52 protein-coding genes and 1 other RNA gene (2 of these 53 cut by a window edge) are annotated in these 55,617 nt (G+C 74.3%); 29 read left to right on the top strand and 24 right to left on the bottom strand.

What is annotated here, in order from left to right; translation table 11 throughout:
• The 3 genes from ACFPP6_RS04905 to ACFPP6_RS04895 form a co-directional block, all read left to right on the top strand.
• Positions 1–340: the 3' end of an MFS transporter gene (locus ACFPP6_RS04905; RefSeq protein ID WP_382037547.1), read on the top strand. The gene continues 884 nt to the left of window position 1, outside the view; the window shows 340 of its 1,224 coding nt (coding positions 885–1,224); its start codon lies off the left edge, out of view; it ends in the stop codon at positions 338–340.
• Positions 341–488: 148 nt separating this feature from the next.
• On the top strand, positions 489–1,139 hold the full coding sequence (locus tag ACFPP6_RS04900) for a ClpP family protease (RefSeq protein ID WP_382037545.1): 651 nt from the start codon (positions 489–491) through the stop codon (positions 1,137–1,139).
• Between the two features lie 4 nt (positions 1,140–1,143).
• Positions 1,144–1,752: a ClpP family protease gene (locus tag ACFPP6_RS04895; protein ID WP_382037543.1), complete on the top strand. Its 609-nt coding sequence runs from the start codon at positions 1,144–1,146 to the stop codon at positions 1,750–1,752.
• 96 nt (positions 1,753–1,848) lie between these two features.
• Here ACFPP6_RS04895 and ACFPP6_RS04890 read toward each other — a convergent pair whose 3' ends face one another.
• On the bottom strand, positions 1,849–2,268 hold the full coding sequence (locus ACFPP6_RS04890) for a helix-turn-helix domain-containing protein (RefSeq protein ID WP_382037541.1): 420 nt from the start codon (positions 2,266–2,268) through the stop codon (positions 1,849–1,851).
• Positions 2,269–2,466: 198 nt separating this feature from the next.
• On the opposite strand from ACFPP6_RS04890, the gene ACFPP6_RS04885 reads away from it, so the two are divergent.
• Positions 2,467–3,111 carry a hypothetical protein gene (locus ACFPP6_RS04885; RefSeq protein WP_382037539.1) on the top strand — a complete coding sequence of 215 codons (645 nt, stop codon included), beginning with the start codon at positions 2,467–2,469 and terminating at the stop codon, positions 3,109–3,111.
• Positions 3,112–3,193: 82 nt separating this feature from the next.
• The gene (locus ACFPP6_RS04880) at positions 3,194–4,522 is read left to right on the top strand and encodes an MFS transporter (protein WP_382037537.1); all 1,329 of its coding nucleotides are present in this window, start codon (positions 3,194–3,196) and stop codon (positions 4,520–4,522) included.
• A 49-nt stretch (positions 4,523–4,571) separates the two neighbouring features.
• Here the strand turns inward: ACFPP6_RS04880 and ACFPP6_RS04875 are convergent, their stop codons facing one another.
• On the bottom strand, positions 4,572–4,814 hold the full coding sequence (locus ACFPP6_RS04875; protein WP_382037536.1) for a hypothetical protein: 243 nt from the start codon (positions 4,812–4,814) through the stop codon (positions 4,572–4,574).
• A gap of 68 nt (positions 4,815–4,882) precedes the next feature.
• Between ACFPP6_RS04875 and map the strand changes: the two genes are divergently transcribed.
• Positions 4,883–5,740, top strand: a complete 858-nt coding sequence (gene map, locus ACFPP6_RS04870) for a type I methionyl aminopeptidase (protein ID WP_382037534.1) — start codon at positions 4,883–4,885, stop codon at positions 5,738–5,740.
• Positions 5,741–5,874: 134 nt separating this feature from the next.
• Positions 5,875–6,537, top strand: coding sequence for a biliverdin-producing heme oxygenase (locus tag ACFPP6_RS04865; RefSeq protein WP_382037532.1), 663 nt, complete (start codon positions 5,875–5,877; stop codon positions 6,535–6,537).
• A 12-nt stretch (positions 6,538–6,549) separates the two neighbouring features.
• Here ACFPP6_RS04865 and ACFPP6_RS04860 read toward each other — a convergent pair whose 3' ends face one another.
• The 4 genes from ACFPP6_RS04860 to ACFPP6_RS04845 all read right to left on the bottom strand — a co-directional run bounded on the left by ACFPP6_RS04860 (position 6,550) and on the right by ACFPP6_RS04845 (position 15,031).
• A complete protein-coding gene (locus ACFPP6_RS04860) occupies positions 6,550–11,091 on the bottom strand; it encodes a caspase, EACC1-associated type (RefSeq protein WP_382037530.1) in 4,542 nt (1,513 codons plus the stop codon).
• A gap of 5 nt (positions 11,092–11,096) precedes the next feature.
• Positions 11,097–11,528 carry an effector-associated constant component EACC1 gene (locus ACFPP6_RS04855; protein ID WP_382037528.1) on the bottom strand — a complete coding sequence of 144 codons (432 nt, stop codon included), beginning with the start codon at positions 11,526–11,528 and terminating at the stop codon, positions 11,097–11,099.
• Between the two features lie 168 nt (positions 11,529–11,696).
• Positions 11,697–13,448 (bottom strand): HtaA domain-containing protein, encoded by a 1,752-nt coding sequence (locus tag ACFPP6_RS04850; RefSeq protein WP_382037526.1) that lies wholly within the window; start codon positions 13,446–13,448, stop codon positions 11,697–11,699.
• A 110-nt stretch (positions 13,449–13,558) separates the two neighbouring features.
• Complete coding sequence (locus tag ACFPP6_RS04845) at positions 13,559–15,031, bottom strand: HtaA domain-containing protein (RefSeq protein ID WP_382037725.1); 1,473 nt, start codon at positions 15,029–15,031, stop codon at positions 13,559–13,561.
• A gap of 193 nt (positions 15,032–15,224) precedes the next feature.
• Here ACFPP6_RS04845 and ACFPP6_RS04840 point away from each other — a divergent pair, with 193 nt between their 5' ends.
• The 4 genes from ACFPP6_RS04840 to ACFPP6_RS04825 all read left to right on the top strand — a co-directional run bounded on the left by ACFPP6_RS04840 (position 15,225) and on the right by ACFPP6_RS04825 (position 19,306).
• The gene (locus ACFPP6_RS04840) at positions 15,225–16,253 is read left to right on the top strand and encodes a heme/hemin ABC transporter substrate-binding protein (RefSeq protein ID WP_382037724.1); all 1,029 of its coding nucleotides are present in this window, start codon (positions 15,225–15,227) and stop codon (positions 16,251–16,253) included.
• A 39-nt stretch (positions 16,254–16,292) separates the two neighbouring features.
• The gene (locus ACFPP6_RS04835) at positions 16,293–17,372 is read left to right on the top strand and encodes a FecCD family ABC transporter permease (protein ID WP_382037722.1); all 1,080 of its coding nucleotides are present in this window, start codon (positions 16,293–16,295) and stop codon (positions 17,370–17,372) included.
• Positions 17,369–18,220 (top strand): heme ABC transporter ATP-binding protein, encoded by an 852-nt coding sequence (locus ACFPP6_RS04830; protein WP_382037525.1) that lies wholly within the window; start codon positions 17,369–17,371, stop codon positions 18,218–18,220. The genes ACFPP6_RS04835 and ACFPP6_RS04830 overlap by 4 nt, the downstream gene beginning before the upstream one ends.
• A 90-nt stretch (positions 18,221–18,310) precedes the next feature.
• On the top strand, positions 18,311–19,306 hold the full coding sequence (locus tag ACFPP6_RS04825) for an SCO2278 family lipoprotein (RefSeq protein ID WP_382037523.1): 996 nt from the start codon (positions 18,311–18,313) through the stop codon (positions 19,304–19,306).
• An 87-nt stretch (positions 19,307–19,393) separates the two neighbouring features.
• Here the strand turns inward: ACFPP6_RS04825 and ACFPP6_RS04820 are convergent, their stop codons facing one another.
• Positions 19,394–20,116: a bifunctional DNA primase/polymerase gene (locus ACFPP6_RS04820; protein ID WP_382037521.1), complete on the bottom strand. Its 723-nt coding sequence runs from the start codon at positions 20,114–20,116 to the stop codon at positions 19,394–19,396.
• Between the two features lie 163 nt (positions 20,117–20,279).
• Positions 20,280–20,939, bottom strand: a complete 660-nt coding sequence (locus tag ACFPP6_RS04815) for a TetR/AcrR family transcriptional regulator (RefSeq protein WP_382037519.1) — start codon at positions 20,937–20,939, stop codon at positions 20,280–20,282.
• A 117-nt stretch (positions 20,940–21,056) separates the two neighbouring features.
• Here ACFPP6_RS04815 and ACFPP6_RS04810 point away from each other — a divergent pair, with 117 nt between their 5' ends.
• On the top strand, positions 21,057–21,239 hold the full coding sequence (locus ACFPP6_RS04810) for a DUF6243 family protein (RefSeq protein ID WP_168091894.1): 183 nt from the start codon (positions 21,057–21,059) through the stop codon (positions 21,237–21,239).
• A 115-nt stretch (positions 21,240–21,354) separates the two neighbouring features.
• Positions 21,355–22,185: a dimethylargininase gene (gene ddaH, locus ACFPP6_RS04805; RefSeq protein ID WP_382037517.1), complete on the top strand. Its 831-nt coding sequence runs from the start codon at positions 21,355–21,357 to the stop codon at positions 22,183–22,185.
• Positions 22,186–22,279: 94 nt separating this feature from the next.
• Here ddaH and ACFPP6_RS04800 read toward each other — a convergent pair whose 3' ends face one another.
• The 3 genes from ACFPP6_RS04800 to ACFPP6_RS04790 form a co-directional block, all read right to left on the bottom strand.
• Positions 22,280–23,293 carry a small ribosomal subunit Rsm22 family protein gene (locus tag ACFPP6_RS04800; protein WP_382037516.1) on the bottom strand — a complete coding sequence of 338 codons (1,014 nt, stop codon included), beginning with the start codon at positions 23,291–23,293 and terminating at the stop codon, positions 22,280–22,282.
• A 261-nt stretch (positions 23,294–23,554) separates the two neighbouring features.
• Entirely contained in the window at positions 23,555–24,853 is a 1,299-nt protein-coding gene (locus tag ACFPP6_RS04795; protein WP_382037515.1) for a multidrug effflux MFS transporter, read from the bottom strand.
• A 130-nt stretch (positions 24,854–24,983) separates the two neighbouring features.
• Positions 24,984–26,462, bottom strand: coding sequence for an alkaline phosphatase D family protein (locus ACFPP6_RS04790; RefSeq protein ID WP_382037514.1), 1,479 nt, complete (start codon positions 26,460–26,462; stop codon positions 24,984–24,986).
• 537 nt (positions 26,463–26,999) lie between these two features.
• On the opposite strand from ACFPP6_RS04790, the gene ACFPP6_RS04785 reads away from it, so the two are divergent.
• The 3 genes from ACFPP6_RS04785 (at position 27,000) to ACFPP6_RS04775 (ending at position 28,231) form a co-directional block, all read left to right on the top strand.
• Positions 27,000–27,362, top strand: coding sequence for a hypothetical protein (locus ACFPP6_RS04785; protein ID WP_382037513.1), 363 nt, complete (start codon positions 27,000–27,002; stop codon positions 27,360–27,362).
• 153 nt (positions 27,363–27,515) lie between these two features.
• Entirely contained in the window at positions 27,516–27,935 is a 420-nt protein-coding gene (locus ACFPP6_RS04780; RefSeq protein ID WP_382037511.1) for a hypothetical protein, read from the top strand.
• Positions 27,932–28,231 carry a winged helix-turn-helix domain-containing protein gene (locus ACFPP6_RS04775; protein WP_382037509.1) on the top strand — a complete coding sequence of 100 codons (300 nt, stop codon included), beginning with the start codon at positions 27,932–27,934 and terminating at the stop codon, positions 28,229–28,231. Before ACFPP6_RS04780 ends, ACFPP6_RS04775 begins: the two co-directional genes overlap by 4 nt.
• An 86-nt stretch (positions 28,232–28,317) precedes the next feature.
• On the opposite strand, the gene eda is transcribed toward ACFPP6_RS04775, so the two are convergent.
• Together eda and yaaA are read right to left on the bottom strand one after the other, a co-directional pair.
• The gene (eda, locus tag ACFPP6_RS04770; protein WP_382037507.1) at positions 28,318–28,977 is read right to left on the bottom strand and encodes a bifunctional 4-hydroxy-2-oxoglutarate aldolase/2-dehydro-3-deoxy-phosphogluconate aldolase; all 660 of its coding nucleotides are present in this window, start codon (positions 28,975–28,977) and stop codon (positions 28,318–28,320) included.
• Between the two features lie 66 nt (positions 28,978–29,043).
• Positions 29,044–29,850 carry a peroxide stress protein YaaA gene (gene yaaA, locus ACFPP6_RS04765; protein WP_382037505.1) on the bottom strand — a complete coding sequence of 269 codons (807 nt, stop codon included), beginning with the start codon at positions 29,848–29,850 and terminating at the stop codon, positions 29,044–29,046.
• 215 nt (positions 29,851–30,065) lie between these two features.
• Here yaaA and ACFPP6_RS04760 point away from each other — a divergent pair, with 215 nt between their 5' ends.
• Positions 30,066–31,529 carry an RNB domain-containing ribonuclease gene (locus tag ACFPP6_RS04760; protein ID WP_382037503.1) on the top strand — a complete coding sequence of 488 codons (1,464 nt, stop codon included), beginning with the start codon at positions 30,066–30,068 and terminating at the stop codon, positions 31,527–31,529.
• 81 nt (positions 31,530–31,610) lie between these two features.
• Positions 31,611–32,013: RNase P RNA component class A (gene rnpB / locus ACFPP6_RS04755), an RNA gene on the top strand.
• Positions 32,014–32,082: 69 nt separating this feature from the next.
• Here rnpB and ACFPP6_RS04750 read toward each other — a convergent pair.
• Together ACFPP6_RS04750 and ACFPP6_RS04745 are read right to left on the bottom strand one after the other, a co-directional pair.
• The gene (locus tag ACFPP6_RS04750; protein WP_382037501.1) at positions 32,083–32,688 is read right to left on the bottom strand and encodes a response regulator transcription factor; all 606 of its coding nucleotides are present in this window, start codon (positions 32,686–32,688) and stop codon (positions 32,083–32,085) included.
• A complete protein-coding gene (locus ACFPP6_RS04745) occupies positions 32,685–33,839 on the bottom strand; it encodes a sensor histidine kinase (RefSeq protein ID WP_382037500.1) in 1,155 nt (384 codons plus the stop codon). Before ACFPP6_RS04745 ends, ACFPP6_RS04750 begins: the two co-directional genes overlap by 4 nt.
• A 135-nt stretch (positions 33,840–33,974) precedes the next feature.
• Here ACFPP6_RS04745 and ACFPP6_RS04740 point away from each other — a divergent pair, with 135 nt between their 5' ends.
• From ACFPP6_RS04740 to ACFPP6_RS04730, 3 genes are all read left to right on the top strand, one after another.
• A complete protein-coding gene (locus ACFPP6_RS04740) occupies positions 33,975–34,838 on the top strand; it encodes a MaoC/PaaZ C-terminal domain-containing protein (RefSeq protein WP_382037498.1) in 864 nt (287 codons plus the stop codon).
• A gap of 88 nt (positions 34,839–34,926) precedes the next feature.
• A complete protein-coding gene (locus tag ACFPP6_RS04735) occupies positions 34,927–36,003 on the top strand; it encodes an alcohol dehydrogenase catalytic domain-containing protein (protein WP_382037496.1) in 1,077 nt (358 codons plus the stop codon).
• A gap of 14 nt (positions 36,004–36,017) precedes the next feature.
• The gene (locus ACFPP6_RS04730; protein ID WP_382037494.1) at positions 36,018–36,959 is read left to right on the top strand and encodes a 3-oxoacyl-ACP reductase; all 942 of its coding nucleotides are present in this window, start codon (positions 36,018–36,020) and stop codon (positions 36,957–36,959) included.
• A 93-nt stretch (positions 36,960–37,052) separates the two neighbouring features.
• Here the strand turns inward: ACFPP6_RS04730 and ACFPP6_RS04725 are convergent, their stop codons facing one another.
• Positions 37,053–37,208, bottom strand: coding sequence for a hypothetical protein (locus ACFPP6_RS04725; protein WP_168094376.1), 156 nt, complete (start codon positions 37,206–37,208; stop codon positions 37,053–37,055).
• Positions 37,209–37,430: 222 nt separating this feature from the next.
• The gene (locus ACFPP6_RS04720) at positions 37,431–39,968 is read right to left on the bottom strand and encodes a hypothetical protein (RefSeq protein WP_382037492.1); all 2,538 of its coding nucleotides are present in this window, start codon (positions 39,966–39,968) and stop codon (positions 37,431–37,433) included.
• Positions 39,969–40,269: 301 nt separating this feature from the next.
• Between ACFPP6_RS04720 and ACFPP6_RS04715 the strand changes: the two genes are divergently transcribed.
• From ACFPP6_RS04715 to ACFPP6_RS04700, 4 genes are all read left to right on the top strand, one after another.
• Positions 40,270–41,313: an ABC transporter substrate-binding protein gene (locus ACFPP6_RS04715; protein WP_382037491.1), complete on the top strand. Its 1,044-nt coding sequence runs from the start codon at positions 40,270–40,272 to the stop codon at positions 41,311–41,313.
• Positions 41,314–41,449: 136 nt separating this feature from the next.
• Positions 41,450–42,307 (top strand): Nif3-like dinuclear metal center hexameric protein, encoded by an 858-nt coding sequence (locus ACFPP6_RS04710; RefSeq protein WP_382037489.1) that lies wholly within the window; start codon positions 41,450–41,452, stop codon positions 42,305–42,307.
• Complete coding sequence (locus tag ACFPP6_RS04705; protein ID WP_382037720.1) at positions 42,304–43,047, top strand: zinc ribbon domain-containing protein; 744 nt, start codon at positions 42,304–42,306, stop codon at positions 43,045–43,047. Before ACFPP6_RS04710 ends, ACFPP6_RS04705 begins: the two co-directional genes overlap by 4 nt.
• A 5-nt stretch (positions 43,048–43,052) precedes the next feature.
• Positions 43,053–44,234, top strand: coding sequence for a bifunctional RNase H/acid phosphatase (locus ACFPP6_RS04700; RefSeq protein ID WP_382037487.1), 1,182 nt, complete (start codon positions 43,053–43,055; stop codon positions 44,232–44,234).
• Between the two features lie 220 nt (positions 44,235–44,454).
• On the opposite strand, the gene ACFPP6_RS04695 is transcribed toward ACFPP6_RS04700, so the two are convergent.
• Together ACFPP6_RS04695 and ACFPP6_RS04690 are read right to left on the bottom strand one after the other, a co-directional pair.
• Positions 44,455–44,895 carry a hypothetical protein gene (locus ACFPP6_RS04695; protein ID WP_382037485.1) on the bottom strand — a complete coding sequence of 147 codons (441 nt, stop codon included), beginning with the start codon at positions 44,893–44,895 and terminating at the stop codon, positions 44,455–44,457.
• 91 nt (positions 44,896–44,986) lie between these two features.
• Entirely contained in the window at positions 44,987–45,538 is a 552-nt protein-coding gene (locus ACFPP6_RS04690) for a superoxide dismutase family protein (RefSeq protein ID WP_382037483.1), read from the bottom strand.
• 146 nt (positions 45,539–45,684) lie between these two features.
• Between ACFPP6_RS04690 and ACFPP6_RS04685 the strand changes: the two genes are divergently transcribed.
• The 4 genes from ACFPP6_RS04685 (at position 45,685) to ACFPP6_RS04670 (ending at position 49,607) form a co-directional block, all read left to right on the top strand.
• On the top strand, positions 45,685–46,323 hold the full coding sequence (locus tag ACFPP6_RS04685; protein ID WP_382037481.1) for a class I SAM-dependent methyltransferase: 639 nt from the start codon (positions 45,685–45,687) through the stop codon (positions 46,321–46,323).
• 38 nt (positions 46,324–46,361) lie between these two features.
• The gene (locus ACFPP6_RS04680) at positions 46,362–47,351 is read left to right on the top strand and encodes an N-acetylmuramoyl-L-alanine amidase (RefSeq protein ID WP_382037480.1); all 990 of its coding nucleotides are present in this window, start codon (positions 46,362–46,364) and stop codon (positions 47,349–47,351) included.
• Positions 47,352–47,542: 191 nt separating this feature from the next.
• Positions 47,543–48,394 (top strand): hypothetical protein, encoded by an 852-nt coding sequence (locus ACFPP6_RS04675; RefSeq protein ID WP_382037478.1) that lies wholly within the window; start codon positions 47,543–47,545, stop codon positions 48,392–48,394.
• Between the two features lie 205 nt (positions 48,395–48,599).
• The gene (locus ACFPP6_RS04670; RefSeq protein WP_382037476.1) at positions 48,600–49,607 is read left to right on the top strand and encodes an LLM class F420-dependent oxidoreductase; all 1,008 of its coding nucleotides are present in this window, start codon (positions 48,600–48,602) and stop codon (positions 49,605–49,607) included.
• A 31-nt stretch (positions 49,608–49,638) separates the two neighbouring features.
• Here the strand turns inward: ACFPP6_RS04670 and ACFPP6_RS04665 are convergent, their stop codons facing one another.
• The 5 genes from ACFPP6_RS04665 to ACFPP6_RS04645 all read right to left on the bottom strand — a co-directional run.
• Complete coding sequence (locus ACFPP6_RS04665) at positions 49,639–51,054, bottom strand: M1 family metallopeptidase (protein ID WP_382037474.1); 1,416 nt, start codon at positions 51,052–51,054, stop codon at positions 49,639–49,641.
• A gap of 67 nt (positions 51,055–51,121) precedes the next feature.
• Positions 51,122–51,934: a maleylpyruvate isomerase family mycothiol-dependent enzyme gene (locus ACFPP6_RS04660; RefSeq protein WP_417801528.1), complete on the bottom strand. Its 813-nt coding sequence runs from the start codon at positions 51,932–51,934 to the stop codon at positions 51,122–51,124.
• Positions 51,935–52,011: 77 nt separating this feature from the next.
• Complete coding sequence (locus tag ACFPP6_RS04655) at positions 52,012–53,094, bottom strand: prenyltransferase/squalene oxidase repeat-containing protein (RefSeq protein ID WP_382037473.1); 1,083 nt, start codon at positions 53,092–53,094, stop codon at positions 52,012–52,014.
• Entirely contained in the window at positions 53,091–53,825 is a 735-nt protein-coding gene (locus ACFPP6_RS04650; protein ID WP_382037471.1) for a class I SAM-dependent methyltransferase, read from the bottom strand. The genes ACFPP6_RS04655 and ACFPP6_RS04650 overlap by 4 nt, the downstream gene beginning before the upstream one ends.
• Positions 53,826–54,294: 469 nt before the next feature.
• Positions 54,295–55,617, bottom strand: the 3' portion of a protein-coding gene (locus tag ACFPP6_RS04645; protein WP_382037469.1) for a glycosyltransferase family 4 protein. It continues 54 nt past the right edge of the window; the window shows 1,323 of its 1,377 coding nt (coding positions 55–1,377); the start codon falls outside the window, past its right edge; the stop codon is at positions 54,295–54,297.

The raw sequence follows: 55,617 nt of genomic DNA, 5'->3' as shown, positions 1-55,617 counted from the left end.
CGTCCTGCTCGGCGCCGCCGGCTCCATGACCAGCACCCCCCTCCAGATGCTGATCATGAACAAGGCCAAGGCCGCCCCGACGCTCGCCGCCGCCTCCAACCACTCGGCGTTCAACCTCGCGAACGCGGGCGGCGCGTGGCTCGGCGGCGTCGCCATCGCGGCGGGCTGGGGCTGGACGTCCCCCACGCTGGTGGGCGCGGCCCTGGCGGCGGCGGGCCTGCTGTGCGCGGTGGTGTCCGGCGCACTGGACCGCGACGGCGCGGAGCCGTCGCGAGTGGTCGCGTCCGGCGACGCGGAGCGGACGCCGGCGGCGGACCGGGTGGCGGACCGGACGGCGTAGCGGGCGGACCGGCGAGTACGGGCCGAGGCGCTCGGCCCGTCGCTCTGCCGTCGGCGAATCTGCCGCAGGCAGAGAAAGCTGACGTGGAGACGCGGGCGGCCGGACAGTGGTGGGACCACGCCATCACGCTCCGGTCCAAGGAGGCTCCATGTCATCACCCGCCCTCGCCCCGCACGCCCTCGCACCGCGCGCCGGCGACGGGGAAGCGTCCCCGACCCGCTTCGACGACCACCTCGCCTCGCTGCTCCTCACGCAGCGCATCGTCTTCCTCGGCACCGAGGTCAACGAGGCCTCGGCCAACCGCGTCTGCGCCCAGCTGCTCCTCCTGTCCGCCGAGGACCCCCGCACGGACATCGCCCTCTGCATCAACAGCCCCGGCGGCTCCGTGACGGCCGGGCTGGCGATCTACGACACGATGCGGCTGATCCCCAACGACGTCTCCACCCTCGCCATGGGATTCGCCGCCAGCATGGGGCAGTTCCTCCTCACCGTCGGGACGCCGGGCAAGCGCTACGCCCTCCCGAACGCGCGGATCATGATGCACCAGCCGTCGGCCGGAATCGGCGGCACCGCCGCCGACATCGCCATCCAGGCCGAGAACCTCGAATTCACCAAGAAGGCCATCGAGCGCATCACCGCCGAGCACACCGGCCAGTCCGAGGAGACCATCTCCCGCGACGGCGACCGCGACCGGTGGTTCACGGCGCAGCAGGCGAAGGACTACGGCATGGTCGACCGCGTCGTGGAGTCCCTGGAGGACGTCCGCCCGGCCGGCGCCAAGCGACGGATCGGACTCTGACGACATGAGCCAGTACACCATTCCGACCGTGGTCGAGCGCACCCCCAACGGGGAGCGGGCCTACGACGTCTTCAGCCGGCTGCTCTCCGAGCGCATCATCTTCCTCGGCACGGAGATCGACGACGGCGTCGCCAACGTCGTCATCGCCCAGCTGCTGCACCTCGAATCGGCCGGCCCGGACACCGAGATCGCCCTCTACATCAACTCCCCGGGCGGATCGTTCACTTCCCTCATGGCCATCTACGACACGATGACCTTCGTCCGCGCCCCGATCTCGACGTTCTGCGTCGGCCAGGCCGCCTCGACCGCGGCCGTCCTGCTGGCCGGCGGCGACCCGGGACGGCGCTTCGTCCTCGAACACGCCCGGATCCTGCTGGGACAGCCGGCGAGCCGCGGCCGGCAGGGCACCGTCTCCGACCTCACCCTCCAGGCCAAGGAGGTGCTCCGCATCCGCAGCGAGGTCGAAGAGGTCCTGTCCCGGCACACGGGCCACGACGTCGCGGCGCTCCGCGCCGACATGGACCGCGACAAGGTCTTCACCGCGCAGGAGGCCGTGGCGTACGGCCTCGCCGACGCGGTCCTCAGCCGCAGGGCCTTGACCGCTGCCGCCTGAGGGGTTGCGCCGACGGCGGGCGGCCGCGCTACGGGGGTGGGCGGCCGGCCGGCGGCCGGGGCGGCAGCCGGGCCGCCCCGGCAGTGGGACCGGTGGTCAGGCCGCGAGGCGCACTTCGCTCTGGCGCCGCGGGGCCGGCTGCGGCGCCGCCGCCTGCCCGACCGGCCCGACGGACCGGACGGACCGGACATGCGTACGACTCGCGAGCCGGATGAGCTCCGCCTGCACGAGGGCGAGCAGCTCGGCCAGACTGAGCCCGAGCGCCTTGGCGGCGGCCGCGAGCACCTCGGAGGAGGCCTCCTTGCGCCCGCGCTCCACCTCGGACAGATACGGCATGGAAATCCGTCCCGCATCGGCCACGTCCTTCAGCGTCCGCTTCTGAGCGAGCCGCTCACGACGCAGAACGTCCCCCACGACGTTCCGCCAGAGGGGCTCGCTGGGGCGGGCGGGGGCAGGGCGCAGGGGGATGACCGGGGCCGCGGGCGCAGGCGCGGGCTTCGAGGCGTGGCTGCTCACCTCTCCAGCGTAGAAGGGCCGGGGCGGCCCGGGACGGGGTGAGCGTTCCGCCCCCCGCGAAACTGCGCCACGACGGGTGCGCCAACGGCGGGCGAGGCGGGTTGCCTTGACCGGCCGACCGCGGCACCCCCGCCCATATGGGTGAGAACCCCCGTAACTTCCCCACCCGCGCACCGACTTGCGGAACCATGCGGAAGCATGGACGCCGTACGGGTCGCGCTGTTGCGGGAAGTGCTGGCCGGGACCGAGTGGTTGCAGGACACGCGCCGGTTCGCCGGGGCGCTGCGCGCGTCGGTGGCGCGGCGGCACGGCGGGTTGCTGCTGGTGGGGACCGAGGCGTACGAGCCGTGGCACTTGGCGGCGCATCTGGATGACGAGGCGGCCTGGTCGGGGCTGCCTGAGCTGTCGCCGACGCTCGTGCGGCACCGGGTTCCGGCGGGCGTCCCGGCCCATCTCTCGGTCGGGCTGGGGCGGCTGGAGGCGGCGCGCCGGGGCGAGACGCTGCTGGTGGTGACGGCGGACGAGCCGGGTGAGGGGTTGCTGGAGCGGGTGCACGACGCCCGCCGCGGCGGGGCGACCGTGCTGTCCCTGGACGGGGCTCCGGAGGACGCGGGCTCCGAGATGCCGGCACTCGCGCACGACCGGCTGGCCGTGCCCGCACCGCCGCCCACGTCGTGCGTCTCGACGACGACGGAGCTCGATCTGGACACGGTGCAGCATCTGGTGAGCGCGGCGGCCGGGGAGAACGGGCTGCCCGCGCCGCGCGGCGGCCGGCGGCGGTTCCGCGACCGGCTGGCGCGGCTGGCGGACCAGCTGACGGCGCCTCCGCCGCCGCGCTGGTAGCCCCGGACAGAGGGGGAAGGCGGAAGTCGGCATTCGGAAAAGCGTTTGCTCCTGATCTTCCGCTTATGGACCATGGTCTCCCGTGACTGCGCAAGACCCCCCTCCCTCTTCCCCCGCGCCCGCCTCCGGACGGCTCCGCGCCCTGCTGCCCGATCTGACGCCGTGGCGCGCCTCCCGCGACTTCCGCCGCATGTGGGTGGCGGGTCTGGTCACGGTCTTCGGCACGGCCCTCACCTTCATCGCGGTGCCCCTGCAGCTCAAGGAGCTGACCGGCTCCGCGCTGGCGGTCGGCGCGGTCGGGGCGGTGGAGCTGGTTCCGCTCGTGGTCTTCGGTCTGTACGGCGGGGCGCTCGCCGACGCGCTCGACCGGCGGAAGCTGATCCTGTGGACGGAGGCCGGGCTCGGCGTCCTCTCCGCGCTGCTGCTGCTCAACACCCTCCTGCCGCACCCGATGATCTGGCCGCTGTACGTGGTGGCGGGCCTGGTCAGCGCGCTGAGCGGGCTGCAGCGGCCGGCGCTGCAGGCGATCGTGCCGCGCATCGTCGCGCACGAGCAGCTGCCGGCGGCCGTCGCGCTGAACTCGATCCGCTGGCAGATCGGCGCCATCGTCGGCCCGTCGCTGGCCGGCGTGATCATCGCCTACGCGGGCCTGCAGTGGGCGTACGCGCTGGACGTCGTCTCGTACGCGGTCTCCGCGCTGCTGCTGCTCGGGCTGGCCCCCTCCCCCGCCTCGCACGAGGCGGACAAGCCGTCGCTGCGCGGGATCCTGGAGGGCGCGCGCTACGCGTGGAGCCGCAAGGACCTGCTCGGCACGTACGCGATCGACATGGCGGCGATGCTGTTCGCCTTCCCGACGGCGATCTTCCCGTTCCTGGCCGACGACCTGGACGCGCCGTGGGCGCTGGGCCTGATGTACGCGGCGGGCGCGGTGGGCTCCCTGGTGGTGAGCCTGACCAGCGGCTGGGTGTCGCGGGTGCACCGGCACGGCCGGATGGTGGTCTACGCGGCCCTGGGCTGGGGCGCGGCGATGGCCGTCGCGGGCTGGCTGGGGAACGTGTGGCTGGTGCTGCTGTTCCTGGCCGTGGCGGGTGGCTGCGACATGGTGAGCGGCCTGTTCCGTTCGGCGATCTGGGACCAGACGATCCCGGACGCGCTGCGGGGCCGCCTGGCCGGCATCGAGATGCTCTCGTACTCGGTGGGCCCGCAGCTGGGCCAGGTGCGCGCGGGCGGCATGGCGTCCCTGACGGGCGTCCGCGCGTCCGTGTGGGCGGGCGGTCTGGCGTGCGTGGCGTCCGTGGGCCTGCTGGCGCTGTCGCTGCCGAAGCTCATGGCCTACGACCAGCGGACGGACGAGCACGCGGTGCGGATGCGGAAGCAGAAGGCGGCGGAGGCGGTGGCCGAGGCGGCCTAGCGGCCGCGGTGCGGTTCCCGGGGCGCCCGGCGCCCCGGGACCGGCTCGCTCACTCCCCCTTCGCGCCGCCGCCCGGGGCACCGTCGACGTCGTCGTTCCAGCGCGGGTCCTGCCGCCATTCCTCGTTCCGCTCGCGCGCGGTCTCCATCGCGTGCGACGCCTCCTCGCGGGTCCCGTACGGGCCCAGCCGGTCGGCGGCCCGGCACTCCGGGCCCTCCTCGACCGTCCCGTGCTTCAGGCAGTAGTACCACTCGCCCGGCTTGCCGTCCGGGCGCTTCTTGAACAGTGGCATCGGGACCTCCCTCACATCCGTCGTCTCGCCCACATGGTCCCCGATGAGCCCTGGCTACACTCGCTGACATGTCTGGCCAGTCGCTTCTCGCCCCGGGGACCCTGTCCCCCACCCGCCCCGTCCCCGCTTCCATCCCGCGCCCCGAGTACGTCGGGAAGGACGCCCCGACCCCGTACTCCGGCCCGGAGATCCAGGACGAGGGGACGATCGAGCGGATGCGCGTCGCGGGCCGCATCGCCGCGCAGGCGATGGAGGAGGCGGCCAAGCTGATCGCCCCGGGCGTGACCACGGACGAGCTGGACCGCGTGGCGCACGAGTACATGTGCGACCACGGCGCGTACCCCTCGACGCTCGGCTACCGCGGCTTCCCGAAGTCGCTGTGCGCCTCCGTCAACGAGGTCATCTGCCACGGCATCCCCGACTCGACCGTCCTGCGCGACGGCGACATCGTGAACCTGGACGTGACGGCGTTCATCGGCGGCGTGCACGGCGACAACAACGCCACCTACCTGTGCGGCGACGTGGACGAGGAGTCGCGCCTGCTGGTCGAGCGGACGCGCGAGGCGCTCAACCGCGCGATCAAGGCGGTCAAGCCCGGGCGCCGGATCAACGTCATCGGCCGGGTGATCGAGTCGTACGCCAAGCGCTTCGGCTACGGCGTCGTCCGCGACTTCACGGGCCACGGCATCAATTCCTCGTTCCACTCCGGCCTGATCGTCCCCCACTACGACAGCCCGCACCACGACACCCTGATCCAGCCCGGCATGACGTTCACGATCGAGCCGATGCTGACGCTCGGGACGTACGAGTACGACATGTGGGAGGACGGCTGGACGGTCGTCACCAAGGACCGGAAGCGGACGGCGCAGTTCGAGCACACGCTGGTGGTGACGGACACGGGTGCGGAGATCCTCACCCTCCCGTAAGCCTGCGGGGCGGCCGTCCGGGCGCTAACGTTTTACCGACGGGACGTCGGGAAGTCATTGACTTAGGTAAGCCTAAGTAGCGAGAATGGCTTCCTGACGCCACGCCCGTCCCCTCGGTCACCCGGAGGTCCGCTTTGGACGCGCCCGCCACCACGCCGTTCTCCACGCTCATCCGCACGGCCTCGCACGAGCAGCACACGGAAGCGGAGAACTCGTCGTTCATGAGCGACATGCTCGGCGGCCGCCTCGGCGTCGACGCCTACCGCCGCTACACCGAGCAGCTCTGGTTCGTCTACCGCGCCCTGGAAGCGGCCTCCCCGGGCCTCGCGGACGACCCCGTCGCCGGCCCCTTCATCCGCCCCGAGCTGGCCCGCACCGCCGAGCTGGAGCGCGACCTGGCCCACCTGGGCGGCCCGGACTGGCGCAGCGGCCTGCGGCCCCTCCCCGCGACCGCGCGGTACGCGGCCCGCGTCGAGGAGTGCGCCCGCGACTGGCCCGCGGGCTACGTCGCCCACCACTACACGCGCTACCTGGGCGACCTCTCCGGCGGCCAGATCATCCGCGGCACCGCCGAGAAGACCTGGGGCTTCGCCCGCAAGGGGGACGGCGTCCGCTTCTACGTCTTCGAGGCCATAGCCAACCCGGCCGCCTTCAAGCGCGAGTACCGCGAGCTGCTGGACGCCCTGCCCGTGGACGATCTGGAGAAGCAGCGCGTCATCGACGAGTGCAAGCGCGCGTTCGCGCTGAACACGGCGGTCTTCCAGGCACTGGGCCGGGAGTTCCCGCTGAGCGCGTGAGCGCGTCACGCGTCAGTCGCAGGAACGCTGGTAGGCCACGTCGGAGAAGAGGTTCTTCCAGTCCTCCTTGGGGACGCTCTCCGGGGAGGACCGGCACAGATCAGCGTAGAGCCGGTCGGTGTCGGGGTGCAGGAGGAACGTCAGCGCGCCCTCGCCGGTGCTCTTCCCGGACGAGACCGCGATGAGGGGCTGCCGCTCCGGGAAGAGGAGGACGCGGCTCGCCTCCGGCAGCGTGGCGAAGTACGGCGTGCGCCAGTCCCCGCCGGGCCCGACGTCCCAGATGCGGTAGGGATTCCTGCCCGTGAGGATCCGGCTGCGGTCGGGGCCCTTGTGGATCTCGGCTCTCTTCGGGTTGCCGAGGTCCACGGGCATGGTGCGCGTCTTCCGCGGGCGCCGGAAGTCCTTCACGTCCCAGAATTCGAGGCTGTTGTTCCGGTCGACGGCCGCCAGTACGTCGCCGCCGATGGTCTGATAGCCGCTCACACCGAGCGGCAGCAGACCGCCCCGGCGCGGCCGGTGGGGGTCGGACAGGTCCCACAGCGCCACCTTCCTGCCGGGCTCCTCCGCCAGCATGAGGTACCGGGAGCCGGAGGGGCCGAAGCCGAGGCTCCCGTCGGGCTTGAGGCCCGTGACGACCCCTGCCCGCCGGGGGAGGCCCGGGTCGGAGACGTCCCAGAGCTGCACCTTCTCCTTCCCCTCCCGGGTCTCGACGACCCGGTCGGTCAGGAACCAGATGCTCGACGTCCAGTCGCTCGTGCTGCCTTCGAACACCGACCGCCGCACCGGCGCGCGCGGCCTGCTCACGTCCCACAGCTCGATGCGGCGGTCGTGGGCCCGCCCCAGGGCCAGCAGCCGGCCGTCGGGGCTGAAGCCGGCGTTCACGTCCGGGGCGTTGATGGTGATGGCGCCGCCGCCCGGGTCCGGGGCGCCGGGTCCGCTCATGTCCCACAGGCGGAAGACATGGTCCTTGGTGCCCGCCGTCCACTTGTGGACCACGAGGACGGACGTGCCGGGCAGGAAGTTGCGGGCCTCCCAGGGCCGGGGGACGGTGAACTTCAGCCGCGGCGCCGTCCGCCGGCTGATGTCCCACACCCGGTGCGTCTCCTCCTGCGAGCCCCTCCACCGCTCCTTCGTGATCATGAGGGTGCCGTCGTGGCTGATGGGAAGCGTCCCGGTGTCGGGGTCCGGCAGGGAGCCGGCGGCGGCCGGGGCGGGCGGCCGCTGCGGCCACAGCCGCACGCTGCCGTCCTCCCCTCCCGCGGCGAGGTACGCGCCTCCGGGATCCCAGGCGAGGGCCTGGGCGGGCGCGGTCACGGGCAGCTCGCCGTCCTCCGCGAGGGTGTCGGAGAGCGCGGAGTCCTTGTCCCCGACGCGCCGCAGGAGCAGGGTGCTCGGTGCCGGATCGGTGCCTCGCTTGCCCGCCCACGCCAGAGTGCCGCCGTCCTTGCTGAAGCCGAGGGCGGGCGGGTCGTCGTACTTCCAGAACGTGAAGGTCCCCTCGGCCGGGGCGAAGGGCTTCAGGCGCGCGCCGCCCTCGACCGTCCACCCGGACAGGTCGGACTTCCGGTTCGCCCCGGCGAGCAGGTCACGCCGCGGGTGGAACGCGACCTTCGTCGCGGTGCCGGTCGCCGCCGTGTCCTTGAGGGCGGGCCGGGCCGGATCCCGTACGTCCCACAGCCCGATCTCCCCGGACCCGCCGGACCCGTCCTCCGCGCCCAGGACGCCGCTGCTCGCCGCCAGGAGCCGGCCGTCGTGGTTGAACGCGACGGACACCAGGTCCTCCTCGGCGACCACCCGGTCGGCGGCCGGTTCCGGACGGGCGGGGTCGGCGAGCCGCCAGAGCAGGAGCCGGCCCTTCTCCAGGCCCGCCGCCACCGTCCTGCCGTCCGGGCTGAACACCAGCGAGGACGCCGCCCCGCCCGGGGCCCCGCGTGCGGCGAGGCGGCGCGGACGGTGCGGGTCGGTGGTGTCCCAGACCGCGAAGCCGCCCGCCGTCTGGGCGGCCAGCAGGCGCGAGCGGGGGTGGAAGGCGACGGCCGCAGCCGAACCGAGGTCCAGGGCGGCGGCCTCCCGCGGGGCGGTCGGGCGGCTCAGGTCCCACAGCTGTACGCGGCCACCGCGCCGGCTCGTCACCAGCACCCGGCCGTCCCCGCTGTACGCCACGTGGAGCACCGGCCCGCCCGTCCCCTTGAGGTCCACGGGCACCCGGGACATCTGCGTGGCGTACAGGCTCGACCGGCTCTCCGGGGTGCTCGCCAGGCGGTAGGCGGCGAGGCTCAGCCGGGAGGCCGCCAGGGGGTCGCGCACGCGCAGGGAGTCGGCCTTGGCCGCCAGTTGCCGGGCCAGCAGCACCGACTCCCGGTCCTCGGCCCGGTGCTGCGCGCCCCGCGCCAGGACCGCGAGGGTGGAGGCGAGGATCGCGAGGACGACGACGATCGCGAGCCCCGCCCGCTGGACGGTCCTGCGGCGGCGCTGGGCGCGCCCGCTCGCCGCCAGGAAGTCCCGCTCCACCGGGCGCAGCGGCAGGAGGAGGGCGGTCCCGTCCCGCCCGTCGCCGGCCGTCAGGGAACGGGCGGCCGCCAGGTGCTTGCCCGCGTACAGGCCGCTGGAGGGCCGGCCGTCCTCGGCCCAGGCGTCGGCGGCGTCGGCCAGCCTGCGGCGGACCAGCAGCCCGTCGAGGTCGGCGTTGATCCAGTCCCGTAGCCGGGGCCAGCCGTGGAGCAGCGAGTCGTGGCACAGCTGGGCGACGCCGTCGTCGACGACCACCAGGCGGGCGTCGGCGAGGCGGTCGAGCAGTGCCTTGTGCCCGGTGATCTCGTCGATGCGGACGCGGCGCCGTACGGCCCTGCCGTCGCCGTCCACCAGTCGCACCATGCGCAGCAGGAGTTCCCGCAAATCCCGTCGGCCGGCGGGGTCGAGGGAGTCGTGGATGCGTTCGGCCGCCGTGCCGACGGAGGTGCGGATGCCTCCGGTGGCCTGGTAGCCGGCGAAGGTCAGCCGGTCGCCGTGGCGGCGGGCCCAGGTCTCCTGCAGGGCGTGGGCGAGGAACGGCAGGGCGATGGTCCCGCGCTCGCCGGCGTCCTCGTCCTTCAGGTCGCGCAGCAGGTGACCGGCCAGGCCGTCCTCCAGGCTCAGTCCGGCGCGTGCGGCGGGTTCCTCGATGGCGGCGCGCAGTTCGTCGCCGGTCATCGGGGGGACGGGGAAGTGACCGTCCCGTACGAGCCGGGCGAGCCTGGGGTCGCGCAGGCAGTGGCCGAAGTAGTCGGCGCGCAGGCCGAGGACGATGCGGGGGCCGGGCGTCCCCTCCGCGCCGGTGAGGGCCCGGATGAACAGCTCCCGCTCCTCCCCGTCCTCGCAGTGCGTGAAGATTTCTTCCAGCTGGTCGACGATCAGGACGCGGGGCGGCTTCCTGCCGTCCACCGGTTCGCCGAAACGGCCCGCGCCGAGGGCCCGTTCGACCTCGCCGAAGGACCGGCCCGTGGCGTCCGCCCAGGTCGCCGTGAGCGTACGGAAGGGCCGGGCGCCGGGCGCGGGCACGAGCAGCACGGGGCCGCGTCCGTCGCCCTCCAGGCTCGCCCCGAGGCCGGCCCGCAGGAGCGAGGACTTCCCGACGCCGGAGGGGCCCACGAGGACGACGGGGCCGCCGGGTCCGGCGGCGGTCACGCTCTTGCACAGGTCGTCGGTGAGCGTCTTGCGGCCGAAGAACAGGTGATGCTGCTCGGGCAGGAAGGGCCGCATCCCGGGGTACGGGCACGGGCCGCCGGACTGCGGCGGCTCCGGGCCGGTCCCGGCCGCGGTCGCGTAGCGGGGGTTGGGGGCGACGACCAGGTCGCCGATCCGGCCGGCGCTGCCGGAGTGGGGCCGGGCGGGCGCGCCCTGGAGACGGCGGTCGAGCTGGCGGTAGAGGTCGGAGAGCGTGAACCACTTCGGGCCGCCCGCGTCGCCCTCCCGCAGCAGGCGCAGGAGTTCGCCGCTGAACAGCGTGTGCTCCTCGCCCTCCGGGGCGAACGCGGCGGCGTAGTGCGTCGCGGAGGCGAGGAGGAAGCTGCCGTCCGGGCGGGCCGAGACGTACGGGTCCCGGCGCGGCCCCTGCTGGACGGCCTCCGCGAGCCCGGAGAAGCAGCAGTCGAGGATCACCACGGGGCGGGCGGAGGACGTGCCGAGCAGGTTCCTGATCTCGGCGTACGGGACGGCGTGGGCGGTGCTGTGCGCCGACGTACCGGCCGATGTGGCGAGGTAGAGCTGCTCGGCCGGGCCGAGGAGGCCGTGGCCGACGAAGCAGAAGAGGACGACGCCGCCCTCCGCGCGGGCCGTGACGGCCTCCATGGCGGCCAGGACGTCCGAGGGCCCGGCCGGGTCGGTGATCAGGGTGACGCGGTCGCCGCGGTCGTCCGCCATGCCGCACACCGACCGGAGCGCCTCGGCGAGGGCGGCGGCGGAGCGGGCGGCGCTGGGCAGGCCCGCGAGCCGGGCGCCGGCGGGATGCCGGCCCGTACCGACCACGAGGGCGTGGCAGTCCGGGCCGGTCAGATCTCTTCCGGGACCTTCGTCCACGGGGTTCAGGCCCTGCCGGTCGGGCCCGGCCTCGCCATGTCGGTCGTACCGGTGCCGGGTTCGCGTTGCTCGAGGGCCTCGGCCAGGCGCCGGGCCAGCTCGCCGCTCTCCGCGGCACCCAGGTCGCGCACCCGCTCGGCGGTGACGGTGATCTGCGTGCCGTCGGGCCGGGTGATCGTGACCGTCTGATTGCCGCGGCGGTTCTGCAGCCAGGCCACGACCGCGGCACCCAGGGCGGCCGTCGCCCCGCCGGGGGCGAGCAGGAGGGTGAGGAACTCGGACGCCGCGCCCATCGTGCCGGGCGCGGGATCGGGCGCCGGCTCCGACTTGATGTGCGCCCGCAGCTCCGGGTGGCGCTGCAGCCACCGGCGGAGATCGTTCACTGCGCCGCCGCCGGGGCCGGAGCCCGGGCTGCTGACCGTCAGCGTTGCCTTCACTGTGCCCTCACTGCCCCTTCGCGCCTCACGTGACTTCCGGGGCATCCGAGGCTAGCACCGCAACGGGACGCTACAGAACGGAAGTTCGGTCACGGTCGGCTATCGGCGACGGCGCCCCCCGCCGGGGCCTGTGGAGGCGGGGGGCGCCGGTACGTGGGGCGCCGGGGATCAGACCCGCGCCGCGCCGCGGTCGCGCCGGCGGGCGGCGAACACGGCACCGCTGCCCGCGAGCACGAGCGCTCCGGCCGCGCCGAGGAGGGGGGCGGTGGGGGTGTTGGCACCGGTGCTGGCGAGGGAGGCGGTGTTGAGGCTGCCGCCGGTGGTGCCGCCGCCGGTGGTGGAACCGCCGCCTGTCGTGCCGGCACCGCCGGTGGTGGAACCACCGGTGCTGGAGCCGCCGGTGGAGCCCGCACCGGAGCCGCTGCCTCCCGTGCTGCTCCCCGAGCCCGTGCCGGTCGAGTCGTCGGGCAGCTTGGCCTTCTCGTCGACGGTGACGGCGAGCGAGACGGGGTCGAGCTCGGCACCCTTCTTGTAGAAGGCACGGTTCTGGTACGAGAAGACGTTCACGCCCTCCTCGGTCAGCTTCGCCGGGACGGCGGAAAGGGAGACGACCCCGTCCTTGGCCTTGAGGGCGTCCGCGGAAAGCGTCAGGTCCGCGAGCGGCACGTCGTTCTTCTTGTTTGTCGTCTCACCGTCCTTGGTGGCGACATCCGCGGTGAGCGTGCCCGTCGTACCGGACGCCTTGACCTTGAGGTTGCTGAACCTGAGATCCAACTTGCCCTGGTCACCGGTGAAGTGCAGCTGCCCGTTGAAGGTGGCGTCCAGCTTGGCGGCGGCCTCGTTGTAAGTGCCGCGCCCCTTCGCGAACCGGTAGCCGTCACCCTTCTTCTCGACGTCACCCGAGAGCTCGATCTTGCCCTTGGCGTACCCGTCGGCGATGTAGTCGCGGAAGGACTTCTTCACGCCCCAGTCGAGCCTGCCGTCATAGACCTTGTCCTTGACGGAGTTCTCACCGGACGTGCCACTGGTCGAGCCGGCCGAAGCCCCGCCCGACGTCCGGCCTGTCTGCTCGCCCGAGGCACCGCTCGACGCACCACCGGAGGCCCCGGCCGACGCAGCACCGCCGGTCGTGCCCGCCGTGCCGCCCGCGTTCCCGCCCGAAGCGTTGCCGGACGTGCTGCCCGACGCACCGCCGGCCGACGCGGCACCGCCGGTCGTCCCGTTGGACGCGCCGCCCGACGTGCCGCCGCCCGCAGGCGGGTTCGGCACCTGGGCTACCGTCTTCGCCACGATCTTCGCGGAGTCGATTACGGTACCCGGCTTGTAGAAGGCGCGACCCTTGTACGAGAAGACCTTGGAGCCCTCCGCGGTCATCGTCGCGGGTATCTCGGCGAGGGTGAGCACACCGCCCTCCTCGCTCTTCTTCGCCTTCTCCACGTCGAGTGACGCGATCGGGAGATCGTTCCGGGTCTTCCCGTCCGCCGCCGTGACATCGGCGGTGATGTGCCCGCTCTTGCCGTCGGACGACGCCAGCTTCAGGTCTGTGAACTTGAGGTCCAGTTCCCACTTGCCGTCATTGGCGTGCCCGCGGAAGTGCACACCGCCCTTGAACGTGGTGTTGACCGCCTGCGAGGAGGGGTCGTACGAGCCCTGGCCTTCGACGAAGGTGAAGGGACCGTCGCCGGTGCGCTGCGTCCCGTCGGTCACCTCGATCTTGCCGCCACCGAAACCGGTCTCGATGTACTGGCGGAACGATTCCTTGAACCCCCATTCCAGCGTGCCGTCCTTGAGCCCGGACTTGGCGGGCGGACCGTCCGCCGCATGGGCCGCCGGGACGGCCAGCGCGGTCGCGCCCAGGGCGGCGGCCGTGGCGACGGCGGCCGCGAGGGCGAGGGAGCGGCGGCGTGCAGGGACTGTCATGGTCGGTTGTCTCCTATGGGTAGGAAAACGCTGGTGTCAATGAGATAAGGGCCCGCGCCGGCCGCGCCGCGTGAGGGGTGCGCCGCGGCCGGCGCGGAGTCGGTGGGGCGTCAGTCCCCGGCGGCGGGCCGGCCCGCCGCCGCGGCGCGGCGCCTGCGCATCACCACGAGCGCGGCGGCGGCCACGACCAGGACTCCCGCGCCCCCGGCGGCGACCGGGAGCACCGGGAAGGACGAGTCGGAAGAGGCATCGGTTGCACTGTTTGCGGACACCCTTTGACCGGAATCCGGCTTCTGAGTGCTCGGTTCCGGTGCCACGGACGCCTTGCCCAGGTCCGGCAGCGGCGGCAGCTTCGCCTTCGCGTCGAGGGGGACGGCGAGGGAGACGGGGTCCATCTCCGCGCCCTCCTGGTACATGCCGCCGAAGGCCTTCGCGCCGTCGGCGGTGAGCTCCGCGGGGGCCTCGGTGACGGCGGCGAGGCCGTCCTTCTCCTTGAGGCCGGCGGCGTCGAAGGTGACGAGAGGAACGTTTTTCTGCGGGTCTCCGCCGCCGCTGCTCACGTCGGCGGCGAGCGTCCCCTTGCCGTCCTTCGCCGTCACCTTGACCGCGCTCAGGGCGAGGTCGAGGTGCTTGCCGGTGAAGCGGACGGTGCCGGTGAAGGCGGCGTCGAGCGTGTGCGCCTCCGCATCGTAGGTGCCCTTGCCGTCCGGGAAGCGGAAGAGCGCTCCGCCGTCCTGGGCGCCGTCGCTCAGCTTCCAGGAGCCCTGGGCGATGGACCCGGTGACGTATTCGCGGAAGGTGCGGCGTACGCCCCAGTCGACGGCCGCGCCGGTGAACCCGCCCTTGGGGACGTCCTTCTTCTCCGGCTCGGGCGCACCGGAGGACGGCGCTCCGCCGGGCGCCGGGCTCGCCGCGGCCAGGACGTCCGCGGACAGCGCGACCGGGTCCAGCGCCGTGCCGGCCGTGTAGTAGCCCGCGAAGGCCTTCGCGCCGTCGGCCGTGAGCGTCGCGGGGACGTTGGCCAGCGTTACGGCCGTCCCCGCGCCGCGCATGTTCACGCCCTTCAGGTCGAGCGCAGCGAGCGGCACTTGCGACGCCTGCGTGACCTCGCCCGTGCCCTTGGCCTTGCTGCTCATGTCGGCGTAGAGCGTGCCGCTCCCGTCCTTGATGCGGACGGTGGGGCGGCTGATGGTGAGGTCGAGTTCGTACGAGCCGTCGGGCTTCTTGTGTCCCGTGAAGTGCACGCCGCCCGAGAAGCCGGCGTCGAAGGCCCCGTTCCCCGCCTCGTAGCTGCCCTTGGCGGAGTGGAAGCGGAACCGGCTGCCGCCGATGGTGGCGGCGCCGCCCTGCAGGTCCCAGCGCCCCTGGGCGATGGGACCGGTGACGTAGCTCTGGAAGGAGGACTTGACGCCCCAGTCGAGCCGCCCGCCGGAGACCGTCCGCGCGCCGTCGGCGTTCCCGTCCGCGGGCGCCGCCGGTGCCGCGGACGCGGCCGCCCCCGGCCCCAGCCCCGGCACCAACCCCGCCAGCACCGCCGCGAGCAGGGCGACGACAGGGGCGCGGGCGGGTCTGGGCGGCGGCAGCATCGAAGGGGCCCCTTTCGGGCGGGACGGCGCGGACAGCACGGGACAGCGCGGGACGGCAGACATCGTGAGACATCGCGCTATGGCTACTTAGGTAAGGCTAACCTAAGCTACATTCCATCAGGTCGGAAACCCCCGGCCGGAGCGAAAGGCAGAAAGAACCGTGCTTCAACGGCAGTCGGCGGGCTCCGCGATATCTACCCCACGCCGCACCGGCATATGCGCCGCACTGCTCACTTGGCTCACTTTGGCCGTCCTGGCCCTCACCGGCTGTGGTGCCTCGGGCAGTTCGAGCAGCTCAGGGGGGTCCACGACGGCGAGCAAGACGTCGGCAGCCGACCGTATCGAGCCACTCTCCGGCACGCCGAAGTCCCAACTGCCCGCGACCGTACGGTCCGCGGACGGCCATGACGTCACCGTCCGCAGCACGGACCGGATCGTTCCGCTCACCGGTGCGCTGTCCGAGATCGTCTTCAGTCTCGGTCTCGGGGAGCGGGTCGTCGCCCGCGACATCACCGCCACCTTCGAGCAGGCGGCGAAGCTGCCCGTGGTCACCCGCGCCCACGACGTCTCCGCCGAGAGCGTGCTGTCGCTCAAGCCCACGCTCGTCCTGGCGGAGACCACGACCGGGCCCGCGGAGGCCGTGGGCCAGATCCGCGCCGCCGGAGTCCCCCTCGTCGTCCTCGACCCGGCCAAGAAGCTCGAAGACGTCGGCCCGCGCATCGGCAAGGTGGCCGCCGCCCTCGGCGTCCCCGCCGCCGGGGACGAGCTCGACCGCCGTACGCAGCAGCGGCTGAAGAAGGCCGCCGCAGCCATCCCCCAGGGCGGCGGCAGCGGCAAGAAGCCGCGCGTCGCCTTCCTCTACCTGCGCGGCTCGGCCTCCGTCTACCTCCTCGGCGGGGCCGGGTCCGGCGCGGACTCGCTCATCGAGGCCGCGGGCGGCGTGGACGCGGGCAAGGAGTCCGGCCTGAAGAAGGACTTCACCCCCATCACGAGCGAGGCCCTCGCCAAGGCCGCGCCCGACGTCATCCTCGTGATGAGCAAGGGGCTCGCGTCCGTCGGCGGCGTGGACGGGCTGGTGAAGATCCCGGGCGTCGGGCAGACCCCGGCCGGGCTGGACCGCCGCGTCGCCTCCGTGGACGACGGCGTGCTGCTGAATTTCGGCCCCCGCACCGACACCGTCCTGGCCTCCCTCATCGAGCAGATCCACGCCGGGAAGTGACGCGACGTGAGCCTCCTCAGAACCACGGCCCCCTCCCCCGTGGCCGCCGCCGGCGCCGCCGGTGAGCCCGGCGGCGGGCAGCAGCCGCGCCGCCGCCGCACCACCGCCCTCCTCGCCGCCGGCATGGCCGCGGCCCTGCTCCTCGCGTGCCTGCTCTCCGCCGGGATCGGCGCGTACGACATCCCGCTCGGCGACGTCGTGGGCTCCCTGCTGCACCGGGCCGGGCTCGGCGGGGCGGAGCTGGACCGGGTCCCCGAGAGCGTGCTGTGGAACGTACGGCTGCCGCGCGTGGCCCTGGCCCTGCTCGTCGGGGCGTCGCTGGGGTGCGCGGGGGCCCTGATGCAGGGGGTGTTCGGCAATCCGCTCGCCGAACCCGGCGTCATCGGCATCTCGATGGGCTCGGCGGTCGGCGCGGTCGCCGCGATCTCCCTGGGGCTGACCTTCCTCGGCAACTGGACGGTGACCGCCTGCGCGTTCGTGGCCGGGCTCGTGACCGTCCTGCTCGTCTACGCCCTCTCGCGCTCGGGCGGCCGTACGGAGGTGGTCACGCTCATCCTCACCGGCATCGCGGTGAACGCCTTCGGCGGGGCGCTCGTCGGCCTCGGCATCTTCGTCGCCGACAACGCCCAGGTCAGCCAGATCACCTTCTGGCAGCTCGGCTCGCTCGCGCAGGCCACCTGGCCGAGAGTGCTCGCCGTCCTGCCGTGCGCCCTGGCCGGCCTGGCCGTAGCGCCGCTGTACGGGCGGAAGCTGGACCTCCTGGCGCTCGGCGAACGGCCCGCGCGCCATCTGGGCGTGGACGTCGAGCGGCTGCGCCTGGTGCTGGTGCTGGTGGTCGCGCTGCTGACGGCCGCGGCGGTGGCCGTGGCGGGGGTCATCACGTTCGTGGGCCTGCTGGTGCCGCACCTGCTGCGGATGGCCGCGGGCCCCGGTCACCGGTTCCTGGTGCCGGGCAGTGCGCTGGGCGGGGCGCTGGTCCTGGTGGCGGCGGACCTCGCGGCCCGTACGGCGGCCCAGCCGGCGGAGCTGCCCCTGGGCGTCCTGACGGCCCTCTTCGGCAGCCCGTTCTTCTTCTGGTTGTTGCGCAGGACCCGCCGGAAGCAGGGGGGCTGGGCATGATCAGGGAACTTCTCCGCAGCCGCGGGCGGAAGCGCCGCCTCCCGCTCCCCTCCCCCTTCGGGACCGTCCGCGCCGAGGCCCGTGGCCTGCACGTGCGCCTCGCCGGCCGCACCGTCCTCGACGGCGTGGACCTCCAGGTCGCGGCCGGCGAAGTCCTCGCGCTCGTCGGCCCCAACGGCGCGGGCAAGTCCACGCTCCTGGCCGCGCTCGCCCACGACCTGCCGGCCGGCTCCGGCGAGGTCCGCATCGACGGCGAGCCCGCCGCCGGCTGGACGGCCGCCGAACTCGCCGTGCGCCGGGCCGTGCTGCCGCAGTCGGCGGAGCTGTCGTTCCCGTTCCCGGTGGAGGAGGTCGTCCGGATGGGGCGCGCGCCGTGGGCCGGGACCCCCGCCGAGGGCGAGGACGACGAGGCCGTCCGGGCCGCCATGGCCGCCGCCGAGGTGGCCGGATTCGCCTCCCGCCCGTTCGCGGCGCTCTCCGGCGGCGAGCGGGCGAGGGTCGCCCTGGCGCGCGTGCTCGCGCAGCGCACCCCGATCCTGCTGCTCGACGAGCCGACCGCCGCGCTGGACCTGCGCCACCAGGAACTGGTGCTGCGGATCTGCCGGGAGCGGGCCGCGGCCGGGGCCGCGGTGGTGGTCGTCCTGCACGACCTCGGCCTCGCGGGCGCGTACGCGGACCGGGTGGCGGTCCTGCACGCGGGGCGGATCGCGGCGGAGGGGCCGCCGGCGCACGTCTTCGAAGCGGAGCTGCTCGGTCGTGTGTATGCACAGCCGGTCGAGGTCATTGATCATCCGCGTACGGGTGAGCCACTGGTGATCCCGAGGCGCGAGGCACGAGATGTTGCGTGACCGCCTCCGGCGCCATACTGGTCGCGGTCGCCGCGGGCGCCCCGGGTAGGGTGGCGCCGAACCGAGCAGCCACCAAGGAGTCGAAGCCCGATGAGACGACGGGGGGCCGGCGGACCCCGCAGGACGCGGACGGCGGTGACGGCGGCGGCGCTGCTGCTGACGGCGACCGGGTGCATGACGGTGCACGGGGAACGGGAGATCGTCCCGTCGGTGGGCAGGGCTGAGGCCGCCAAGGTCCTCAAGGCCTTCACCGACGGCTACAACGAGGGTTACCGCAAGCTCGACCCGGGCGTCATCGCCCGGGTCGAGACCGGTGCGCTGGCCGAAATAGGCAAGGCCGACCTGGCGGCGCAGAGCGTCCAGACGCCCGGCGGCAACCCGAAGTACCCCTCCCTGGTCCTCGACGACGCCCGCTTCGCGATACCCGCGCAGGCCGGCTGGCCGAAGTTCTTCCTCGCCGACACCCGCAGCAACCGCGACGCCAACCGCTGGCTCGTGGTCTTCACGCGGCACGGGGTGAAGGAGCCGTGGAAGGCGGCCTACCTGTCGATCGTCAACCCGGGAAAGGTGCCGGAGTTCACGACCGGCAAGGACGGCTACGCGCAGGCCGTCCCGGCGGCCAAGGGCAAGGACCACGGCCTGATGGCCGAGCCCGGCAAGGTGAGCGCCCTCTACACCGACTTCCTGCGCACCGGCAAGGGCCGGGACTTCGTGCCGGGCCCGCGGACCACGGGGCTGCGGGAGGAGCGCGACAAGGTGCGCCGTACGGCCACCTTCTGGACGGAGTTCATCGACACCCCCGAGAAGGCCCCCGCCTTCCCCGCTCCGGCGCTGCGGACCAAGGGCGGCGGTGCGCTGGTGTTCTTCACCGCGCACCACCGGGAGAAGCGCACGATGGCCGAGGGGCTGCGGCCCGCGGTCACCGATCCGCGGACGAAGGCGCTGCTGAAGGGCGAGCTCAAGCGCTCGGTGACGTACACGCGGGTCTCGGAGGCGGCGGTCGAGGTGCCCCCGCGGGACGCGGACGGCGGGATGATCAACTTCCTCAACCGGATCGACACGATGACGGCCGCGCAGGGCGAATAGCGCACCGAGCGAATAGCACCGCCGGGCGTACGGATCCGGGCGGTGGGGCGGGCCGGGCCGGCGCCGGAGCGGCCGGGTCGGACCGGTTCAGCGGCCGATCGGCCAGGCCGCCTCGTGATCGGGACGGTCGCCCGCGTACTGGGCGCAGGCGTCCGTGAGGGTCTCCAGGAGCGTCAGCGGATCCGGCAGCGGCCGCTCGGGACCCTGGAGCCAGGCCACGCCGGACTCCTCCGGCAGCCGCGAGGGGGGCAGCAGCACATAGCTCCCCCGGCAGTGCCAGCGCAGGCCCGGATGCTCGTCCATCGTCTCGGGATGGCAGTCGAGCTCGCAGGGCCACCACTCGTCCTCGTCGTCCGGGGTGCCGCGGGTGGCGGTGAAGAAGAGCATGCGGTCGGGGGCGACGGTGGCCACGGGCCCGGTCTCGACGCCGGCCTTCTGCAGCCGCTCCAGGGCCTGCCGGCCGGCCTCGAGGGGGACGTCGAGCACGTCGTGCGCGATGCCGGTGGCGGTGACGAAATTGGCCTCCGGCTGGCTGCGCAGCCAGGCCGTGACCTTCTCGGCGTCGGTGGTGGCGAGGGTCTGCCAGGCGAAGGAGACGGGGTGGCGGCCGGGGGTGGGACAGCCGATGCGCTCGCAGGAACAGCCGTACCCGGACGGGTGCGCGGCCGGGGCCAGCGGGAAGCCCGCGGCTGCCGCGGCCAGGAGCAGTTCCTCGCGGGCGGCCTCGGATGCCGCGCCCGTGCCCGTACCGCCGCCCGCTCCGCTCCTGGGGCGGCGCAGCCACTGGGAGAACCTGCTCTTGCGTTCCATCTATCCCCTCACTTCGACCGCGGTCTCCGGTCAATGCTGCCACCATCCTGCGCCTGGTGTGACCGTCGGACGTATCCAGGGGGTGTGAGACCGGCCGCTCGCGCGGGCGGGGCCATCTATCCGTTCCGCCGTCCCGGCCGGTCCGGAGCCTGCGCCGGACGGGTCACGGACGCGGCGCGAGACCGCGCAGGGCGAGGTCGAGGACGGTGTCCGCGTAGGCGTGGGTGAGCGGCAGGGTGCGGTTCAGCCAGCGGTGGAAGAGCGGGGCGACCAGCAGTTCGAGGGCGACGCGGACGTCGGTGCCGGGGTCGGCCTGGCCCGCTTCCTGGGCGGCGCGCAACCGGCGGGCGTACGCCTGGAGCTGGGGTTCGAGGAGCTTCTCGGTGAGGGCGCGGCCGAGTTCGGGGTCGTTGGCGGTCTCGGAGACCAGGGCGCGGGTGGGGGCGTCGAGACGCGGGTCGCTGAGCTCGTCGACGGTGGCCCGCAGGACGGTCCTGAGGTCGGCCGCGAGGTCGCCGGTGTCCGGGAGCTCGGCGGCGGCCGGGCCCGTGCCCTTGAGGACGCAGGCCTCGAAGAGGACCGCCGCCTTGGAGGGCCACCAGCGGTAGATGGTCTGCTTGCCGACTCCGGCGCGGGCGGCGATGGCCTCGATGGTGAGCTTCGCGAAGCCGGACTCGCCGACGAGTTCCAGGGCGGCGTCGAGGATCGCGCGGCGGGAGCGCTCGCTGCGGCGGGAGGCGTCGGGGGCCTTGGGGGCCTTGGAGGGCGGCGAGGACGGTGCGGACGGTGAAGGCGGTGCGGACGGGGCCGGGGCGTCGGTCATGGCGGCATCCTAACGACACGCGAATCGAGACGTATCGTCTTGACAAGACGAGACGTCTCGTTGGATGCTTGCGGCGAAGCGAGACGGAGTGTCTCGCTCAAGCGAAGGGAGAACCCCATGAGCAGGAGCGGATCGGGCGGCATGCTCGGAGTGGGCGGCACCCGCAGCAACCTCTCCCGCAATGCCCTGCGCGGCGGCGGCCGGGGCGGGCGGGCCGGAGGCGGCGGCGACGCGGCGGCCCAGAAGCGGGAACTGCTGCGGAAGTTGCGGGAAGGACGAAGCGGAACCACCGGCGCGTGAGTGAGCCAGCGGTAAACCACCCGTACGGTTCATGCGCCAAAGCCCGTGGAGCGTGGACGATTTGGGCACGCACGACGATCCCGTACGTGCCCAACACCACCGTGAGGAGCACTCCTTGCGTAGTACAGCTCCACGCGCAGCCACTCCGCGGCGCTATCTGATGTGCCCCCCGGCCCACTTCAAGGTCACCTACTCCATCAACCCCTGGATGGATCCGGCCAAACCGGTCGACATCCCTCTCGCGCTCGCGCAGTGGGAGGACCTCAGGGACCGCTATCTGGCCCTCGGGCACACCGTCGAGGAGCTCGAGCCCCGGCCCGGACTGCCCGACATGGTCTTCGCCGCCAACGGCGCGACCGTCGTGGACGGCCGGGTGCTCGGCGCGCGCTTCGCCCATCCCGAGCGGACCGCCGAGGCCGCCATCCACGCGGCCTGGTTCCGGGAGCAGGGCTACGCCGACGTGCTCGAACCCGAGCACATCAACGAGGGCGAGGGCGACTTCGCCGTCACCGCCTCCTGGCTGCTCGCCGGGCGCGGCTTCCGCAGCAGCCCGCTCTCCCACCCCGAGGCGCAGGAGTTCTTCGGCCGGCCGGTGATCGGCCTCGACCTGGTCGACCCCCGCTACTACCACCTGGACACGGCGCTGTGCGTCCTCGACGACACCACCGACGGCGAGATCATGTACTACCCGGGCGCGTTCTCGGCAGGCAGCCGTGAGGTGCTGAGACGGCTGTTCCCCGACGCCCTGATCGCGAGCGAGGAGGACGCGTCGGCCCTCGGCCTCAACGCCGTGTCCGACGGGCGGCACGTGCTGCTGCCGCAGGCGGCGGTGGGGCTCTTCGAACCGCTGCGCGCACGGGGGTACGAGCCGATCGGGATGGACCTCGGCGAGCTGCTGAAGGGGGGCGGCAGCGTGAAGTGCTGCACGCAGGAGCTACGGGGTTGACGCCCTCCCCCTGCGGCAGGGTCCGCGCCCCGTGAGGGGCGCGGGGAACCGGGCGATCAGCCACGCACGGTCCGCGGCCGGCAGAGCACCCGGCTCACGCCCCGGCCGGAGGCCACTCGTCACCCCAAGCGGCGTCGCGAGCCACCTTGTACGCGTCGCCGTGGCGCTTGGTCACCGTCTCGCGGGTCAGGCCGTCCTCGGCCGTGCAGAGTTCGAGGAGGACCTGGCCCTTGCGGATCTGGGGCTTGCGGACGATGCGCGCGGGTGCGGCATCCTCCGGCACGTCGCCCCGTACCGCCGCCACGTACGAGAACTTCTCGTCCTCGTACGCCAGTGAGCCGCCCTTGACCTGCCGGTGCAGCGAGGAGCGGCTCACCCGGGCCGAGAAGTGGCACCAGTCCGTGCCCGGCTCGATCGGGCACGCCGCGCTGTGCGGGCAGGGCGCGACCACGCGGAAGCCGGCCCCGACCAGCCGGTCGCGGGCCTCGATGATCCGCAGGTAGCCGTCGGGCGTGCCCGGCTCGACGATCACGACCGCCCGCGCCGTGCGGGCTGCCTCGGCCACGACCGCGGCGCGGGCGGCGTCGGTCAGCTCCTTCAGCACGTACGAGACGGTGACGAGGTCCGTGCCCTCCGGCACCTTCAGGCCGTCGCCGATGATCCCCCGCTCCCAGCGGGCAGCGCGCAGGGCCGGCTCGGAGGCCTCCCCGGCGAGCTCGGCACCGAGCGCGAGGGCGGGTGCGGCCCAGTCCAGGACCGTCGTCTCCCGGCTCTCGCCCTCCCAGGCGGAGGCCACGGCCCACGTCGCCGCGCCCGTCCCGCCGCCCACGTCCACGTGCGAGGCGGGCACGAAGGACGGCAGCCGGTCCCGGAACGCCTCCAGCGCGGACCGCACGGCCTCGAACGTGGCCGGCATGCGGTAGGCCGCGTACGCGGCCACGTCGGAGCGGTCGCGCAGCACGGGGGCGTCGGTGGGCGTCGCACCCCGGTAGTTGGCGATCAGCCGGTCGACGGCCTGCGCGGCCCGGCGCGGCGGCAGACCGTCGAGGAGCCCGGCGAGCGCGGTGCGCAGTTCGTCGCCGGACCGGGGGGAATGGGGGGCGTGCATTCGGAAAAGTCTAAGCGGCCGCGGCGGGCGGCAGGTCCGGCGCCATCCGCCGGGCCGCGGCGGCGTGGCGGCGTGGCGGCGGAGGAACCGCCGGGCAGCAGCCCCAGCGCTCGGCCGCAAGGTTCCTCCGCCGCGACGGCGAGAACCACGACGTACGTGACCGGCGGTGCCGGAGCGGCGGACGACGGGGGCCCGGCGGGGCCACGGCCGCGGTCGGGCCGCGGTCGGCGCGGTCCCGCCCGGCACACCCCGCCGGCAGGCTCAGTCGCGCTTCTGCCAGGGCCGGCACAGGCCCAGGAAGCACGCCGCCGACGCGAGCGCGCACACCAGCTGCACCACCGCCATCGGCACCGCCGTGCCCTCCCCCGCGATGCCCACGAGCGGCGAGGCCAGCGCGCCCAGCAGGAACGTGGACGTGCCCAGCAGGGCCGAGGCGGAGCCCGCGGCGTCGCGGGAGCGCATCAGGGCCTGGGCGTTGGTGTTGGGCATGGCCAGGCCCATCGCGGACATCAGGACGAACAGCCCGCCCGCGATCGGCACGAGGCCCGCCTTCCCGAAGACGCCGGAGGCCATCAGCAGCAGGGCCGCGGCGGCCAGGGCGATCACGACGAGGCCGACGGCGAGGGCCTTGTCGAGGCTCACGCGGCCGACCAGCAGCTTGCCGTTGATCTGGCCGACCAGCACGAGGCCGATCGAGTTGAGGCCGAAGAGCAGGCTGAAGGTCTGCGGGGAGGCCCCGTAGATGTCCTGGACGACGAAGGGGGACGCCGAGATGTAGGCGAAGAGCGCGGCGAAGGCGAAGCCGCCCGCGAGCATGTAGCCGGTGAAGACCCGGTCGGAGAGGAGGGCGCCCATCGCGCGCAGGGTCGCGCCGAGGCCGCCGGCCTGGCGCCGCTCCGGCGGCAGGGTCTCGTACAGGAAGCGCCACACGGCGAGGGTGAGCAGCAGGCCGACGACGGTGAGGACGACGAAGACGCCCCGCCAGTCGGTCAGGCGCAGGATCTGGCCGCCGATGAGCGGTGCGACGACGGGGGCCACGCCGGAGATCAGCATGAGCGTGGAGAAGAAGCGGGCCATGGCCACGCCGTCGTAGAGGTCGCGCACGACCGCCCGGGCGATGACGATGCCGGCGGCGCCGGCGAGGCCCTGCACCAGGCGGAAGCCGATCAGCAGGCCGGCGTTCGGGGCGAGGGCGCAGGCGGCGGTGGCCACGACGTAGACGGCCATGCCGGCGAGGAGGGGGCGGCGGCGCCCCCACTTGTCGCTCATGGGGCCGACGACGAGCTGGCCGAGCGCCATGCCGAGGAGGCACGCGGTGAGGGTGAGCTGGACGGTCGCGGCGGGGCTGTGGAGCGCGCCGGTGACCTCCGGCAGGGCCGGGAGGTACATGTCCATGGAGAGCGGCGGCAGCGCGGTCAGGCCGCCGAGGACGAGGGTGACGATGAGGCCCGTGGCGCGCGCGGCACGGGCCCCGGCTATGCCGGGGCCCGTGGAGTGGCGTTCGGCGGGCGGGGCGGGCTGCTGCTCCTGCTCGGCCGTGTCCTGGCCGGGGTCCGTCATGCGTCGCGCTCCGTGCTCCGTGGTTGTCGTCTGTTCAACCATGGTGTCATGACCGCGACCCATACTTGGGTCTTACACGTTATTCGGGGGGCGGGTGTGACGGGATGCACTGACCGGCGCCGCCGGGCCGTCACGCCTCCCTGAGCCCCGGAGCACCCGCCTCCGAGACGAACGACGCGGCGGTCGAGATGGGCGCCCCCGGCGTGGTGACCCCGGACACCGTCCGGAAGTCGCCCCGCACGCGCTCCGGGTCGAGCGAGACGACGACGTACCCGCGCCGGGCGTCGTAGTACTTCAGGTGCGGGTTCGCCGCGCGCGCCGTCTCCCAGTCCTCGGGGCGCTCCTGCCCGTCGAAGCCGCTGGAGACGGAGGTGCCGAGGAACTCCACGCCGAGCGTGGCGGAGTCCGGGTCGTCGAAGTCCTTCTTCACCTCGTACGCGCAGTGGGTGTGGTCGTCGCCGGTGAGGACCAGGAGGTTCCGGACGCCCGCCCGCTCGGCGCCGGCCAGGACGCGGGCGCGCGAGGCCGGATAGCCGTCCCAGGTGTCCATGCTGACCCGGGAGGACGCGCCGGGCGTCTCCTTGCGCTGGGAGAAGCACACCTGCTGGGCGACGACGTTCCAGGTGGCGGCGGAGGCGCGGAAGCCGTCGAGGAGCCAGCGCTCCTGCGCGTCGCCGGTGATCGTGCGGGCCGGGTCCTGCGACTCGGGGCCGGGGGTGTGCCAGCCGTCCCCGTAGGCCTGGTCGGAGCGGTACTGGCGGGTGTCGAGGAGGTCGAACTGCGCGAGGCGGCCGTACGCGAAGCGCCGGTAGAGGCGCAGGTCCGGCCCGGCGGGCCGCTGGGGGCTGCGCAGCGGCATGTTCTCCCAGTAGGCGCGGTAGGCGGCGGCGCGGCGGGCGCGGAAGCGGTCGACGGGGTCGTTGTCCTGGGAGACGTCGCCCGCGTAGTTGTTCTCGACCTCGTGGTCGTCCCAGGTGACGTACCAGGGGTGGGCGGCGTGCGCGGCCTGGAGCTCGGCGTCGGTCTTGTAGAGGGCGTACCGCTGCCGGTAGTCCTCCAGGGTGTGCGTCCAGTGGTTGTAGAACTCGGGCAGCGGCTCGGTGTAGTTGCGGGCGCCCGCGCGGGCGTCGATGGCGTTCTCGTAGATGTAGTCGCCGACGAAGAACACCGCGTCGAGGTCCTCGCGCGCGAGGTGGCCGAGGGGGGTGTAGTAGCCCTCGTCGTACTGCTGGCACGAGATCAGGCCGAAGCGGGCGGCGGAGACTGAGGCGTCGGCCCGGGGCGCGGTGCGGGTGCGGCCCACCGGGCTGATCCAGCGCTCGGCGCGGAAGCGGTACCAGTAGACGCGGCCGGGTTCGAGGCCGCACAGGTCCAGGTGGACGGTGTGGCCGTCGGCGGCCGGGGCGGCGGCCGTGCCGCTCCGCACGACGCGGCGGAAGGCGTCGTCCTCGGAGAGCTCCCACTGGACGGCGATGCCGCCCTCGGCGGGCAGGCCGTTGCCCGGCTCGTGGGGCCGGGGGGCGAGCCGGGTCCACAGCACGACGGAGTCCGGCAGCGGGTCGCCGGAGGCCACTCCGAGGGTGAAGGGGTTTTCGGAGAGGGGGGTCATGCCGTTCAGATTGCGCGCCGCTGGGGCGCCTGTGAAGAGTCGCGTCACGGCCTTCGCCGGCGGTTCCGCCCCGCCTGCTCCGTACCCGCCCGAACGACCCGTTCCAGGTGTACCGTCCCAGGAGGCGAGGCCGGACACCACGGGGGAGGTGGCGCGGTGAGCCACGGCGGAGAACCTCCGCAACCACAGCCACAACCGCAACCACAACCGCAGCCACCCGAGAACCGCTTCTGGTCCCACGTGTGGAAGTACTGGGTGACCGCCGGCCTGGCCGTGGTGCTGGCGGCGATCCTCCCGGTGCTGTTCAAGGCGGGTCCCTTCGAGACGGACGAGGCGGGCGGGCGCGACCCGACGACCGCTCCCCCGCCGGCGACGAGCCCACCGGCCGCGGCGAGCCCGTCGAGCCCTGCGGGGCCGGGGAGTTCGGGGGGCTCAGGGGGTTCGGGGAGCACGGGAGGCTCGGGGAGCACAGGGAGCACAGGGAGCACAGGAGGCTCGGGGAGTTCGGCCGGCTCCTCCGGCCCGGGAACGCCGTCCTTGCCGGGCACGCCCTCCCGCACCCCGCCGTCCTCGCCCGCGGTGTCCGCACGGGTCGTCAGCGTCCTCACCCAGGGCGCGGTCACCCCGACGGTCACCAAGGTCCAGGTGAACGTGACCTTCACCGGCCTCAAGGGCAGGACGGGCTCCATCAGGTGGCACACCTACAACGACGTCACCAAGCAGAGCATGAGCGGCGACAGCGTGATCGGCTCCCCGGTCCTGGCCTGGGACAGCACGGACTGGCACCCGACGTTCCTCGTCCCGACGCCGTCGGTGCGCTGGCAGCTGCAGGTCACGGCATACGGCCCGGACGGCAGGCAACTGGCCACGAACCACTCCAACTTCACGTTCAGGTCGTAGCGGCGACCGGGAGTCGGCCGGCCGGTCCGCCAGCCGGTCCGCCAGCCGGTCAGCCAGCCGGTCGCCCCACCGGAAAGTACTTGCCGGATTGGAAAGTAGTTGCCATCGTGTTCCCGTACGCACAGACACGCGAGGCGACTGACGGAGACTCACATGTCCGATCTCGAAGCGACCACCGCGGCGACGGCACTGGCCCGGGCGCAGGCCCTGGACTCCACGGTGCGGGACGGATCCCGGTGGTTCGCCCGCTACCAGCTGGTGTTCGGCTGCGCGGCCGCGGTGGCCGTGCTCGCCTGCAGCCTGATCGACGGACCGGCGAGCGCGATCGCCTTCGCCCTGTTCTGGGCGGGGACGGTGACGGCCCTGGCCGTCTGGGCGAACCTGCAGCCCGTCAGGCCGCGCGGGCTCGGCCGCCGGCATCACTACCTGATCGCCACCTGGGCCCTGCTCCACGCCGCCGTGATCGCGCCGGGCACCACCTGGTTCCGGGGCAACCCCGCGTGGTGGGTGCCCGGCGCCGTCGTCGTCGCCCTGCCCGGGCTGGTCGGCGCCTGGCGGGAGGGCCGGCGGTGACGGCGAGCCACCCGCGCCACGGCCTGGACGAGGTGATCCACGCGCCCGTGAGGTTCTCCGTCACGGCGACCCTGGCCGCGGCCGACAAGGCCGAGTTCGCGTTCGTGCGCGACACCGTCGAGGTGAGCGACTCGGTGCTGTCGAAGCAGGTCGCCACGCTGGAGAAGGCGGGCTACGTCAAGGTCACCAAGGGGTACGTGGGCAAGCGGCCGCGCACGTGGCTCGCCCTGACCGAGGAGGGCCGGGCCGCGTTCACCGCGCACTGTGCCGCATTGCGGGCGATCGCGGGCGGATAGCGGGCGGACGACGTCCGGGGCGCTGACGGACGGGCCGCGCCGGACAGGCCGTGCCGGACGGACCGTGCCGGACGGCGGGCCATTCGTCAGGCGGGGGCCGCGCCAGGCACCAGTTGCGCCGCCCGGCGGGCCAGTTGCGTCACCCGGGGCCAGTCGCGGCGGGCCAGGGCGTCCGGGGGCAGCATCCAGGAGCCTCCGACGCAGGCGACGTTCGGCAGGGCCAGGTAGGCCGGGGCCGTGCCGGGGCCGATGCCGCCGGTGGGGCAGAAGCGGGCTCCGGGGAGCGGGGAGGCCAGGGACTTCAGGTACGCCGTGCCGCCCGCCGCCTGCGCGGGGAAGAACTTCATGTCGCTCACCCCGCGCTCCAGCAGGGCCATGACCTCCGAGACCGTCGAGACGCCCGGCAGGAACGGCAGCCCCGTCCCCCGCAGGGCCTCCAGCAGCGGGTCCGTCCAGCCCGGGCTGACCAGGAAGCGGGCCCCGGCGCGGGCCGCCGCTTCCGCCCGGGCCGGGGAGAGGACGGTCCCCGCGCCCACGACCGCCTCCGGGACCTCCGCGGCGACGGCCCGTATCGCATCGAGCGCGGCGTCCGTCCGCAGCGTCACCTCGATCGCCGGCAGCCCGCCCGCGACGAGCGCGCGGGCGAGGGGCACGGCGTCGGACGCGTCGGGGAGGACGGCGACGGGGAGGACGGGGGCGAGGCCGAGGACGGAGGCGGGCGCTGGGGCGGGCGCGGCGGCGGTCACGGGGCCATCCTGCGCGCCGCCGCCACTTAACGCAACGGTCGTTGCACTATGTGCAACGAGGGGTCCTCAGAGCTCGGTCACCACCACGTCGAGCGCCCACGGCTTGCCGCCCTTCGCGGGCGCCCCGCCCTCCACCGCGTACCCGAGGCCGCGCAGCGCCTCCGCGAGCTCCGCCGGCCCGGCCGGCTCCGCGCCCGCCGTCAGCAGGTCCCGGACCAGCCGGCCCTTGGTGGCCTTGTTGAAGTGGCTCACGACGGACCGCTTCTCGACCCCGTCCACGATCTTCGACTGCAGCACCCGGACGGTCGCCGTCCGCTCCGCGAGCGCGCCCTTGGGCTTCCACGCGGCGGCGTACGCGGCCGACCTGAGGTCGAGCACCAGCCCGTCGCCCGCCTCCTGCGGCAGGTGGTCGTCCATGACGCCGCGCCAGTACGTGCCCAGCGCGCCCAGGCCCGGCAGCTTCACGCCCATCGAGCAGCGGTACGACGGGATCGCGTCGCCGACCCGGACCGCGCCCCACAGCCCCGAGAAGACCAGCAGCGAGCGCTCCGCCCGCTCCCGCGCCGCCGCGTCCAGCGAGGCCAGGCCGAGCGCGTCGTAGAGGACGCCCGTGTAGACCTCGCCCGCCGGGCGGGTGCCCGCCGTCCGCAGCGCCGCGTTCTTCGCGATCTCGCCCCGCAGCCCCGGGGACAGGCCGAGCACCTCCGCGGCCTTGTCCTCGTCGCCCGCGCAGAGCTCCACCAGCTCCGTCAGCACGGTCTCCCGCGCCCCGGCCAGCCCCGGCAGCGACAGCGCACCGGCCTCCAGCGCGGCCCCGGCGCCGGAACCGACGGCGGCGGCCTTCCCCTCGGACGGCGGCAACAGCACGAGCACGGTGTCTTCTCCCATCGGTACGGATGCGGGCCGGCGCGAGGAGGGACCGCGGGTCGAGCGGCGCCGGAACGCGCGGCACGCCCGGCCTCCTCGCACGCCCCGACGAGCCTAACGCCGACCCCGCCCCGGCCCCGGCGCACGGCTCCGGCGCCGGCCCCGACGCCGCTCGCCACGCTCGCCGTGCCCCGCGCCCGCACCGGAAATACGCTCGTCCCATGCCCCGCCGCAAGATGCACGTGACCGACGCGGACGGCAGCCCCCTGCGGGCGGCGCTGCGCCGGCTGCGCGAGGACACCGGGGTGACCGAGCAGTTCCCCGCCGACGCCCTCGCCGAGGCCGAGCAGGCCGCGCGCCGGCCGCGCCTCCCGGCGTACGACGCCACCGAGCTGCCGCTGTTCACCATCGACCCGCCCGGCTCGATGGACCTCGACCAGGCCATGTTCCTGGAGCGGCGCGACGGCGGGGGCTTCCGCGTGCACTACGCGATCGCCGACGTCGCCGCCTTCGTCCGCCCCGGCCAGGCCCTGGACGCCGAGGCGCACCGCCGCGTCGTGACCCTCTACTACCCCGACGGGCGCGTCCCCCTCCACCCCGACGTCCTCGGCGAGGGCGCGGCCAGCCTGCTCCCCGACCACAGCCGGCCCGCCCTGCTGTGGCGCTTCGACCTCGACGCGGACGGCCGCGTCGAGGGGACGGACCTGCGGCGCGCGCTCGTCCGCAGCCGGGCCCGGCTCGACTTCGCGGCCGTCCAGGCCGCCGTGGACTCCGGCAGGGCCGAGGAGCCCCTGGCCCTGCTGCGCGAGATCGGCATGCGGCGCGAGGCGCTGGAGCGCGCCCGGGGCGGCGTCTCCCTCAACGTCCCCGAGCAGGAGATCGTGCGCCGCGGCGGCCACTACGCGCTCGCCTACCGCACGCCCCTGCCGGCGGACGGCTGGAACGCCCAGATATCCCTGATGACCGGCATGGCCGCGGCCGACCTGATGCTGCGCGCGGGCACCGGCATCCTGCGCACCCTGCCCGCCGCGCCCGAGGGGGCGGTCGACCGGCTGCGGCGCGTGGCGCGCGCCCTCGGCGTGACCTGGCCGGAGAACATGCCGTACGCGGTCGTCATCCGCGCGCTCGACCCCTCCCACACCCAGCACGCGGCCTTCCTCCAGGAGTGCACGGCGCTGCTGCGCGGCGCGGGCTACACCGTCTTCGACCGCGAACGCCCCACGGAACGCCCGCTGCCGGCGGACCCCGGCCATGCCGCCCTCGCCGCCCCGTACGCGCACTGCACCGCCCCCCTGCGCCGCCTGGTCGACCGCTACACCGGCGAGCTGTGCCTCGCCGCGGCCGCCGGCACCGACCCGCCCGAGTGGGTGCGTGCCGCCCTCGACGCCCTGCCCGGCGAGATGGAGGCCGGGGCACGGCGCGCGGGCCAGGTGGAGCGGGAGTGCGTGGACCTGGTCGAGGCGGCGCTGCTGCGCGACCGGATCGGCCAGGTCTTCGACGCCTACGTGGTGGACGTCCGGAGGGACCGCCCCACCGCGGGCACGGTCCACCTCTACGAGCCGGCGGTGATCGGCCACATCGAGGGCGACGGCGACGGCCCGCCCCTGCCCCTGGGGCACCGCATGCGCGTCCGGGTGATCGAGGCGGACCCGGGCCGCGACAAGGTGTGGTTCGCCCCGGCCTAGCCGGGAGCGGCGGTGACGGGCTCCGGTTCTCCCGGGGCGATCGTGACAGCCCCCGCCAGGTAGCATGGTCGGCACGGCGGACGAGCCGGCCGGGCGGCCGCGTGGGATCTTCGGATCCCCCGAGGAACGTCCGGGCTCCATACGGCAGGGTGGTGGGTAACGCCCACCCGGGGTGACCCGCGGGACAGTGCCACAGAAAACAGACCGCCGGAGGCCGCAAGGCTTCCGGTAAGGGTGAAACGGTGGTGTAAGAGACCACCAGCGCCTGAGGTGACTCAGGCGGCTAGGTAAACCCCACCCGGAGCAAGGTCAAGAGGGGTCGCCTTCGCGGCGGCCCTGCGCGGACGATCGAGGGCTGCCCGCCCGAGTCCGCGGGTAGACCGCTTGAGCCTGCCGGCAACGGCAGGCCTAGATGGATGGCCGCCTCCCCGAGGGCCGCAAGGCCCCCGGGAGACAGAACCCGGCTTACAGGCCGACTCGTCCGCCGCCTGTCTTGCACGAGCCCCCGCGGCCCGCCGGTGCGCGGGCCGCGGGGGCTCTCGTGCTCACCCGGTCACAGCCACCCGTTCTGCCGGGCCGCGCGGACGGCCTCCATGCGGTTGCGGGTGTGGGTCTTGCCGATGGCCGCGGAGAGGTAGTTGCGGACCGTCGCCGGGGACAGGTGCACCTTGGCCGCGATGTCCGCCACCGTCGCCCCGTCGACCGCGGCCGCGAGGACGTCGCGCTCGCGCCGGGTCAGGGGGTTGGGGCCGGCGCCGAGGGCGGCGGCGGCCAGGGCCGGGTCGATGACGCGCTCGCCGGCCAGGACGCGCCGGATCGCCGCGGCCAGGTCCTCCACCGGGCCGTCCTTGACGAGGAAGCCGGACGCGCCGGCCTCCATCGCGCGGCGCAGGTAGCCGGGCCGGCCGAAGGTGGTGAGGATCAGCACCCGGCAGCCGGGCATCCGGGCGCGCAGGTCGGCGGCGGCGTCCAGGCCGCTGCGGCCGGGCAGTTCGATGTCGAGGAGCGCGACGTCGGGCTCCGTCTCCAGGGCCTTGGGGAGGATCTCGTCGCCGTCGCCGACCTGGGCGACGATCTCCATGTCCTCCTCCAGCCCGAGCAGCAGCGCGAGCGCGCCCCGCATCATCCCCTGGTCCTCGGCGAGGAGCAGTTTGATCATGAGCGGTGGTCCTCCTCGGACTCCGGGTCCACGGGCAGTTCGGCCACGAGCCGGAAGCCCCTGCGCCCGTCCGGGCCGGCGGTCAGGTGGCCGCCCGCGGCGGCGATGCGCTCCGTCAGGCCCTTCAGGCCCGTGCCCGGCCCGGCCTGCCCCGAGCCTACGCCGCGCCCGTTGTCGGTGATCTCCAGGCGTACCCGGTCGGTCTCGCCGCGCACTTCGACCGTGCAGCGGCCCGCGCCGCTGTGCCGGACGACGTTGGTGACGCCCTCGCGGACGACCCAGCCCAGCAGGGCCGCGGTCTGCGGCGGCAGCGGGGGGCCGGACTGGCGCAGGTCGGCGGTGATGCCGGAGGCCTCCAGGAGGGAGCGGGCGCGGTCGAGTTCGGTGGTGAGGCTGCCCTCGCGGTAGCCGGTGACGGCTTCGCGGATCTCGGTGAGGGCCTGCCGGCCCACCGCCTCGATGTCGGCCGCCTGCCCGACGGCGGCGTCCAGGTCGCGCGGGGCGAGCCGGCGCACGGCCTCGGCCTTGACGACGATGACGGACATGGTGTGCCCGAGGAGGTCGTGCAGGTCGCGCGAGAACCGCAGCCGTTCCCGCTCGACGGCGCTGCGGGCCAGTTCCTCGCGCGTGGCGCGCAGTTGGGCCACCGTCTCGAAGAGGGTGAGGATGGCGGCGGTGACGAAGCCGGAGAGCAGCGTCCCGTAGGCGACGGTCAGCGACTCCGACGGGCTGCCGCGCAGACTCGCGATCACCCCCGCCGAGCCGGCCAGGGTGAAGACCAGGACGCCCAGCTCGCGCCCGCTCTCGGTCAGCCCGCGCCGCAGCACGATGCCGGAGGCCAGCGACAGCAGCGGGAAGCACAGCAGCCAGTCGCCCCCGTACCCGATGGTCAGCGCGTACGTGACGACGGCCAGTCCGGCCAGTGAGAGGCGCGGGACGCGGGTCGTCCTGTACCGCCCGTCGAGACCGGTGAAGACGGTGAGGACGTACATCGCGGCGAAGGCCAGCACGCCCGGCCCGCCGAGCCAGGGCAGCGGCACCTCGCCCCGGAACAGGTCCTGGACGTCCCCGGTGAGCATGAAGAGCCAGGGGAGGAAGGCGAATTTCCCCGGTGGTTTGTGCCGTTCGAGCCCGGCCTTGCTGTCGGTCATGGTTCCGACCCTAAGGAACCCGCCGCTGAGCTGGGCAGATGCAAGTGTGGGCGGCCACCCGTGACATTTGTCCCGGACCCGGCTATACAAGGGGTTCCATCGGATCGGCTAGAACGCGTTCTAGGAAGGTTCCCGATGCCCATCGACGTACGCAGGGCCGTCGCCGCCGCCCCTCGCAGCACCTCCCTGACCTGGGACCACAAGGACGTCCTGCTCTACCACCTCGGCATCGGCGCGGGCACCCCCGCCACGGACCCGGACGAGCTCCGGTACACCCTGGAGAGCCGGCTCCACGTCCTCCCGAGCTTCGCCACCGTCGCCGGCGGCGGCGCCGCGCAGGCCGGCGCCCTCTCCGCCCCCGGCATCGACATCGACCTCGCCACGGTGCTGCACGGCGGCCAGTCCCTCGGCGTGCACCGCCCGCTCCCGGTCCGTGGCGCCGCCACCCTCACCTCCCGCGTCGCCGCCGTCCACGACAAGGGCAAGGCGGCCGTCATCGTGCTGCGCTCGGAGGCCGCGGACGCCGACGGGCCGCTGTGGACGGGCGAGAGCGAGATCTTCGTCAAGGGCGAGGGCGGCTTCGGCGGCGAACGCGGCGCCTCCACCCGCCTGGAGGCGCCCGTCCGCGCCCCCGACGCCACCGTGGAGCGGCCCGTCCGCGAGGACCAGGCGCTCCTCTACCGCCTCTCCGGCGACTGGAACCCGCTGCACGCCGACCCGGAGTTCGCCAAGCTCGCGGGCTACGACCGGCCGATCCTGCACGGCCTGTGCTCGTACGGCATCGCCCTCAAGGCCGTCGTCGACACCGCCCTCGGCGGGGACGTCACCCGCGTCCGCGCGTACCGCACCCGCTTCGCCGGCGTCGTCTTCCCCGGCGAGACGCTGCGCGTGCGGATGTGGCGGGAGACCCCGGCGCCCGGCCGGATCCAGGTCGCCGTCAGCGCCGTGGAGCGCGACGACGCGCCCGTCCTCGCGGACACGGTCGTCACGCACGGGTGAGCAGCCGGGCGCACTGCCCACAAGGACGTCGTTCTACGTCACCGCAGAGACCCCTTCCTGCGTCGTTCCCACGTCAGAGGAGTCCGTCATGCGCGCAGCCGTACAGCACGAGACGGGACGGCCCCGCCTCGAAGTCCGCGACGACGTCGAGGCGGTGGGCTTCGGCCCCGGCAAGGTCCGGCTGCGCATGCGGGCCACCGGGCTGTGCCACTCCGACCTGTCCGCCATGAGCGGGGTGCTCCCCCAGATGGTGCCCTTCGTCCCCGGGCACGAGGGCGCGGGCGAAGTCGTCGAGGTCGGCGAGGGCGTGACCGGGCTGCAGCCCGGCGACCGCGTCCTGGTCTGCTGGCTGCCGCCCTGCGGCGGCTGTCCCGCCTGCAAGCGCGGGCAGAGCCGGCTGTGCCTGGCGAGCCTCATGGAGGCCGGCACGCCCAACTTCCGCCTGGACGGCTCCGACCTCTTCGGCTTCGCCGGCACCGGAACCTTCGCCGAGGAGGCCGTCGTCGGCGCCGGCTGCGCCGTGCCCATCCCCGACGACCTGCCCTACGACATCGCCGCCCTCATCGGCTGCGGCGTCACCACCGGCCTCGGCGCCGCCCTCAACACCGCCGACGTCACCGCCGGTTCCTCGGTCGCCGTCATCGGCTGCGGAGGCGTCGGGATCTGCGCGATCCAGGGTGCGCGGGCCGCGGGCGCGGCGCAGATCGTCGCCGTCGACCCGGTCGCCTCCCGGCGCGAGGCCGCGCTGCGCTTCGGCGCGACCGAGGCCGTGGCGCCCGACGCGCTCGCCGACGCCAAGGCGCGCGTCACCGGCGGCGAGGGCTTCGACTACGCCTTCGAGGTCGTCGGCACCTCCGCCACCGCCCGGGCCGCCTACGACGCGGCGCGGCGCGGCGGCACGCTCTGCATCGTCGGGGCCGGGGCCGTGGACGACCTCTTCCAGATCAACATGTTCGAGCTGTTCTTCGACGAGAAGAAGATCCTGCCGTCCCTGTACGGCGGCGGGGACGTCCTGCGCTCGTACGAACGGGCCATCGCCCTGTGGCGGGCCGGCCGCATCGACCTCGCGGGCCTGATCACCCACCGGGTCCCGCTGTCCGGCGTCAACGACGCCCTGGAACAGATGCGGACGGGCGAGGCGCTGCGCACGTGCATCGAGATCTGAGGGGTGTGACGGGCATGGTGTCCCTGCGCGGCAGGACCGCGATCGTCACCGGCGCGGGGCGCGGCCTCGGCCGGGCGGAAGCCCTCGAACTGGCCCGGCTCGGCGCGCACGTCGTCGTCAACGACTACGGGCAGCCCGGCGCGGACGGCTCCGGCGAGGCGTCGGCCGCCCCCGCCGAGGCCGTCGCCGCCGAGATCCGGGCGGCCGGCGGCAGCGCCACCGCCCACGTCGGCGACGTGGCCGACTTCGGGACGGCCCGCGACCTCGTCCGGCTCGCCGTCGAGACCGGCGGCGGCTCGCTCGACGTCCTCGTCAACAACGCGGGCATCCTGCGCGACCGGATGGTCTTCTCCATGACCGAGGACGAGTGGGACGCGGTCGTCCGCGTCCACCTCAAGGGCCACTTCAACACCGTGCGCTTCGCCGCCGCGCACTGGCGGGAACGGGCGAAGACCTCCGGGCGGCCGGTGTACGGACGAATCGTCAACACCTCCTCCGAGGCGTTCCTCATCGGCTCACCCGGCCAGCCCAACTACGCGGCGGCCAAGGGCGGCGTCGTCGGCCTCACCACCTCCACGGCGGAGGCCCTGCGCAAGTACGGGGTCACGGTGAACGCCATCTGCCCGCGGGCCCGCACCCGGATGACCGAGCAGATCTTCGCCGGGGTCGGCACGCCCGCGGACGGCGGGCCCGACCCGCTGGCCCCCGAGCACGTCGCGCCCCTCGTCGGCTACCTCGCCGCGCCCGCCGCGGCCGGAGTGACCGGGCAGGTGCTCATCGTGCACGGCGGCATCGTCGCGGTCATGGAGCGGCCGAAGGTCGCGGCACAGTTCGGCACGGCCGGGGACGTGTTCACCGCCGAGGAGCTGGACGGGCTCCTCACCCCGCACTTCGCCGGGCGCCCGCCCGGGGAGACGTTCGCCGCGCCGGAGGTGTGGCAGCTCGGGCCCGGTTGAGCACCGGCCGGGAAACGCCTCGGGCGCCGGGAGTCTCCGCTGAGCGGGACCACCCGGCGCCCGAGGGCTGACCGGAAACGTCGGCGACGCCGGTCAGTGGCCTTCCGGCGTACGGCGGTGCTTGCCGTGGGCAGGGGAGCTGTTGTCGTCGGGGGAAGCCGGACCACGGTGCCTGCCGGAGCCGGCGGCTGCGGCCTGGGACGCCTCAAGGGGGCGCGCCTCGGTCGTGTCGGTTCGGGCGTCGGGCATGGGGAAAGTCACTCCGTCGGATGGGGATGCGTGCTGTGCGCGTAGGGGGTTGCCACGGCAGTGGCGCGCGGTGTCGGCGGACGCCGACACGCCCTCCGCGCACGGCCGTCCGGCTCACGACGGTGACCGTCACCGTCCGGCACAGCTGCGCAACCCCCGCCCGGATTCTAACGGGACCTTGATCGCCCGGGCCACCCGGCCGGGCCGCGAGTCGGCGGCCGCTCAAGGCCTGGGCTCCCGCCCCAGCGGTGCCTGCTGCAGGGGCACGGGCCTGGACGGCGCGCCCCCGGAAGCCGCGACGGACCAGGCACCCGGCATGCCGGCCCCCGGAAGTCCGGTGGGAGGCACGGCGGTCCACACGGACGCGGGCGACTCGGCTCGCTCCCCCTGCGGGGACGCCTGCGGCGGGCAGGACGGGGGCCCTTCGTGGGGACGCTCCACGAGTGGCGGGGACGCCTGCGGCGGGCAAGGCACCTGCTGCAGCAACGGCTGCGGCTGCCGCCCGGCGGGGGCCTGCTCCTCCGGGGCCGGGCGGGCCGGTTGCGGCCCGGGGGGCGGGACTTCCTGCAGCAACGGCACCTGCCTCTGCGCCCCGGCCGCAATCCCGGACTCCGGCACCGCCCGGACCGGCTCCGGCCCGGGGGACCGTACTTCCTGCAGCAGCGGCTGCGGCTGCTGCGCCGGGCGGGGTGCGTCCTGCAGCAACGGCGCCTGCACCTGCGGCCCAGCCGCAAACCCGGACTCCGCAGCCGACCCGGCCGGCTCCGGCCCGGGGGACCGCACTTCCTGCAGCAACCCCCGCGGCGCCGACGGCGACGCGGAGACCGCCGACTCCGCCGGACGCGGCACCTCGTGCAACAACGGCGCCTGCCTCTGCGGCCCACCCACGAACCCGGACGCCGCCACCGACCGGACCGGCTCCGGCCCGGCGGGCCGCACTTCCTGCAGCAGCGGCTGCGGCTGCTGCGCCGGGCGGGGTGCGTCCTGCAGCAACGGCGTCTGCGGCGCCGCCGCGCGGGGCACTTCGTGCAGCAACGGCACCTGCGGCCCGGCCGCGAACCCGGACTCCGGCGCCGGCCGGACCGGCTGCGGCTGCTGCGATGCGGCGGAGGCCGACTGCCCCGCCGGACGGGGTGCGTCCTGCAGCAACGGCGTCTGCGGCGCCACCGCGCGGGGCACTTCGTGCAGCAACGGCGCCTGCCTCTGCGGCCCGGCCGCGTACCCGGACTCCGCAGCCGACCCGGCCGGCTCCGGCCCAGTGGGCCGTACCTCCTGCAGCAACGGTGCCGACGGCTCCGCCGGGCGGGGCACTTCGTGCAGCAGCGGCACCTGCAGCTGCGGCCCAGCCTCAGCCCCGGACTCCGGCACCGGCCGGACCGGCTGCGGCGCCGCGGGGGCCTGAGGCCCCGACGCGCGGGGCACCTCGTGCGGTGACGGCGCCTGCACCTGCGGCCCGCCCGCGAACCCGGACTCCGGCGCCGGCCGGGCCTCCTGCAGTGGCGGCTGCGGCTGCGGCTGGCGGGACGGCGCAACGGGAGCCGGCTCCGCCGGACGGGAGGCTTCCCGCAGCGGTGGCTGCTGTGTCCGCTGCGGCACGGGTGCCGCAGGCGGGGCGGCCGCGGGGCCGTTCCGGAGCTGGGGGCCGGACGGGGGCATGTGCGGCGGCAGGGGCTGCTGCACCTGCTCCAGGGGCGGCCTCGGTGCCTGACCCGGCGCGGTGCGCGGCCCGCCGGGGGCCGCGTCCCGCGCCGCACCGCGCCCGCCGGTATCCCGTGTCTCGCCCCGCTCCCCTTCCGGCAGCCGCAGCCGCGCCAGGCCGCAGCGCACGTACGGCGTGACGAACGGCAGCCGCAGTTCGCCGCCGCTGGTCCACAGGCCGGCGCCGACCAGCCACCCGGCGGGCGCCGGGAATTGCTGGAGCTGCTTCCCGGCGGGGCGCCACACGCCGACCCAGCTGCCGGTGGCGCCCTCGACCCGGAAGGCCACCGCGCACCCTTCGGGGGTGAGCTCCTGCCCGGGCTGGGCGGCGAAGGGGGTGAGCGCGGCACCCGTGGGCCGCAGGCACTCCGGAAAGCGCACGGGGCGGGCGGAGCCGAGCACACCCCACCCGAGCCGGTCCTGGCCGGGCGCGTCGGACCGTACGAGCAGCAGGCCGCTGTACGGGTCGGCGAGCAGCAGCCGGTCGTTGCTCTCCTCGGTGATCTGCAGCAGGGGGCTGGTCTCGCCGCCGCGCTCCAGGTCCACGACGACGGTCTTGGTGCGGCCGTCCAGCTCGCGGTCGAGGGCCAGCAGCCGGCCCGTGCGGTCGAGCCAGGCGCCGCCGGCGCAGCGGCCCTGCACCTCCACGACCCGTTCGGGTCCGAAGGAGCCGCCGTGCAGCCGCCACAGGGCGGTGGTCCGCTCGTCGTGCACGAGCCCGTAGACGGCGGCGCCGCCCGGCGCGGGGGGCAGCAGCGTCAGCCGGGCGCACTCGACGGCGCCGACGGCCAGCTCCCCCGTGCCGGGGCCGGTGGGGTAGAGCAGCGAGAGGGTGTGCCGCTCGGCGACGCGGCGGCGGATGAGGACCCGCCCGTCGGCGAGCGGCTGCACTTCGCTGTCGGGTTCCTCGGGCTGGCTGCCGGGCAGCGGCACGGCGTAGGGCTCGGGGCCGTCGAGCGTCCAGCGCTCGGGGAACCAGCCGCCCGTGCCGCCGTCGAGGGCCAGCCGGGCGGCGTACGAGCCGTTCGCCGTGACCGTGAACGCCGCGCGTCTCATGTCCATCGAGCCACTCCGCGGGGTGCTCTGTGGAGTGCTCTGGGGGGCACAGACCGTCATGAGAAACGTCACCTCCGGCACTGAACGTAGTTATCGCACTTCCAGCCGAACAATGAGAGTCGGCCCGCTTCACGCGTAAGGGTGGCTCTTGTCCGATTCGCCTGAGGAGCGCGAGGAGGCTGTGCTTCGCGCGTCCGCGCCGTCACGTAAGGTAAGGCGTGCCTAAGTAGTCGCGGGGGGTGGCTGGAAAGGCCCCCTTGACCACCCGCCGGCCCCGACGGCCGGCCGGACCGACATGGAGTACGTGATGTCCCTTCGTCGCCGCGGCACCGCCGCAGTCGCCCTCTCCGTAGCCGCCGCACTCTCCCTCGCGGCCTGCGGGTCGTCGGATGACGGCAACGGCAAGGACGGCGCGGGCAAGGACGGCGGCAGCGGCTCCAAGTCCGTGGCGCAGGGCGGCAAGGACTTCGGCAAGGCCGCCGAGGAGACCGCGAAGATGGGCACGGACGCCGCGCCCGGCCAGTTCCCCCGCACCATCACGCACGCGCTGGGCAAGACCGAGCTGAAGGAGCGCCCGAAGCGCGTCGTCGTCCTCGACGTGGGCGAGCTCGACAACGTGGTCTCGCTCGGCCTCCAGCCGGTCGGCTGGGCCCCCAGCGAGGGCAGCCAGGAGCTCCCGGAGTACCTGAAGAAGGACGCCGGCGACCCGAAGAACGTCGGCACGATCAACAACCTCAACCTCGAGGCCATCAACGAGCTCAAGCCGGACCTGATCCTCGGCAGCAAGCTGCGCGCGGAGAAGAACTACAAGGACCTCGCCAAGATCGCCCCGACCGTCTTCTCCCTCCGCCCGGGCTTCACGTGGAAGGAGAACTACCTCCTCAACGCGGCCGCGCTCGACAAGACCGCCGAGGCCAAGAAGAACCTCGACGCGTACGCCGCCAAGGCGAAGAAGCTGGGCGAGGACCTCGGCGAGAACAAGCCCACCATCTCGATGGTCCGCTACCTGCCGCAGTTCACGCGCCTGTACGCCGGGCAGTCCTTCATCGGCACGATCCTCAAGGACGCCGGCCTGCCGCGCCCGAAGAACCAGCAGGCCGACAAGCTCGCCGTGGAGATCTCGCCGGAGCAGATCGACCAGGCCGACGGCGACTGGATCTTCACCGGTGTCTACGGCGCCCCGGACAAGACCAAGCGCGAGGCCGCCGAGGGCAACCCGCTGTGGAAGAGCCTGAAGGCGGTCAAGGAGGACCGGGCCAAGGACGTCAAGGACGAGACCTGGTACCTGGGCCTGGGCGTCACGGCCGCCAACAGCGTCCTCGACGACCTCCGCGGCTTCCTCGTGAAGTAGCCGGCCGACGCAGCGGGCACTCCCGGCCGTCCCCCCGGCCGGGAGCCCGCCCCCGGGACCCCGACCCGGAACCCCCGGCATGGCCATGCGCTGAGCGATGGCCGCGCGGGCACGGCGGACAGGTAGCCTTTCCTCCGTGCCCGCACTGTCTGAAGTCATCGCCGCCCTCGACGCCCTCTGGCCCCCCGAGCGGGCCGAGCAGTGGGATGCCGTCGGCACGGTCTGCGGCGACCCCGCCGCCCCGGTCAACCGGGTCCTCTTCGCGGTCGACCCCGTCCAGGAGGTCGTCGAGGAGGCCGTGGAGCTCGGCGCCGGCCTGCTGGTCACGCACCACCCGCTCTACCTGCGCGGCACCACCACCGTCGCGGCCTCGACCTTCAAGGGCCGGGCCGTGCACACGCTGATCAAGAACGACATCGCGCTGCACGTCGCGCACACCAACGCCGACCGCGCCGACCCCGGCGTCTCCGACGCCCTCGCCGGCGCGCTCGACCTGCGCGTCACCGGCCCGCTCGTGCCCGACCCGGACGACCCCGCGGGCCGCCGCGGCCTCGGCCGCGTCTGCGAGCTCGACCCGCCCATGGACCTGGCCGCGTTCGCCGAGCACGCCGCCAAGCGGCTGCCCGCCACGGCCCAGGGCATCCGGGTCGCCGGCGACCCCGCGCGCACCATCCGCACCGTCGCGGTCTGCGGCGGCTCCGGCGACTCCCTCTTCGACGCGGTGCGGGCCGCCGACGTGGACGCCTACGTCACCGCCGACCTGCGCCACCACCCCGCGTCCGAAGCCCAGCAGCACAGCCCGCTGGCGCTGGTCGACGCGGCGCACTGGGCCACCGAGTGGCCCTGGGCCGAGCAGGCCGCCGCCCAGCTGGACGAGATCTCCGACCGGCACGGCTGGGGCCTGCGCACCCACGTCTCGAAGATCGTCACCGACCCCTGGACCGCCCACGCGGCGTCCTCCACCGACTACCACTCAACAGGAGCCCCCAACTGAACGCCGCGCCCGCCGACCAGATCCGCCTCCTCGACCTCCAGGCGCTGGACACCCGCCTCGGTCAGCTCGCCCACAAGCGCACGACCCTGCCCGAGCACGCCGAGATCGCCTCCCTCGAGGCCGACCTCACCCAGCACCGCGACCTCCTCGTCGCCGCGCAGACCGAGGAGAGCGACACCGCCCGCGAGCAGACCAAGGCCGAGCAGGACGTCGACCAGGTCCGCCAGCGCGCCGCCCGTGACCAGCAGCGCCTGGACACCGGCGTCGGCATGTCCGCCAAGGACCTGGAGAACCTGCAGCGCGAGGTGGCCTCGCTCGCCAAGCGCCAGGGCGACCTGGAGGACGTCGTCCTCGAGGTCATGGAGCGCCGCGAGTCCGCGCAGGAGCGGGTCACCGAGCTGACCGGCCGCGTCGAGTCCGTCCAGGCCAAGGTCAACGACGCCGTCGCGCGCCGCGACGCCGCCGTCGCCGAGATCGACGCCGAGGCCGCCTCGGTCACCAAGGAGCGCGAGATCGTCTCCGCCTCCGTCCCGGCCGACCTGCTCAAGCTCTACGACCGCCTGCGGGAGAAGCAGGGCGGCATCGGTGCGGCGCGCCTGAACCAGCGCCGTTGCGAGGGCTGCCGCCTGGAGCTGGACATCACCGAGCTCAACGAGGTCCGCGCCGCCGCGCCGGACCAGGTCGTCCGCTGCGAGAACTGCAGCCGCATCCTGGTCCGCACCTCCGAGTCCGGCCTGTAAGCCCCGTGGCCCCTCGCTTCATCGTCGAGGCGGACGGCGGTTCCCGGGGCAACCCGGGCCCCGCCGGCTACGGCGCCGTCGTGCTGGACGCGGCGACCGGCGAGGCGCTCGCCGAGGCCGCCGAGTACATCGGCACGGCCACGAACAACGTCGCCGAGTACCGCGGGCTCATCGCCGGCCTGGAGGCCGCGAAGGCCCTCGACCCCGGTGCCGGGGTCCTGGTCCGGATGGACTCCAAGCTCGTCGTGGAGCAGATGTCGGGCCGCTGGAAGATCAAGCACCCGGACATGCGGCCGCTCGCCGCCCGGGCGCGCGCGCTCTTCCCCGCGGGGCAGGTCGCGTACGAGTGGATCCCGCGCGAGCGGAACAAGCACGCGGACCGGCTCGCCAACGAGGCCATGGACGCGGGCAAGGCGGGCCGGCAGTGGGACGCGGGCGCCTCCGCGGCGGCGCTCGCGGAGCGTACGGCCGCGCGCACGGCCCCGCGGGCGGCCGAGCCCGTGGCGGAGCCGCTGGAGGAGCCCAAGGCCGCTCCCGTCGGCTGGGCCGCCCCCGCCGACCTCGGGGCGCCGACCACCTTCGTGCTGCTGCGGCACGGCGAGACGGCCCTCACTCCGCAGAAGCGATTCTCCGGCAGTGGCGGCAGCGACCCCGAGCTCTCGCCCGTAGGCCTCCGCCAGGCCGAGCACACCGCCGCCGCGCTCGCCGCGCGCGGCACGATCCAGGCGATCGTCTCCTCGCCCATGCGGCGCTGCCGCGAGACCGCGGCCGCCGCGGCCGCGCGCCTGGGCCTGGAGGTGCGCGTCGAGGAGGGCCTGCGCGAGGCCGACTTCGGGGCCTGGGAGGGCCTGACGTTCGCGGAGGTCCGCGAGCGCCACCCCGCCGACCTCGACGCCTGGCTCGCCTCCTCCAAGGCGGCCCCGACCGGCGGCGGCGAGAGCTTCGCGGCGGTCGCCCGCCGCATGGCGGTCACGCGCGACAAGCTCCTCGCCCGGTACGCCGGCCGTACGGTGCTGCTGGTCACCCACGTGACGCCGGTCAAGACCCTCGTCCGGCTGGCCCTCGGCGCCCCGCCGGAGTCCCTGTTCCGCATGGAGCTGTCGGCGGCGTCGCTGTCGGCAGTGGCGTACTACGCGGACGGCAACGCCTCGCTGCGACTGCTGAACGACACGGCGCACCTGCGGTAGGCCTGCGACGGTGCCGCACCGGGCTCAGGCTCGGCTCGGCACCGCCGAGAAGGCGCGTAGTGGTTGCTCACCGCTGCGGCGGAAGGAATTGCCGGGACTGCCCGGTCGCCGACGGCACTGCGCCCCTTAAAGGGGCGCGGGGAACTGCGCGACCGGCCACGGACGGCCCGCAGCCGAAGAACCGCGCGACCTGCGGTGCAACCCGCACCCGGCGAACCGCTCACTCGCCGGCCCGCAGGGCCATCGCCGCATCCAGCGCGGCAACCGCCGCAAGCCGTTGCCGCTCACGCTCCTCGATGTCCTGGGCACTCTCACCCGTGGCCGCGACCCGCGGGCACCGCGGGCACTGCCACCGGTCGGGGGCGCCGAGCGGCGGCGGGGTCATGGCCACCTTGCAGTGGGGGCAGTTCACGGTCACTCCTTCGACATGGCCGCACGACGCGCAGACCCACACGGGGCCTTCCGCGTCCTGCTGCCTCCACGCGGTCCGCAGGCACTGCGCGCATCCGGTCGTGACGATCCCGGCCCGGCTCATGACAGGCGGCTCCGGGGTGGTGTCCGCGTACTCGATGATCCGTGCCCTGACCCGGTCGTCCGTGGTGTTGGCCATCCGGAGCAGGTGTGCGACGCGTGAGCGTGCTTCGTCAACGAAATCGTTCATGGCGGCAGCAGGCTATGGCGCCGGGGGCCGTGCCCGGGCCCCGCAGCGCGCACGATCACCCTTGCGAGTGCCTCGTCCTATTGTTCGACGCTCACTTGAAGGACACGTTGACGCACGCCAGCCGCGCGCCCGCCATGCCCGCCCTGCCCGGGCCCGTCTCGGTGGCGTGTTCGTGGATGACGACGGAGCGGGCCTCGCCCGCGCGGAAGCGCCAGGCGACCGAGGCGGAGGACGTGCCGCCGCCCCGCCGGTCGGTGGTGAGGTCGAGCCAGACCTCGTTGCGCGGATTGGCGTACCGGGGGTCGGTCGAGGGCTGCTTCGGGTCCTTGACGTGCTGGTAGTGCGGGCCGGAGTGGTCGGGCAGGGTGCCGCACGGCTTCGTGTGGACGTGGGCGCCGAACGTACGGCCCGGCTGGACGCCGCGCAGGCGCAGCTGGACGGCCGTGCCGCGGTGGCCGGTCCGCTCGACGACGGAGACGCGGGCGCCCGGCGGGACCGCGGCGTCGTCGAACGTCACGGCGCGCAGCACGTCCGCCGTGGGCTCCGCGAAGACTGCGCTCACGCTCGCCCCTTGGCAGTGGGCCCCGCCCATGGGGGACACGACGGCCATGGAAGCGGCGAGCAGCGATACGGCGAAGGACATCTTCCGCCCCTTTCAGGAGCTTCAGCGGTGGCTTCCCCCTGCGTCCCGCGGACGTGCTTCCCCACGGTATCGACCCCTCGCGCACCGCGCACGGCGGCCCGTGAGGACAATGAGCCGACCACCGCGTACCCCAGGAGGACGACACCATGCCCCCCAAGCCCGAGATCCTCGCCGCCTTCGAGGCGGCCAAGGGGTTCATGCCGCTCGACGAGGGGCTCGCGCTCCACGCCGCCGCCGAGGAGGCCGCGCGGCTCGCGCTGCCGCTGCTCGAAGTCGGCACGTACTGCGGCCGGTCGACGATCCTGCTGGCCGCCGCCGCACGCGAGGCGGGGGTCACGGCCGTGACGGTGGACCACCACCGGGGCAGCGAGGAGCAGCAGCCGGGCTGGGAGTACCACGACGCGTCGCTCGTCGACGAGGCCGTGGGGCGGATGGACACGCTGCCGGCGTTCCGGCGCACGCTGCATCAGGCGGGCCTGGAGGAGCACGTGGTGGCGATCGTGGGGCGGTCGCCGCTGGCGGCCTCGCTCTGGGCGGCGCCGCTGGGTCTGGTGTTCATCGACGGCGGGCACACCGACGAGCACGCCACGGCGGACTACGAGGGCTGGGCGCCGCACCTCGCCCCGGGCGGCCTGCTGGTCATCCACGACGTCTTCCCCGACCCGGCGGACGGCGGGCAGGCGCCGTACCGCGTGTACCGCAGGGCACTGGAATCCGGGGAGTTCACCGAAGTGTCGGTGACGCGTTCGCTGCGGGTGCTGCGGCGCGTGCCGGTTGCGGCGTAGGCCCCCTGCGCGGCGGAGCGGCGGCGTAGCATCGCCGGGTGTCCAAAGGCAGCTTTCCCCGTGTGACCCGCCGCCCGGGCGGCATCCGTAGGCCCGTCGTCGTCGCGGTGGCGGCCCTGGTGCCGGCCGGCTTCGCGGGCTGGCTGCTGTGGGACGCGGGTGCGGACGGCGGGGAGAAGGCCCCGGTGGCCGCCGCGTCGTCGGCCTCGCCCGGCCGCTCCCCCGCCTCGCAGGCCCCGTCCCGGCAGCCGTCGCCGTCCGCCGGGTCGCCTTCGGCGGCCGGGTCGTCCGCGCCGCCGGGCACGTCGCCGAGCGCGTCGCCCGCCGCGGCCGACGAGGGGCCGCTGCCGGACGGCCCGCTCAAGGGCAAGGTGGTCCTGGTCGACCCCGGTCACAACATCCGCAACAGCGAGCACACCGCCGAGATCAACCGCTCCGTCGACATCGGCACCGGCCGCAAGGAGTGCGACACCACGGGAACGTCCACGGACGCGGGCTACGCGGAGGCCGCCTTCAGCCTCGACGTCGCCCACCGGATCCGGACGCTGCTGCGGGCGCAGGGCGCCAAGGTGGTGTTCACGCACGACGGCGAGCGCCCGTACGGCCCGTGCGTGGACGAGCGGGCCGCGATCGGCAACCGCGCGCACGCCGACGCCGCCGTCTCGGTGCACGCCGACGGCTCGGCCGTCGGCAACCGCGGCTTCCATGTGATCCTGCCCGCTTCCGTCAAGGGCGGGCGGGCGGACACCTCGGCCATCGCGGGGCCGTCGAAGGACCTCGGGGTGCGCATCGCGGGCCACTTCGTGCGGAGCACGGGCAGCGCCGCGTCCAACTACATCGGCGGCGGTACCGGTCTGGACACCCGCGGCGACCTCGGCGGGCTCAACCTCTCCACCGTCCCCAAGGTGTTCGTCGAGTGCGGCAACATGCGCGACCCGAAGGACGCCGCGCTGCTGACGGACGGTGCATGGCGGCAGAAGGCGGCGCAAGGGATCGCCGACGGCATCACGGACTTCCTGGACGGGTAGGGCTCCCCGGGCGGTAACGGGCCGTAGCGGTGCCCGCGGACCGCGCGCTTGTCACGAGGCAGATACGAAGAGGACGCCCCGACCGTGCAGGCGATAGGTTCACCCGTACGATGGGGGGCCACCCCCGCGCCCCCGCATTCTCGCGTGCCGGCGAAAGCGACGTTAATGATCACACTGACAAAGGACTTTAGGTGAACATCCGCTCCCTCACTCGAGGCGACGGCGTGGTGATCGGAGCAGCGGTGTTGCTGTTCATCGCCTCGTTCCTGAGCTTCTACTCGTACGACTGCGCTGCCTCGATCTGCCCCACGGAGCCGAACGGTTGGAAGGCCGGCCTCTTCCCCGTTCTGCCGTCGATCTTCCTCGCCGGGATCATCGCCGCCGGGCTCATCGTCGCCGCGCGCTTCCAGCCCGAGGGGCGCAAGCTCATGGGCCTGGAGCTCGTCCAGTGGGGCACCGCGTTCGCCGTGTTCGCCGCGTGGTCCTCGCTGTGGACGATCATCGGTGGCGCCCAGGGCGTGTCCCCGGGCGTCGGCCAGATCCTGGCCCTCCTCGCCAACGCGGCCCTGGCCGCGGCGGCGCTGCTCACCCCGCGCACCCCGGCCCTGAAGGCCCCGCTGGTGAGCGCCCCGGGCCCGCAGGCCCCGTCCCCGTTCGGCGCCGGCCCGAACCCGGGCTACGGCTACCCGGGCCCGGGCGGTGCCCAGCCCGGTGCCGCCGCCCCGTACGGCGCCCAGGCCCAGCAGCCCTACGGCGCGCAGCCGGGCCAGCCGGACGCGAGCCTGGGCGGTGCCGCCGCCGCTCCGCAGCCGGCCGCCGGTCAGGCCGCGGCCGCCCCGGCCGGGGACTTCGCCCCGTTCTGGTTCGCGGTGCCGGTGCCCCGCCCGCTGTACGGCGAGGACGGTTCGCCGTCGCAGATCGCCGAGCTCGCGCCCGGCACCTGGTACCTCGCGGTGGAGCAGCGCGGCCAGGCCCTCGTCGCCCAGACGCAGGACGGCCGCCGCGGCGTCCTGCAGGACACGACGGGCATCCAGCGCGGCTGAGGTCCGCGCCCAGCCGAAAGACGACGGCCCGCCGGGGTTTCCCGGCGGGCCGTCGCCTTTGCCGGCGCCCGGTCCGGGACCCGTGCCGGGCCCTCTTGCCGGGTCCTTTTGCCGGGTCCTCTTGCCGGGGCACCGGCACGGGCCTACCGTCGGAGACCTGGATCTGACCACCCGTCAGTTGACTGGACCCGCCGGGAGGGCATCCGTGCGGCTCGGCCTCGCGCTCGGCTACTGGGGACGCGGCCCCGACCCCCGCCACCTCGACCTCGCGCGGGAGGCGGAGCGCCTCGGCTACCACTCCGTGTGGACGGCCGAGTCCTGGGGATCCGACGCCTTCACCCCGCTCACCTGGATCGCCGCGCACACCAGCCGCATCCGGCTGGGCACCGCGGTCGCGCAGATGGCCGCCCGCAGCCCGACCGCCACGGCGATGCACGCCCTCACCCTCGACCACCTCTCCGGCGGCCGGCTGCTGCTCGGCCTGGGGCTGTCCGGCCCGCAGGTCGTGGAGGGCTGGTACGGGCGGCCGTTCCCGGACAGCCCGCTCACCGCGACGCGCGAGTACGTGGACGTGGTCCGCCAAGTGCTGCGCCGCCGGGCCCCGGTGACGCTGGACGGCCGCCACCACGCGCTCCCCTACCGCGGCCCCGGCGCGTCCGGCCTCGGCAGGCCGCTGCGGCCCATCACCCACCCCCTGCGCCCGGACCTGCCGGTCCTGCTCGGCGCCGAGGGGCCCCGCAACGTCGCGCAGACCGCGCGCATCGCCGACGGCTGGCTGCCGCTGTACTGGTCCCCGCTGCGGACCGGCCTGCACGCGGCAGCCCTCGCCTCCGCGCCCGAAGGCTTCCTGGTGGCGCCGCTGGCCCGGGCCCGGGTCTGCGCCGACGTCGCCGAGGGGCTGCGCCCGGTGAAGGCGATGCTCGGCTTCTACATCGGCGGCATGGGGCACGCGCGCCGCAACTTCCACGCCGACCTCATGGCCCGCATGGGGTACGAGGAGGCCGCGCAGCGGGTGCGGGAGCTGTTCCTGGCGGGCCGGCGGGAGGAGGCCGTCGCGGCGGTGCCGGACGCCTTCGCCGACGAGATCTCCCTCGTCGGGCCGCGCGGGCGCATCGCGGAGCGGCTGGAGCTGTGGCGGGCCGGGCCGGTGACGGACCTGCTGGTGACCGCGCCGGACCCGCAGACGCTGCGGGTACTGGCCGAACTGGTGTGACCGGGGCGGCGGGGCACCGCCCGCCCGGCGGTCACGGCCGGTCCGGCTTCCCCTGCCCGTGGAGCCAGGGGCCGAACACGCCGCCGAGGTTCTTCCCGGTGCGCTCCTGCCAGAACCGCTCGAAATCGGCGGTGCCGGCGTTGCCGTGCCGGTACTCTCTCGCCCAGGCCCGGACGTTCGCGAAGAAGGCCTTGTCGCCGACGGCCTGGCGCAGCTTGTGCAGCACCATCGCGCCGCGGCCGTAGACGGGCGGGTCGGAGACGGTGGCCGGGGCGGGGTCGGCGGGCGGGAAGGCCCAGATGCCGTCGCTGAGCGGGTCCTTCCCGGTGTAGTGGTCCTCGAAGATCTGCTGGGCGGAGCGCCCGCCCTGCTTCTCCTCCCACATCCACTCCGCGTACGCGGCGAAGCTCTCGTTGAGCCACATGTCGCGCCAGGTGCGGGGGCTGACGGAGTTGCCGAACCACTGGTGGACGACTTCGTGCACGACGGTCACGTCGTCCGGGGCGGCGTTGAAGTAGGGCTTGGTCTGGGTCTCCAGGGCGTAGTCGACGTAGGGGTTGTGGTCGACGACGGCGCCGGCGGAGGAGAAGGGGTATGGCCCGAAGAGTTCGCTCGCCCAGGCGATGGCCTCGGGCAGCAGCTTCTCCAGGCGGGGCGTGGCCGCGGCCTCCTTGGGGTGGGTGGCGATGTAGACCGGCAGGTCGCCGGCGCGGGTGGTGGTGACCTTGAAGGGGGAGACGGCCACGCTGGCCAGGTAGCTCGCCATCGGCTCGGCGTTGTGCCAGGTGAAGGTCACCTGGCCGCCCTTGGCCCGCCGGCGCTGCAGCTCGCCGTTGGCCACGGCGGTGTAGCCCTCGGGGACGGTCACCGTGAAGTCGTAGGAGGCCTTGTCGGAGGGGTGGTGGTTGCCGGGGAACCAGGCCATCGAGCCGGTGGGCTGGCCGAGGCCGGCCGCTCCGTCGTCGGTCTCGACCCAGCCCTCGGCGACGTCGCCGTCCTCGTCCTTGATCTCCTTCGGCGTGCCGTCGTAGACGACGACCGTCTCGAATTCGTGGCCTTTGCCGATGGACGCCCGGGGCGTCACCGTCAGCTCGCTGCCCTTCCTGGCGGTGCGCGCGGGCTTCCCGTCGACGCGGGCGCTGCGGACCTTCAGCCCGTCGAGGTCGAGGTTGAACGCGCTGAGGTCCTGCGTGGCCCGCGCGGTGATGACGGCCGTGGCCTCCAGGTGGTTGTCCTCGGGGTCGTAGTCGAGGGTCAGGCCGTAGTGGCGGACGTCGTAACCGCCGTTGCCCAGGCGGGGGAAGAGCGGGTCCCCCGCGCCGGGGGCGCCGGCCTCGCGGGACGCGGCGTCACCGGAACCGCCGCAGGCCGCGACGAGCACGAGGGCGGCGGGCAGCACGGCCCGCCGCAGCCACCGGGGCACGAAGGATCTGGGCACAACGGTCATACGGTCATGCTCTCATCCGACTGCCGGGCGACCGGGCGGGACATGCCTCGCTGGAGCCGAAGGGGCCTCAGAAGACGGCCCGCTCCAGCCAGAAGTCGAGCAGCTCGCGGTCGCCCAGGACCTCGACGCGGTCGCTGTCGGCGGGAAGGCGCCGGAAGAGGACGCTCAGCAGGTCGGTCACCGGACCGCGGACGGCCACGGCGGCCTTCTCGTGGGCCCGGCGCCAGGAGACGCCCTCGCCGGTGAGGTCGATGAACCACTCCGCGTCGAGCTCGGCCGGGGTGTCGGTGGCGTGCAGATGGAGGGTGCGGCCGGGGCCGGGCAGCTCCGCCAGGCGCGGCTTGAACGCGACGGCCGCCGGGAAGGTGAGGATGTCCAGCCACTCGTCGAGGCAGTCGGCCGCCACCTCGGGCTCCGCCGTGAAGGGGACGCCCAGGGCGCCCAGGGCGTCGGCGCGGTGCATCAGGGTCTCGTGCGTCATCCGGCGGGCCCAGAAGACGGACCGCTGGTCCTCGGAGAAGGTCCACACCGGGCTGTCGGGCCCCGCCTCGCGCAGGACGGCCACCAGCGCCTCGGCGCCTTCGCCGAGCCATGCGGCGAGAGCGGGCAGATCGTCCACGGAGGGCTCGCCCGGGGCGGGCTCGGGGCCGCCCCGGGCGGTGGTGGACGGCGGCACGAACTCCTTGACCTGATCGCGCACGAGCGTGGTGGCCATCCGGTGGGCCTGGCCCACGTGCAGCAGGAGCCGGCCGAGCGTCCACTCCGGGCAGGTGGGCACGGTGACCGACACGTCGGCGCCCTCGCCCAGGGCGCCCCGCAGGAGGTCGGTCTGGTGCAGGATCTCGGAACAGTAGCGGTCGTGGCTGAGCGTCATCGTCATGACCTCACTGTAGGACCGCCCACTGACAACTCCCCGGACGAGCCCGGACGTTCGGATTCCGGTTCACGCGTGCGCCGCTAGGCGCAGCAGTCCGGCTCCAGCCCGGAGGGCAGCCGCTCCCCGCCGAACACGGCGGTCGTCGCCTCGTCGCCCCCGAGCGCGGCCGCCGCGAGGAGCAGCGAACCCGCCGTCCACGTGGTGCGCTCCTCCGGCCAGACGGCGTCGTCGTCGTAGACGTAGCCCGTCCAGTACATGCCGTCCTCGGCCCGCAGGTGCTGGATCCACTGCAGGATCTGCACGGCGCGGTCGGACTCCCCCATCACCCACAGCGCGAGGGCGAGCTCGCAGCTCTCGCCGCCCGTCACCCACGGGTTGGGCAGCACGCAGCGCACGCCCAGGCCCGGCACCACGAAGCGGTCCCAGCCCTCCTCTATGCGCTCCTTGGCGGCGACGCCGGTGACCGCGCCGCCGAGGACGGGGTAGTACCAGTCCATCGAGTAGCGGTCCTTGTCGAGGAACCGCTCCGGGTGGCGGCGTATCGCGTGCGCGAGCAGGCCCGTGGCCAGCTCCCAGTCCGGCTGCGGCTCCTCCCGGTGCTCGGCGATGGCCAGGGCGCAGCGCAGCGCCTGGTGGATGGACGAGGAACCGGTCAGCAGCGCGTCCGTGACGGGGGTGCCGTCGTCCTCGCGCTTCCAGCCGATCTGCCCGCCGGCCTGCTGCAGCGCCAGGACGAACTCGACGGCGGCGTAGACGGTCGGCCACATGCTGTCGAGGAAGGCGTCGTCGCCGGTGGCGAGGTAGTGGTGCCAGACGCCCACGGCCACGTAGGCGACGAAGTTGGACTCGCGGGAGCGGTCGGTGGGCTCGTCGGCGGCGCCGTCGGCGTAGGCGGCGAACCAGGAGCCGTCGCCGTTCTGGTGGCGGGCCAGCCAGCGGTAGGCGGCCTCGGCGCGCCCGTGCTCGCCGGCGGCGTCGAGGGCCATGGCGGCCTCGACGTGGTCCCACGGGTCGAGGTGGTGGCCGCGGAACCAGGGGATGGCGCCGTCCTCGCGCTGGACGGCGGCGATGCCCGCGACGGTGGCGGTGACCTGCTCGGCGGTCAGGACGCCGGGCAGCACGAGGCGCTCGGTGCGGCCGGAGCCGCGGCTGAAGAGGGTCACGCCTCCGCCCCGGCGGGCAGGTGCGGCTTGGTCGCGTACGCCACGAAGCTCTTGCCGATGAGCGGGTTGAGGGCCTGCTCGGCGACCCGGGTGGCCAGGGGCTTCTTCATGATGTCCCAGACCAGCAGCTTGTGGTAGGCGCGGACGGGCAGCGCCTTGTCGTTGTCGACGCCGAAGGCGCACTTGAGCCACCAGTAGGGGCTGTGCAGGCCGTGGGCGTGGTGGGTGCCGTACGGCTCCAGGCCGGCCTCGCGCATCCGGTCCAGGAGCTCGTCGCCGCGGTAGATGCGGATGTGGCCGCCCTCGACCTCGTGGTAGGCGTCCGAGAGCGCCCAGCAGATCTTCTCCGGGCCGTAGCGCGGGACGGTGACCGCGATCCGGCCGCCCGGCTTGAGGACGCGGACCATCTCGGCGAGCACGCCCTTGTCGTCCGGGATGTGCTCCATGACCTCGGAGATGATGACGACGTCGAAGCTGTCGTCGGGGAAGGGCAGGGCCAGGGCGTCGCCCTCCATGGCGGTGGCGGTGGCCCCGGCCGGGGCCTCACCGGCCTCCTTCATGGCGGCGAACCACTTGGCGACCTCGCGTATCTCCTCGGCGTTGCGGTCGAGCGCGACGACGCGCGCTCCGCGCCGGTAACACTCGAAGGCGTGCCGGCCCGCGCCGCAGCCCAGGTCGAGGACGCGGTCGCCTGCGGCGAGCGGGAAGCGGGAGAAATCGACGGTCAGCACGGGTATTTGCCTTCGGCCGGCGGGACGGGGTGGTTGGTTGCGGGGACGGGGGGCCTCCGGCCGGGGTCACCGGAGCAGGGCGCAGCCGGGTGACCTCGGTCGGGCACCGCCGGGCTGCACCGCGCGGGCCGAGCGCCGCTGCGGCGGGAGATCTCTGCCGGTCGCGCGGCATGGCCTGCGGCGCTGCGGTCGCGCTCGACGGGACCTCCGCCGCAACGGCGGGCAGCCCCCGCGGCGGAGGCCGGCGGTGCCGAACGAGCCCGGCCCGGCACCGCCGGACGGCGCCACTGTGGCCGAGCGCCGCTGCGGCGGGAGATCTCTGCCGGTCGCGCGGCGTGGCCTGCGGCGCTGCGGTCGCCTTCGGGCAGCCCTCCGCCGTTGCGGCGAGGGGTCGCTGCCGGCAGCGCAGTCGTGCCCGTCCGGCGGGGCCGGGGCTCCCGCCGGACCGTGCAGCGTGCCGCGCCCGGCATCAGGCGCGCCGTCCGGCACTTCGGGCGCCGCCCGCGAGGGCGATCGCCTCGCGGTAGTGGCGGGCCGTGCCGAGCGCGGCTTCGCGCCAGGTGAAGCGGGAGAGGACGCGTTCGCGGCCCGCGGCGCCGAGGCGGCGGCGGAGTCCGGGGTCGTCCAGGAGCCGGCCCAGGGCGGAGGCGAGGGCTCCGGAGTCGCCCGGCGGGACGGCCAGGCAGGTCTCCCCGTCGGGGCCCGCGACCTCCGGTATGGCACCGCCGGTGGTGGCGGCCAGTGGTGTGCCCGTGGCCATGGCCTCGGCGGCCGGCAGCGAGAAGCCCTCGTACAGCGACGGCACGCAGGCGACCTGCGCCGAGCGCACGAGGTCGACGAGCTCGGCGTCGGTGATGCCCTTGACGAACTCGACGGCGCCCTCCAGCCCGCAGCGCCGGATCGCGGTGGCGATCGGCCCGTCCTCGGCGCGCTTGCCGACGACCACGAGGTGCGCGCCGGGGTGGCGGCGGCGGACCACGGCCAGCGCCTCGATCAGGTGGATGAGGCCCTTGAGGGGGACGTCCGCGCTGGAGGTGGTGACGATGCGGCCCGGGACCTCGGGCACGGACGGGTCGGGCGAGAACAGGTCGGTGTCGGCGCCGATGGGCACGACGTGCACCCGCTCGGCCCGGACGCCGAGGTGGTCGACGATCTCCTGGCGCGAGGAGCCGGAGACGGTGAGCACGGACGGCAGCCGGCGGGCGACCCGCTTCTGCATCCGGGTGAAGCCGTACCAGCGGCGCACGGAGGCCCGCCGCTTCCAGTCCGCGGCGGCGGCGAGGTCGAGCTGCCGGTCGACGGTGATGGGGTGGTGGATGGTGGTCACCAGCGGAGCGCCGATCGCGGCGGTGCCGCCGAGGAGCCCGTAGCCCAGGGTCTGGTTGTCGTGGACGACGTCGAACCGGCCGCGCTGCGCGGCGAGATGCCGCCGCGCGCGCAGGCTGAAGGTGAGCGGCTCGGGGAAGCCGCCCGTCCACATCGTGGAGACCTCCAGCGCGTCGATCCAGTCGCGGTACTCGTCGCGGCCGGGCGTGCGGAAGGGGTCCGGCTGGCGGTAGAGGTCGAGGCTCGGGAGCTCGGTGAGGGTCACGCCCTCGTCGAGGACGGGGTACGGCTGGGAGCCGATGACCTCGACGCTGTGCCCGAGGCGGGCGAGTTCGCGGGAGAGGTGGCGGACGTAGACGCCCTGGCCGCCGCAGAACGGGTTGCCCTTGTAGGTGAGCAGCGCGATCCGCAGGGGGCGGTCGCCGTCCCCGTCCCGGAGGCCGTCGTTCCGTGCGTCCTGCCCCGC

Origin of the sequence: Streptomyces aureoversilis (genome assembly GCF_042657885.1) — a bacterium.
Taxonomy (GTDB): Bacteria; Actinomycetota; Actinomycetes; order Streptomycetales; family Streptomycetaceae; genus Streptomyces; species Streptomyces aureoversilis.
This window is presented reverse-complemented; position numbering and strand designations above follow the sequence as displayed.

Excerpts from the sequence above, each read along its gene's own strand:
- ACFPP6_RS04750 (WP_382037501.1), bottom strand. The coding sequence starts at position 32,688 with ATGATCAAACTGCTCCTCGCCGAGGACCAGGGGATGATGCGGGGCGCG.
- ACFPP6_RS04830 (WP_382037525.1), top strand. The coding sequence starts at position 17,369 with ATGATCAGGGAACTTCTCCGCAGCCGCGGGCGGAAGCGCCGCCTCCCG.
- ACFPP6_RS04895 (WP_382037543.1), top strand. The coding sequence starts at position 1,144 with ATGAGCCAGTACACCATTCCGACCGTGGTCGAGCGCACCCCCAACGGG.
- ACFPP6_RS04730 (WP_382037494.1), top strand. The coding sequence starts at position 36,018 with ATGGTGTCCCTGCGCGGCAGGACCGCGATCGTCACCGGCGCGGGGCGC.
- ACFPP6_RS04795 (WP_382037515.1), bottom strand. The coding sequence starts at position 24,853 with ATGACGGACCCCGGCCAGGACACGGCCGAGCAGGAGCAGCAGCCCGCC.
- ACFPP6_RS04900 (WP_382037545.1), top strand. The coding sequence starts at position 489 with ATGTCATCACCCGCCCTCGCCCCGCACGCCCTCGCACCGCGCGCCGGC.
- ACFPP6_RS04780 (WP_382037511.1), top strand. The coding sequence starts at position 27,516 with ATGTCCGATCTCGAAGCGACCACCGCGGCGACGGCACTGGCCCGGGCG.
- ACFPP6_RS04745 (WP_382037500.1), bottom strand. The coding sequence starts at position 33,839 with ATGACCGACAGCAAGGCCGGGCTCGAACGGCACAAACCACCGGGGAAA.
- ACFPP6_RS04720 (WP_382037492.1), bottom strand. The coding sequence starts at position 39,968 with ATGGACATGAGACGCGCGGCGTTCACGGTCACGGCGAACGGCTCGTAC.
- ACFPP6_RS04820 (WP_382037521.1), bottom strand. The coding sequence starts at position 20,116 with ATGGAACGCAAGAGCAGGTTCTCCCAGTGGCTGCGCCGCCCCAGGAGC.
- ACFPP6_RS04810 (WP_168091894.1), top strand. The coding sequence starts at position 21,057 with ATGAGCAGGAGCGGATCGGGCGGCATGCTCGGAGTGGGCGGCACCCGC.
- ACFPP6_RS04695 (WP_382037485.1), bottom strand. The coding sequence starts at position 44,895 with ATGAACGATTTCGTTGACGAAGCACGCTCACGCGTCGCACACCTGCTC.
- ACFPP6_RS04815 (WP_382037519.1), bottom strand. The coding sequence starts at position 20,939 with ATGACCGACGCCCCGGCCCCGTCCGCACCGCCTTCACCGTCCGCACCG.
- ACFPP6_RS04660 (WP_417801528.1), bottom strand. The coding sequence starts at position 51,934 with ATGACGATGACGCTCAGCCACGACCGCTACTGTTCCGAGATCCTGCAC.
- ACFPP6_RS04735 (WP_382037496.1), top strand. The coding sequence starts at position 34,927 with ATGCGCGCAGCCGTACAGCACGAGACGGGACGGCCCCGCCTCGAAGTC.
- ACFPP6_RS04715 (WP_382037491.1), top strand. The coding sequence starts at position 40,270 with ATGTCCCTTCGTCGCCGCGGCACCGCCGCAGTCGCCCTCTCCGTAGCC.
- ACFPP6_RS04800 (WP_382037516.1), bottom strand. The coding sequence starts at position 23,293 with ATGCACGCCCCCCATTCCCCCCGGTCCGGCGACGAACTGCGCACCGCG.
- ACFPP6_RS04885 (WP_382037539.1), top strand. The coding sequence starts at position 2,467 with ATGGACGCCGTACGGGTCGCGCTGTTGCGGGAAGTGCTGGCCGGGACC.
- map (WP_382037534.1), top strand. The coding sequence starts at position 4,883 with ATGTCTGGCCAGTCGCTTCTCGCCCCGGGGACCCTGTCCCCCACCCGC.
- ACFPP6_RS04725 (WP_168094376.1), bottom strand. The coding sequence starts at position 37,208 with ATGCCCGACGCCCGAACCGACACGACCGAGGCGCGCCCCCTTGAGGCG.
- ACFPP6_RS04790 (WP_382037514.1), bottom strand. The coding sequence starts at position 26,462 with ATGACCCCCCTCTCCGAAAACCCCTTCACCCTCGGAGTGGCCTCCGGC.
- ACFPP6_RS04825 (WP_382037523.1), top strand. The coding sequence starts at position 18,311 with ATGAGACGACGGGGGGCCGGCGGACCCCGCAGGACGCGGACGGCGGTG.
- ACFPP6_RS04685 (WP_382037481.1), top strand. The coding sequence starts at position 45,685 with ATGCCCCCCAAGCCCGAGATCCTCGCCGCCTTCGAGGCGGCCAAGGGG.
- ACFPP6_RS04690 (WP_382037483.1), bottom strand. The coding sequence starts at position 45,538 with ATGTCCTTCGCCGTATCGCTGCTCGCCGCTTCCATGGCCGTCGTGTCC.
- ACFPP6_RS04850 (WP_382037526.1), bottom strand. The coding sequence starts at position 13,448 with ATGACAGTCCCTGCACGCCGCCGCTCCCTCGCCCTCGCGGCCGCCGTC.
- ACFPP6_RS04875 (WP_382037536.1), bottom strand. The coding sequence starts at position 4,814 with ATGCCACTGTTCAAGAAGCGCCCGGACGGCAAGCCGGGCGAGTGGTAC.
- ACFPP6_RS04760 (WP_382037503.1), top strand. The coding sequence starts at position 30,066 with ATGCCCCGCCGCAAGATGCACGTGACCGACGCGGACGGCAGCCCCCTG.
- ACFPP6_RS04740 (WP_382037498.1), top strand. The coding sequence starts at position 33,975 with ATGCCCATCGACGTACGCAGGGCCGTCGCCGCCGCCCCTCGCAGCACC.
- ACFPP6_RS04665 (WP_382037474.1), bottom strand. The coding sequence starts at position 51,054 with ATGACCGTTGTGCCCAGATCCTTCGTGCCCCGGTGGCTGCGGCGGGCC.